Here is a 56,278-nt window from a genome sequence, read left to right on the forward strand (position 1 = left end):
GCTCCTGGGTGCGTTCGGAATTCTTCGTTTCAAACAGCACCGCGGCGTCACGCTCTGCGTTGAGCACCTCGGTGGTGTTGTGCGAGTACTCCGGCAGTTTCAGCGTGTTGGTGGCCAGGCCGGCGACGGTCGGCGCGTTCTTGACGCCGATCTCGACGAAGCGCTCCACCCCGAGACCGCCTGCGGCCTCCTCGATGAACAGCAGATCCTGAGTCTCGATCCAGCGCACCGGACTGGCGAACTGCCAGGCGAGCAGCTCGATGACGATCTTGCGGCACAACTCCTTCGGGCGTTCGTTGCGCCACGTGTCGTAGTCGGCGAGGATCTCGTCGAGCGGCTCGGCCGGCACCAGATCGCGGATCTCCTGCACGAAGTCGCGGTCGAGGGTGAACGGCCGCGGCACGAGGTTCGGAATGTAGCGACCGACCAGCATCTCCGGATCGGCGTCGCGCGGCATCACACGCTCCAGCGCGCGGCGGAAGTCGGCGACGCCGACCCGCAGCACCGAGGAGTGGAACGGCACATCGATGCCGGGCACCAGGATGAACGACCGCTTGCCGCCGCTGATCTCGCGGCGACGCTCGACCTCTTCCTCGAGTGCCTCGAGGCCCGCGACGGTACCGGCGATGGCGTACTGCGAGCCGCGCAGGTTGAAGTTCACGATCTCCAGAAATTCACCAGTACGAGCCGCGATATTCGCGACGAAGTCCTTGACGTCGGCGTCGGCGAGGTCGATCTGCGAGGGCCGGATCGCGGCCAGCCGGTAGTCGGACCGGCCCTGCGCGTCGCGCGGCACGATGTCGTGCATCTTCGACCCGCGGTGGAAAACCACCTCGAGCAGCGCGGGCAACTCGTACACGCCGGACACGCACGCCAGCGCGGTGTACTCGCCGACGGAGTGACCGCACGCGATCGCGTCCTCGACGAAGGCGCCCTGCTCACGCATCTCCGCGACCTGCGCCGCCGCCACCGTCGCCATCGCGACCTGGGTGAACTGCGTCAGGTACAGCACGCCCTCGGGATGGTGGTAGTGCACGCCCGAGGCGATCAGGCTGGTCGGGTTGTCACGCACGACGTGCAGCACCGAGAAGCCCAGGGTCTCGCGGGTGAACTTGTCCGCGATGTCCCAGACCTTGCGGGCGGCCTTGGAGCGCGCCCGCACGTCCATCCCCATGCCCTTGGACTGGATGCCCTGGCCCGGGAAGGCGTAGACGGTCTTGGGAGCGGCCAGTTGCGCCGTCGCGGCCATCACGAGTTCGCCGCCGACCTTGGCGGCCACCTCGACGATCTCCGCGCCGCGGTCGATGCCGACCCGGTCGACGCGGAATTCGATCTCGTCTCCCGGCAGGACCATGCCCAGGAAGCGGGACGTCCAGCCCACCAGGCGCGCAGGCGGAGTCGCCCGGCCGTCGGTCGCGGTGACCGCATGCTGGGCGGCGGCCGAGAGCCACATCCCGTGCACGATGGGGGTTTTCAGACCGGCGAGCAGTGCCGCGGCCCGATCGGTGTGGATCGGGTTGTGGTCGCCCGAGACGACCGCGAACGCGCTCATGTCGACCGGGGCGGCGACGACGACGTCGCGACGGCGCCGGCGCGGGGTGTCGGTCGCGTTGTCGGTGATGGCTCCGCCGGCGCGCGGCGGGTCCGTCAGCTCGGCGGGGCCGGTCCGGCCCCGGATCGCGAACCGCTCCTCGAGCGTGGCCAGGGCGGCGCCCTCGGCGTCGGCGATCGTGACGGTGACGGGCACGACACGGCCGACCTCGGTGTCGGTCGCCGCCGAAGCCGTTGCGGTGATGGTCAATTCGGCCTTGGCCGACGGCATCGCGGCGAGCAGGTGTGCCGCGTGATCCAGGTGGACCAGGCTCAGCAGCCCCTCGACGACGGGGAAGTGGTCATCGGTGACCGCGGACCCGATGGCCGAGAACACCGCGGGCCAGCACAGGCCGACCAGGGCGTCGGGCACCAGCGTGAGGCCCGGCGCCAGCGGGGCGCCGAAGGTCGCGGTGACACCGGTGTGGTCGGCGACCTTCTCCGGGTTCCATTCGACGGTGACCGTCGCGGTGCCGTCGACGACGGCGGGAAGCGCATCCGGGCCGTCCACGCCGGCGGCGATCGCCAGCACGGCACGCATGGCCTTCGAGGCGTCCTCGACGGTGACGATCGGCATGCCGCCGTCGACCGTGGTCGAGGGCAGCGTGAAGCGGATCGTGATCCAGATGTCGGACAGCGGAACACTCAGCGTGACCGAGTGTTCGCCCGAGCCGTCGGCGATCAGTTCCAGCCGGGCCCCGGTGTTCGGATGGGTGGCACTGGGCTTGCCGGGCACGTCGTTGACCTGCCACTCGCCGGGCGCGCCGATGCGGTGCACCGGGTTGATCGCGGTGCGGCCGGCCCACAGCACGTCGGGCGAGTCCAGCACGACGGCCAGCGGTCCGCTGACATCGGCGCGGGCCTGACGACGGGACACCACCGGCACCGGTTGCGCACCGGAGGCCAGCACGCGGTCGACGATCTCCTGCTCGAACCGGTCGAGCAGGTCGCCGACCGGCTCGTCGAGGCGGGTGATGCCGGCGACGGCCTGGGTGCCGGGGATGATGCACACCTGATCGGCGGTGTAGCGGGCGTCGTGCGCCTGCCACAGGGAGTCGCTGCGCCACCAGCGACGCACGTCCTTGTCGATGACGGGCACGAAGTTGACCGGCTTGCCCGGCTTCTTGCACAGCGTCACGAAGAACGGCAGGTCGGCCGGGTGCAGCCGCACCGTCTCGGCGTCCGGGTAGCGGGTGAGCAGCGCGGCGATCGCGTGTTGCGGATCGTCGAGGAGCGCATCCCCGTCGGCGCCGAACAGCGTGTCGATCGGGCCGAAGTCCTTCTCGGACAACCGCGCCTCGGCGCGCTTGAGCATGTCGGCGAAGCGGTCCCGCCAGGTCACGGCCAGCCAGGGGCTGCCCGGAGCCATGGTCTCGGCGGTGCTGTCGCCGTCGCCGATAGCCAGGTCCACGTAGCGCTGCAGCCACTGCAGGTAGGTCATATCGCTGGCGTCACCGAAGTACGGCTTGGCCGTGGCGGCCATCGCCGCGATGATCTTGTCGCGCCGCTCGGCGACGGCGTCGGCATCACCGGCGACCTCGTCGAGCAGGCGCCCGCAGCGCGACGCCGCGTTGTCGATCTCGTGAATGTCGGCGCCCAATTGGCTACGGCCACTGGCCATTCCGTTGATCGCCTTGCCGGCCCCCACCCAGGTGTCGGTACCAGTGGTCTCGACCAGCATCTGCTTGACCGCGGGCGAGGTGGTGGCCTCCTTGGTGGCCATCGCCGCGGTGCCGACCAGGATGCCGTCCACCGGCATGGCCGGGAAACCGTAGTCGTTGGCCCAGGCGCCGGACAAATAGTCGGCGGCGCGCTCGGGGGTGCCGATGCCACCGCCGACGCAGATGGTGATGTTGCGGTACTTGCGCAGATCGCCGTAGGTGGACAGCAGCAGATCGTCGAGGTCTTCCCAGGAGTGGTGTCCGCCGGCGCGGCCGCCCTCGATGTGGACGATCACGTCGCGCGTGGGCACCTCGTTGGCGATCTTGATGACCGACTTGATCTGGTCGACCGTCCCCGGCTTGAAGGTGACGTGGGTGATGCCGACGGTGTTGAGCTCCTCGATGAGGTCCACGGCCTCTTCGAGGTCGGGGATGCCGGCGGTGACGACGACGCCGTCGATCGGCGCCCCGGACTGCCGGGCCTTCTGCACCAGCCGCTTGCCGCCGACCTGCAGCTTCCACAGATAGGGATCGAGGAACAACGAGTTGAACTGCACGGCACGGCCCGGCTCGAGCAGCTGGGTCAGCTCCTCGATGCGGGCGTCGAAGATCTCCTCGGTCACCTGACCGCCGCCGGCGAGCTCGGCCCAGTGTCCGGCGTTGGCCGCCGCGGCAACGATCTTGGCGTCGACGGTGGTGGGCGTCATGCCCGCGAGCAGGATCGGCGAGCGGCCGGTGAGGCGGGTGAACTTCGTCGAGGCCTTCACCTTGCCGTCGGGCAGGGCGACAGGCGTCGGTGCGTAGCTCGACCAGGCCGGCGCCACATCGGGCGCCGCGCCGACGGTGAACAGGCTGCGCTGCCCGGCGCGGGTGGCGGCCGCGACGATGCCGATGCCCAGGCCGCGGATCACCGGGGCGGTCAGCCGGGTCACGGTGTCGCTCGGACCCAGGTCGATGATCCACTTTGCGCCCGCGGCGGCGAGACCTTCGACCTCGGAGACCCAGTCGACGGGCTTGATGAAGATGTGCTCGGTGAGCATGCGGGTGAGGTCACGGTCGAGACCGGTGCGCGCCGCCCACTCCTCGACCAGGTCGACTCCGTCGGCCAGCCGCGGGGTGTGGAAGCCGACCTCGACGTTGAGCTGGTTGAACACCGGGCGGAAGATGGCGCCGCCGCGCGTCTTGTTCTTGCGCTCGGCCTCTTCTCGCTCGGTGATCTTCTCGCAGTAGAGCTCGAAGCGGGCCAGCTGCTCGGGCGTGCCGGTGATGACCACCGAGCGGCGGCCGTTACGGATGGAGAGTGCGGGGGCCAGGACCGTGCGCACGTCCTGGGCGAACTCGTCGAGGAGCTCGGCCATGCGGGCGGGGTCGACGTTGGTCACCGAGACCATCGGCGATTTGTCGCCGCGACCGACCATGCCGCGTCGGCGGGACACCAGCGAGCCCGCCGCACCGATCAGCTGACCGATGGCCAGCAGCTCGGCGTCGCGCGCGCCGCCGGCCTTCAGCGACTCGACGGCGGTGACGCCCTGGGAGTGCCCGGCGATGGCGACCGGCGGGTGGCCCGCGAGGTCGAGCCCCTGGCGCTTGAGCGCCCGCTGGGCGGCCATCTGCGTCAGCAGGATGCCGGGGCCGGAGATGGCTGCGGTGGTGAGGTCCTTGAGGGCCGGTAGCGGCTCGTCGGCGGCCAGGGCGCGGATCCACTTCATCGGCTCGAAGCCGATGGGCCGGACCACGACCAGTTCCCGGGCCAGTGGCTCGAGCAACAGTTCCGCCTCAGCGACAAGCTGGCTGATCTCGGACTCGATCCCGGCGGAGTTGACCAATTCCTCCAGGTTCTCCAGCCAGGGGCCGCCCTGGCCGCCGAAGGCGACGGCGTACGGCTCGCCGGCGTGCAGTCGATCGACGAGTGCGTGCGCTCCCGCCAGGGGTTCGAAGGCCGGACCGCCCTCGGACTCGGAGCTGGTGGTCGCACGGTGCTGGTCGTTGATCGTCACGTGGTGTGTTCTCCTCAGTGGTGCGTTCGCGGCTCTTCAAGGGCGCGGTCGTTCGTGCTCGGGTGGGGCTCGTGTGCTCGTCGTCGGCGTCGGACGAGCCCGTCTGCGGGGCCAGTGTGATTCGGCGTCGAATCCGGCTGATCTCGCCGCGGCGCCTCGAACGCATGAGGTGCCGTGGCGGACACTGCAGCCGTACTAAGAGTGTCATAAGAGACGACCCCAGTTTCGTCCCGAAAATGGTTACTGGCGAGTTCTACGCATGGGTAACAGAATGTTGCGTAACACCGGCCCGAACTCGGCCCGATCGCTTCCGGGACAAACGTCCTGCTGGCAGGTGGTTACGGTCCAGTAAGGTAGAAGCGCAGTTCAAGGCCGCATTGTTACGCAATCGTTATCTGGAAACTTGCGATCGCACTACCAGTTTCGGCGTGGCGAGCGCGCTCGACGACCGCGGCCGAACTGTATGGTCGTCATTTCGCCGAGTGGACAGGTGTTTGCTACCCAAACTTACCGATCAGTAAGTCTGCCGGCGCAGCCGAACACGAGCCTGCTGTGCCCTAGTCCCACGACCCGTAATTCGGCTTGAGAATGTGGTTGATGTCGACGCCGATGCCTCCCACGGTGCGCGAGTCGATCTCCACCTGGTGCAGATGAGCGGCGGGATGCGCGACACGCCCGGGTGACCCCCAGTTGTGCTGCCAGAAGTACGAACCGAGCCCGTCCTGCAGGGCCCACTCGATCGTCTTCGAGTTCGCGTACACGCCGACCCGTTGGTGTCCGAGCACCCGCTCCCACCCGCCCAGGTAGGGGGCCACCTGCCGCTTGTACTGCTCGAAGGTCGGGTCGTCGTCGACGGAGGCGTAGATCGGCGCGCCGTACGACCCGCCCGCCGCGACGTGGAGTTGCCAGCCGCGCTGAGCATGCTGAATACCCGCCGGCTCACCGGCCAGCCAGTCGGCGGTGTCCTGCTTCCCGTACTGATAGCAGGACACGATCTTGAGTCCGCCCTGATAAAGGTCGCGGGCCTCGGCCAGCGCGATCGGCTTACCCAGCATCCACGCGCCGCCGGGTCGACGGTCGGACACGTAACGGATAGCCCCGACGGCGCCGGAGGCGCGCACATCCGCAGCGTTGATGACTCCGGTTGCGTAGTCGAGGAGGATCCCCAGAGGTGCCGCGGACGCCGACGGGGTCGCGCCGGACACCACCGCCGACAGCGCGCTCAGGCCCAGCGCGGCAGGAGCCGCGGCTGCGGCACAGCGCAGCACGTCACGTCGCGACATCGACACGTGCCACAGGCTACGACAGGAACATCACGTTTCACGTCAACGCCACTGGTCACACCTGCACCACGGACGGACGTCACCCGGTCCGCCGCTCCCAGGCCCCGGTCAACAGGATGCCGGCCGTGTAGTCGGATGCAGAGGCCACCATCAGGCGCCGGGTCGCCTGATCGAATCGCGATGCCATCACCTTCTCCCCCAGCAGCCGGTAGTCCGCGACGACCTGCCGGAGCCGGCCCATGTCCTCGGGCTTGGGTAGATAGCCGGGCCCCACCTCCGCCTGGTACATCTCGACCAGACTGTCGACGAATGCCTCCGCGAGCAGGTCGAACGACTTGTCCGCGGCGTCGACGAAGCGCAGCAGCGCACGGACGTAGCGCAGGTGATCCGGCGAGCGCGCCAGGATCTCCGCGGCGTCGTCGTCGATCAGCATGACCTTCCGGCCGACCATCTCGGCCATGCCGTACTCGATCAGCCGGCGGGCCTCGGGGGAATCCGGGTCGATGCCCAACGTCGAACGGTCGTGATGTTCGGATTCGGGCCCCAGCACGGCGCGTTGCAGGCCGAGGATGTCGGCGAGGTCCTCCCCCTGCCGCATGCTGGTGAAGAACTCGGCGATGTGGGCGGAGTTGTAGCCCTTGCGCAGCAGCTGGCTGATCGTGTTGAGCTGCGAGAGGTGGTAGTCGTCGTAGAGCGCGGAACGGCCCACGCGTCGCGGCGGGTCCAGCAGGCCACGCTCGCGGTAGGCCCGGATGTTGCGGGTGCTGACACCGGATTCGCGCGCGAGGTCCTCGAGTCGATATTCAGCCACAGCGGCACCCCCTCAACACTGCCCGCGCGATACCACGTGGCGATCCACACAGTGCTTTACCACTTTAACCCCCATGCCTACCGTCTGAGCGAAGTAATCGCACGCTCTTTTCGAGAGCCTACGCCGCAGATTTCATGCCGGTCATCTGCGGTGATCGGAACAGCTCAGCAAATTTGTCGACACAGGTGTGCAGTTTCAGCCAACTTGTTTGCCCTCGTCCACCCCCACTGTGGTCGGAACGTACGACGGAACTGGTTGGTGTTCCCGAGGCCGCATGCGCGAGGATGAACGAGCGGTCCTGCATGTGAAGGACATCGCGACACTTCGTGATCTCGCACCGAGAGGTTCCACCGTGCGTCCCTGGATCGTCTGGGCGACCGGGCTTCTCGCCTACATCGTGGCTGTTCTCGATCGCACCACCTTGGGCGTGTCCGGTCTGCCCGCCGCCGAGCGGTTCTCCGCCGGCCCCGGCCTGCTGTCGACCTTCGTCGTCCTGCAGGTCGTGGTCTATGCGGGCGCCCAGGTGCCGGCGGGACTGTTGCTCGACCGGTACGGATCGCGAGCGCTGATCGTGGCGGGAGCGACGCTGATGGCCGGGGGGCAGCTGGTCCTCGCCGTCACCGAGTCGCTGCCCCTGGCCATCGCCGCGCGCGCCGTCGTGGGCCTCGGCGATGCGGTCACGTTCATCTCCGTGCTGCGACTGGTGCCGCGTTGGTTCGCTCCCCGCCAGATGCCACTGGTCACGCAGCTGACCGGAATCTGCGGCCAGCTGGGGCAGGTGCTGTCCGCGGTGCCGTTCCTGGCCCTGCTGTCCGCGTCGGGCTGGACGGCTGCCTACTCCTCGGCGGCCGCCTTCGGCGCACTGGTGGTCGTGCTGGTCGCGGCGCTGGTGCGCAACGCTCCGGACGGAGTGGCCGTGACCGCGGAGACGATGGGGGTGCGTGAGACGATCGCGAGCGTCAAGACCGTGTGGTTGCGGCCCGGTACGCGGCTGGGCTTCTTCACCCACATGGGCACCCAGTTCTCGGTGACCGTGTTCGCGCTGATGTGGGGCGTGCCCTACCTCACCGTCGCCCAGGGTCTCTCGGCGGGCATGGCGGGCACGCTGCTGACCATCTCCGTCGTCGCCGCGATCTGCGCGGGTGTGGCGATCGGCATCGTCACCGGTCGACTGCCGCACCGGCGGTCGCGGCTGGTGCTCGCCATCATCGCCGCCAACGCCGCGGCGTGGACCATCGTGCTCGCACTCCCCGGCCGGGCGCCGCTGTGGCTGCTGGTCGTCCTGATCGTGGTCATCTCGGTGGGCGGACCCGGCTCGATGGTCGGCTTCGACTTCGCGCGCACCTTCAACCCCAGCTCGACGCTGGGTACCGCGCAGGGAATGGTCAACATGGGTGGCTTCGTCGCCTCCCTGGTGCTGATGCAGGCGATGGGGCTGATCCTGCAGGCCGCCGGCGGATTGTCGTTCGACTCGTTCCGGCTCGCGTGGACGCTGCAGTACGCCGTGTGGGCGCTGGCCGTCGTCGGCATCCTGATCACCCGGCGCAAGGCCCGTCGGCTGCTGGCCCTGCAGGACGATCGCATGCTGCTCGAAGGCATCGACCGCTAGTCGCGCCGGGACGCGCCCGCCGCGGCGGCCGCCGCGTGACGGTATCCGCGCAGCTCGTAGCCCAGCACCGGGACAGCCGGCGCGAGCGTCACCACCAGCAGACAGTTGGCCATCGAGACACCGACCGCGGCCAGCAGGACCGCCAGGCCGAGGACAGCCGCGGTGAGCGCCAGCAGCAGGACGTGGAACAGCAGCACGGTGCGCGTCATCACTGCGTAGAGGACGTAGATCATCGCGACGTAGACCGCGACGGGGATGACGACGGTGAGCACCGTGGCGGCAGAGCCGAGCTCGGAATGATGCTCGATGTAGTACGCCGCGGCATGCAGTCCCGCGCCGGTGGCGACGATCGCCGCGAACACCACGATGTGCAGATAGCCGAACCAGAACGAGCGCTCACGGCGCACATGCAGGATGTCGGCCTGCGGAAGAACGAAGTAGGTCCACCACATGCCGAAGGTGAGGCCGATGCCCGCGACGGCCACGAACACGGCGTCCAACGACCACCCCTGGGCGCCGACCACCGCGCTCAGCGACGCCACCGTTCCGACCACCCCCTCGCCGAGCGCGATGATCGTGAACAGCCCGTAGCGCTCCACGATGTGGTGCGCGTGCCACGGCGTGCCGCCGCGGCCGAACTCGGCGAGGACGGGACCCAACATCTCGACGAGGACCAGCCCGACGACGATGACGGCCGTCACCGCGACCGACGTGTGCACGAAAATCGCCGCGATCCAACCGATCTGGGCCACGGTGATCCACCACGCGTAGGTCAGGCACGCGCGGCGTCGCGCCGGGTCCTGACGCGCGGCGCGCAGCCACTGGGCGACCATGGCCACCCGCATCACCACGTATCCGGCGACCACCACGGCGTTGTCCACGTGTCCGCCGTGTTCGATGGACGCGTACATCTGGGGCAGCCCGAGCGCCAGCACGATCACCCCGACCATCTGCAGCATGGTCGTGAGCCGGTAGATCCAGTCGTCCGTGTCGTAGGCCGAGGCGAACCAGCTGAAGTTGATCCAGGCCCAGCACACCGCGAACATCGCGAAGAAGAACGCGGCCAAGCCCGCGGCGACGTGACCGCCGGCCAGGGCGTGCGCGAACTCAGACGCCGCGATGCCGAACGCCACCACGAACGTCAGGTCGAACAGCAATTCCAGCGGGGTGGCGACCCGGTGCTGCTCGTGCGGGTCCCGTCCCGTCATCAACCGCACGCGGTGCACGGCGGAGTCGGCTCGATGCGGTCCTTCGGTCACCGGTGAATCCCCTTCCGTGCTGGGCGTCGACCGTACCGGAGATACTGTTCGTCCATGGGCGCCGAGGCAGTGGGAGTCGTGCTGGCCGCCGGCATGGGCACCCGGGTGGGCGCCGACGGCAACAAGGCCTATCTCCCCCTCGACGGACGCAGCATGCTGGTGTGGTCGTTGGACACCCTCGCACGCGTACCCGGGATCGCGCGCACCGTCCTGGTGTTCCGGCAGGGTGAGTCCGAGTTGGCGCGCACCACTGTCGGGCGCGAACTGGGAGGTGCCGCTGTCGAATTCGTCGAAGGCGGGCCCACCCGGCACGCCTCCGAGTACGCCATGCTCCGCCATCTGGAGGCCGACATCGAATCGGGGGCCGTCGATGCGGTGGTGATACACGATGCCGCCCGCCCGCTCGCCGACGCCGCGATGTTCGCCACGGCGCTCGCGCTGGCGCGCGAGTTCGGCGGCGCACTGCCGGCGCTGCCGGTGAACGGCCTGGCCCGGGTGACCGAGCGCGGGGTCGAGACAGTGCCCGGGTCCCTGGTCCGGGTGCAGACGCCGCAGGCGTTCCGGGCGCGCGAACTGCTCGACGCCTACCGGCGCGCCGAGCGGGACGGCTTCGAAGGCACCGACACGTCGTCGTGCATCGAGCGCTACACCGACGTCGCGGTGCGCACCTTCCCCGGCAGTGCGGCCAATCTCAAGGTCACCTTCGCCGGTGACATCGGCATCGCGCACCGGCTTCTCAGTGAGAGGAACCGTTCCGCCGGTCCTCGATGAGAGCCGCGAGGAAACCCGCGTCCCTCGGCAACTCGACTCCGAGCGCCGCGGCGTCCCCGTCGACCAGTTCGATCCGCGCGCCGCCGGCCAGCGCGATGTCCAGCTCGTCGCCGCGGTCGGTCGCCGCGCCGGCCGCCGCTCGGGTGAGCACCTCGGCGTCGAAGCCGCGCGGGTACTGCAGCACCTGCAACTCGGCGCGGTCCAGTGTCGCGGTCACGACGCCGTCGCGGTCGACGATCTTGATGCTGTCGGTCACCGGCCGCGCCGGCGCCACCACCTGCGCGCCCTCGCGCAGCGCAGCCAGGACGCGCAGCGCCGTGGCCGGATCGACCAGCGGCCACCCGATGTCGTGCACCAGGACGGGGGTGCCCGGGCCGGTCGTCGCCAGCGCCGCCGCCACACACTGCGCGCGTTCGCCCGGCGCGTCTGCGGTGCGCACCGGGACGTCCGAAAACCCTTCGGCGGTGAGCAGTTCGCGCACCGCGACCACCAGAGAAGGGGCCGCGCCGACGACGACAGACGCGGCCTGCGAGAGCCCGTGAACGATCCGCACCAGCGGCGAACGTCCGGCCACCGGCGTCAGCACGGCCGCCGACTCCAGCGAGGCCGGCAGGGGCAGGATTGCCGTCGCTGTCACGGCGCTGAGGCTATACCAGCCTCACACCGGGTCGAACTTCTCGATCAGCCACGCCCCGCCGATCTTCTTCAGGCCGACCTTGACACTGCTCGCGGCGAACGATCCGTCGGGATTCTCCTTGCTGACGGTCGTCTGGTTGATGAACAGCAGAACCTGGGCGGTGTCGGGGTGGATCTCCGACACCGCGCCCTGGACCACGTCCGCCTTGGTCTGGACGGCCTTCTGCGTTGCGGCCGGCGCGACCACCTTGGTGGTGAAATCGGTGTAGTAGCTGAGGAATTCACCGGTCAGATGGGACTTGGCCGCCGCGAAATCCTTGTCCAGACTGTCCGGGGAGTACGACAGCAGAGCCACGGTCCCCGTCTTGGCCGCCTCGAGCGCCGCGCCCGTGGCGGCGGCATCGGTGGCGCGGTCCTGCCGGTACTGGGCGAAGTAGACGGCCGCGGCGGCACCGGCCGACGCGACGAGCGCGACGACGAGCACGACCGCCCCGAGGTGGCGCCGCAGCGCGGCCATCGGGCTCCTTCTGCGGGGTTCCGCCACAGCGGGCGCAGCCTCCTCGGCTACGTCGATCACGTCGTCACCGGCGGCGGTGTCCTCGGCGCTCACGGGACGAACTCGACCTTCGACATCTTGATCTGTCCACCTTCCCGGACCAGGCTGACGAGCAATCGCCACGACCTGGGCTGCTCCTTGGCCCCGGACGAGTTGGTGACCCGGGAGGTGGCGGCCACCAGCACGTCCGCGGAATCACCGGACATCGAGTCGACCGCGGAGGCGTTGACGGAGACGTCGGTGACCACCTTCGACTCTTTGGCGATCTTGACGAAGTCCCCGGCGGTGTTCTTGAAGTCGTCCCGGAACTGGCCGGTCGAGTTGTCGATGATGCGGTCGACGTTCTGCTGAGCGTTGTTGAAGTCCAAGGACATCAGCGTCACGACGGCCTGCCTGCCGGCGGCGGCGAACTCGGCGCGCTGCTGCTCGTCGTGCACGGCGCTGCGATGCTGGACCACCATGAAGACCGTGGCGGCGATCAGTGCGCAGGTCGCGAGCACGCCGAGCGCCGCCGCGACGTAGCGCGCCACGCGACGCCACCCCGGCCGCCGGCGCGGGGCTGCATCATCGACGGATTCGGCTTCGGTCGGCTCGGCCACCCCGGCGTCGGACGCCTCGACGGTGTCCTCGGTCGGCTCGGCGGTCTGCGCTTCGGTCGCGGGAGCAGCAGCCGCCGCCCGGCTGTCGGCCTCCCGCCGCAGCCGGATCGCCCGCGCGCGGGCACGCGCGGCGGCAGCCATCGCCTCGGCCTCGGCGGCCTCGGCTTCGGCCTCCTCCGCCAACGCGAGCACCGGGTCTACGTCCTCCACCGGGTCACTGTCCGGGCACGGCTCATCGGCCCGGTCGGCGTCGATCACCGACGCGCGACGCCTGAATGACGGCACACCGACCTCCTCGTCTGCTGTGTCGCCTACCTGAGAGGCTTGTGAGAATGGCATTCTTCTTTTTTGCGTATGGCTGAAACCATACCCCGGCGCGAGACCTCCGGACAAAGCTCTCGACTGCGGAAATGCTATTTACGTGCTGTGCGGTTGCTCAGCGCCGAATGTTCGTGCAGCTTGTCCTTCATCACCTTGCCGGTCGCGTTGACCGGCAGCTCGTCGAGGAACTCTACCGAGCGGGGCACCTTGAAACCGGCCATTCGCTCGCGGCTCCATGCGATCAGTTCCTCGGCGCTGAGCGCAGGCCCGCGGCCATCCGCCGACACCGAGCGCACCACGAACGCCTTGCCGACCTCACCCAGCCGCTCGTCGGGGACCCCGATCACCGCCGCCTGCGCAACGAGGGGATGCTCGAGCAGGAAACCTTCGATCTCGGCGGGGTAGGCGTTGAATCCGCCGACGATGAACATGTCCTTCTTGCGGCCGATGATCCGCAACCGGCCGGCCTGGTCGAGGGTGCCCAGGTCACCGGTGTGCAACCAGCCGTCGGCGTCGATCGCCTCGGCCGTGGCGACCGGATCGTCGAGGTAGCCCTGCATCACCGTGTATCCGCGCACGAGCACCTCGCCGTCCCCGGCGATGCGGATCTCGACGCCGTCACACGCCACCCCGGCCGTGGTGGCGATGTCGGTGAACGAATCCCCAGGCCGTGACAGCGTCACGGTGCCGGCCTCGGTGAGGCCGTATCCGGTCGCGAGCGTCTGGAACGGGAGCTCTTCGTGCACGCGGCGCACCAGCTCCACCGGGATGTCCGCCGCGCCGGTGACGCCCGCACGCAGGGTGCGCAGCCCGCTCTTGTCCGGGACGGCCAGCAGCGAGTGGTACAGCGTGGGTGGCCCGGGGAGCATCGTGATGCGTTCTCGGGCAATGAGTTCGACGGCATGCTCGATCTCGAAGACCGGCACCGGCAGCATCGTCGCCCCACGCAGGAACGACGCGATCAATCCGGCCTTATAGCCGAAGGTGTGAAAGTACGGGTTGACCATCAGATAGCGGTCACCCTGGCGCAGGTCGGCCAGGTCGCACCACTCCTCGTAGAGCCGCAGGTTCTGGGCGTGATTCATCATCACCCCCTTGGGCCGCCCGGTGGTCCCGGAGGTGAAGATGACGTCGGAGATGTCGGCGGCCTGTACCGGGCGACTGAACGGCTCACCGCTGCCGAGGAACCCGGACTTCAGGTCGATGACGGGCACACCCGCGGGGGCGGTGTACTCGACGCCCAGGAAGCCCTGCTGGACCAGGACCGCTTTGGCCGCGCTGCGCCCGATGACGTCCGCGGCTTCCTCGATCCTGAATCGGGTGTTGACGGGCACCAGCACGCCGCCGGCGGTGAGCAGACCGAACGCGGCGATGATCCACTCGGCGCTGTTCGGCGCCCAGATCGCGGCACGGTCTCCGGCGCCGATGCCTAGATCGGCGAAGGCGCCTGCGGCACAACGGATCCGATCGACGACCTCGGAGAATGACAAGCGCAGCGGACCGTCGACGACGGCTTCGGCGTCACCGAACCGGTCCGCCGCGCCGGCGACCATCTCGGGGATGGTCTGCCACCTGGCGACGTAGGTCAAGTGGGCGACGTCAGGTGGTGACCAGACGACTGAGGTTGCCGCCCATGATCTTCGCCTGATCCTCGACCGAGAGGTGTTCCAGCGCGGTGACGTAGTGGGTCGGCTCGGCCAGGCCCTCGGGATGCGGCCAGTCCGAGCCGTACAGCACCTGATCCACGCCGATCAGATTGATCAGGTCGTCGATGCCCTCTTCGTAGAAGGGGCTGACGTAGATCCGGTTCTTGATCTCCTCGATCGGGTTGCCCAGGAACGCTTCCGGCGCCTTCTTCCACACCTCGGCCATCGAATCAAGCAGCGGGAACATCCATTTCGAGCCGGCCTCGACGATACCGACCTTCAGCTTCGGGTGCCGGAAGAGCGCGCCGTGGATCACCCACGACGCCACCGCGTCCTGAATCGGGCGCCACTCGTTGAGGATGGACATCGCGTTCGTCTGGAACGGCAGCATCTCCTGCGCCGCGCCGTCCCACTCCGAGGTGTAGCGCGAGTACCCGCTGTCCGAGGAGTGCATGCCGACGAACACGTCGTGGTGCACCACCCGCTCCCAGAAGGGGTCGAACTCCGGCAGCGCGAAGGACCGCGGGCCCCGGAAGCCGGGCACCGGGGCCGGCCGGATCAGGATCGCGCGGGCACCCCGCTTGACCGCCCACTCGAGTTCCTCGATCGCCTTCTCGACGATGGGCAGCGTGATCACCGGGGTGGTGAAGATGCGGCCCTGATAGTTGAAGCCCCAGACCTCGTCGAGCCACTGGTTCAGGGCGTGGATGAGGACGTGGATCGCAACGGGGTCGTCGGAGAGCCGCTCCTCGATGAGGCTGGCCAGCGTCGGGAACATCAGCGACCGGTTCACCCCGAGCTCGTCCATGACCTTGATGCGCGGCTCGGGCTCGAAGAACGCCGGGATGGCCTTCATCGGTTCGCCGAACAGCTCGCGCTTGCTCTTGCCGTCGGGGTTGCCGAACTTGAAGTACTCCTCCCACGCCCCCGGCTTGGCGACCACCGAGAAGGTGGGGTTGGGGATGTAGTTGCTGATCTGCCCCTTCAGAGCGATCTTGGTACGACCGTTGACCTCGACGTACTGGACGACGTCCTTGTACTCCTTGGGGAGGTACTTGGTCATCGCCTCCGGCGGCTCGTACAGGTGGTTGTCCGCATCGAACAACGGGAAGGGGATGTCCACCCGGTGCGACAGTTGTCCCATTGAAAAACTCCTTATCCTCTCGCGAGAATCGTATTCTCATTCACTGTCGGCCGCAACGGCCCGCTACCCCGCCGTCGTCATCCGCACGTGTTCGCGCACCAGGAACTTCTGCACCTTGCCGCTGGCGGTCCTCGGGTAGTCGTCGACCTCCACCAACTCCTCCGGCCACTTCTGCGTCGCGACCCCGGCCCGGCGGAAGTGCGCGCGCACGTCCTCGATCGACGGCATCGTGTGGCCGGCGCGGATCCGCAGCACCGCGGCGGCCCGCTCGCCCAACCGTGCATCCGGCGCGGCGACGACGACCGCCTCGGCCACCGCGGGTATGGCGAGCAGCACCTCCTCGACCTCGAGGGCACTGATGTTCTCGCCGCCGCGGATGATGACGTCGGATTTGCGGTCGGTGATGGTCAGATAGCCGTCCTCGTCGAGGGTTCCGATGTCACCGGTGCGGTACCAGCCGTCCTCGTCGAACGCGCGCCTGGTCAACTCGTCGTCGGTGTAGCCGAGGCACAGATCGGGTCCGCGGCTGTGGATCTCGCCGTCCGGGCCGAGGCGGATCTCCACCCCGGGCCGGGCATCACCGTCGGTGAACAGCCGCTTCTCCTCGGGAGCGTCCGGGCGCGACCCGGTGATCGACGGATGCTCGGTGCTTCCGTAGGAGCGGAAGACGAACATCCCGAGGGCCGCCAACCGCCGGGTCAGTGACGACGGCACCGACGAGCCGCCGAGACCGACGGTGGTGAAGTGGGCGAGATGTTCGGGCCGGCAGTCGGGATGGTCCAACAGACTGGTGACGAAGTACGGCGGGCCGCCTCCGATCGACAGTCCGTCCCGCTCGATCAGCGTCAGCACCTTCGCCGGGTCCCAGACGTCGCACAGGTCGATCGGCGCCGCCTCGAGGACCGGGATCAGGAACGCTCCGATCATGCCGATGAAATGCCCGACCGGGGTCGCGGTCAGTTGGCGCCCACGGCCGGGCGGGTAGTTCTCGAGCAGTTGGCGCGTCTCGAAACCCAGCGTCTGGTGGCTGTGGATCACGCCCTTGGGATCGCGGGTGGTGCCGGAGGTGAACGCGATCAGCGCGGGGCCCGACGGGTCGACGGCGGCGGTGCCGTCGAACGGCTCAGCAGCCAGGAGTTCGTCGAAAGAGGCGTCGCCGACCAGGCCGACGATCGGGACGTCGGCGGCGAGGTCGGGCGCAAAGCGCATGCGGCCGAACGCCTCTGTCGTGATGAAGACGCGCGGTCGCGCGGTCGCGATGATGTGGGCCAGCTCCTTGCGGCCGTAGAAGTGCACGATCGGGACGATGACCGCGCCGAGAAACGCCGAGGCCCAGAACGTCACGGCGGCCTCCCGCCAGTTGGGCAATTGCAGGGCGACGACATCGCCCGGTCCGACGCCGCGTGCAGACAGGCCCGCGGCCAGGCGGCGCGCGTCGCGTTCCACCTCCCCGCAGGTTCCCGCGTAGGGCCGGATTGCGGAATGGACGTGAAAGCCGCTGTCTCGACTGCGCTCCAGTCCCGTCGCGACGAGTTCACCCAGGCTCTCCCCGGTCCACCACCCGTGCCGCTCGTACCGGCTGACCAGGTCAGCGGGGATACTTCGCATGTTCGTCGCGTCACCTCCTGTCCGGGAGACGATGCTATTCTCCGCCAACGAGAATGCCAATACCGCAAAGGAAGAACGCCCGATGGTGGACCTCGACATCGATGACGGTCTGGCGACCATCACCATCGACCGGCCGCACGCCCGCAACGCGATCTCCCTCGACACGATGGATCAGCTCGACGAGGCCCTCGACGGCGCCTCGGGTGCGGCGGGTCTGGTCCTCACCGGCGGCGGAGACCGGGCTTTCGTCTCCGGCGGCGATCTCAAGGAGCTCAGCGCGCTGCGCACCGAGGAGCAGGCCGCCGCGATGGCCTACCGGATGAGGTCGATCTGCGATCGGATCGCGAGCTTTCCGGCCCCCGTGCTGGCCGCCCTCAACGGTCACGCACTCGGCGGCGGCGCGGAGTTCGCGGTGGCCGCCGACATCCGCATCGCCGCCGACGACGTGAAGATCGGCTTCAATCAGGTCGCGCTCGCGATCATGCCGGCGTGGGGCGGGGCCGAACGCCTCGTCGGACTCGTGGGATACAGCCGGGCCCTGCTGCTGGCGGGTACCGGACGCCTCGTCGGCGCGGCGGAGGCCGAGCGGATCGGGCTCATCGACCAGGTGATCCCGCGTGCGTCGTTCGACGAGCAGTGGCGGCTGATCGCCCGATCGCTGGCGACCGTGCCGGCCGGCCAGGTAAAGCGCGTCATGCGTGGCGTGCCGACCGCCGAGGCCGTGGCGGCGTTCGCGCGCCTGTGGGTCTCCGACGAACACTGGGCTGCGGCGGACAGGGTGATGAACAAGGGCCGCCAGAACGGCGGATGACCTGTCTGACCAATTCGTTCTCTCTAGACGAGAACCGCATTTCCATTTATGGTCATCGAGTGTCCACCTCGCAGCGGGCGCTGGCGCCCGAGATCTCCACCTGGCCGGATGACGACCCACAGCTCATCGGCAGCACCTGTGGCGTCTGCGGCGCCACCGCCTTTCCGCTCCAGCAGCGTTGCCCCCGGTGCAGTGCCGCCGCGATGAGCCAGACGCTGCTCCCCCGCCGGGGCACCTTGGTCGCCTGGACCACCCAGGGGTTTCCGCCGGGGCCGCCGTACAAAGGTCCCGCCGGCAAGGACTTCGTGCCATTCGGGGTGGGCCTGGTGCAACTGGGCGAGGGTGCCGACGCCGTCATCCGGGTCGAGGGCCGGCTCACCGAAAACGAGCCCACAAAACTGCATTTCGGCGGACGCGTCGAACTGACGATGATTCCGTTCACCACCGACGAGGACGGCACCGAGGTCGTCACCTTCGCGTTCCGGCCGATCGATGACCAGGAGGCCACGGCATGACCGGTACCGCCCCCGACGTTGCGATCATCGGCGTCGGCCTGCATCCGTTCGGCCGGTTCGACAAGACCGCGATGGAGATGGGCGCCGAGGCGATCGATCTCGCGCTCACCGATGCCGGAATCAGCTGGCAGGACATCCAGTTCGGCTTCGGAGGCAGCTACGAGATCTCCAATCCCGACGCCGTCACCCGACTGGTCGGGCTGACCGGGATCACCTTCACCAACGTGTTCAACGCGTGTGCGACCTCGGCGTCGGCGATCCAGCAGACCGCGGACACGATCCGGCTGGGCAAGTACGACATCGGCATCGCCATCGGGCTGGACAAGCATCCCCGCGGTGCTTTCACCGACGATCCCGCCAAACTCGCCCTGCCGCAGTGGTACGCCGAGAACGGGCAGTTCGTCACCACCAAGTTCTTCGGGATGAAGGCCAATCACTACATCCACGAGCACGGGATCTCCCGGCAGACCCTGGCGCGGGTCGCGAACAAGAACTTCCGCAACGGCGCCCTCAACCCGAACGCGTTCCGCCGCAAGGAGATCTCGGTCGAGGAGATCCTCGACTCCCCGGTGCTCAACTACCCGCTGACCCAGTACATGTTCTGCTCGCCCGACGAAGGCGCCGCCGCGGTGATCATGTGCCGCGGCGACCTCGCGCACACCTTCACCGACACGCCGGTCTACGTGCGCGCCAGTGAGATCCGGACGCGGACGTTCGGCGCCTACGAAGTGCATGCGACCTCAGCACCGCTCGACGCGGATCCGTCTCCGACGGTGTACGCGGCCAGGGCCGCCTACGAGGCGGCCGGGATCGGGCCCGAAGACGTTGACATCGCCCAGTTGCAGGACACCGACGCGGGCGCGGAGGTCATTCACATGGCCGAGACCGGCCTGTGCGCCGACGGCGAGCAGGAGAGAATGCTGGCCGACGGCGCGACCGAGATCCACGGAAGCATGCCGGTCAACACCGACGGCGGGCTGATCGCCAACGGCGAGCCCATCGGAGCCTCCGGCCTGCGGCAGGTGCACGAGCTCGTCCGCCAGTTGCGCGGCCAGGCCGGTGACCGTCAGGTGCCGGGCACCCCCCGGGTCGGGCTGGCCCAGGTCTACGGCGCGCCCGGCACCGCGTCGGCGACCATCCTGTCCCTGTAAGGACGTCGCCCTGGAGCTTTGGTAGCCGATCGGCTACTGTCGCCGGTAGCCGATCGGCTACCGGACGCGAGGGAGGGCCCGATGCAGATTCTGGCTGCGGCAGAGGAACTTCCGAGCACCAGCGCGCTCAAGGCCCAACTGGTGTGCCTGTGGATCACCCCGGTGGTCGGAGCGATCCTGCTCATCGCGTTCGTGACATTCCCGGGATTTCTGCCGCCGATGGCACCGGACATGTCACCGGCCGAGGTCGCGGCTTTCTACGCCGACAACACCGCGATGATCCGGTTCAGCATGCTCACCTACAACCTGTGCGCGATCATGCTGGTGCCGTTCTTCATGTTGATCGTGGTCCAGATGAAGCGGATGAGCACCCAAACCCATGTGCTGGCCTACTGTTACCTCACCGCTGTGGTGAGCGGCGCGACGCTTTTCGCACTCGCCGACATCTTCTTTCTGGTTGCCGCGTTCCGCGCGGATCGCGATCCCGAACTCGTGCAGGTGCTCAACGATCTGGCCTGGATCACCCTGGTCGCCCCGGTCGGCATGCTCGTCGCCCAGAACCTCTTGCTCGCAGCAGCCGTCTTCTTCGATACCGGCCGGCACGGCAGCCCCGATCCCGTGTTCCCTCGCTGGGTCGGGCACGTCGCCGTGCTCACCGGGCTGGCGATGGCACCGGCCGCCGCGGCAGCGGTGGTCTCCACCGGACCGCTGGCCTGGAACGGGGCCGTGTCCTTCTGGCTGCGGATCGCGGCCTTCGCCACGTTCGTGACCGTGATGTTCATCGTCCTGCGGAACACGCTGCACCGTCAGGCGATCGACGAAGGCATCGCCAGGTGAGCACGCCGACCGAGGTCCGACGAGCGACGACGCGCGACCTGTGGCTGGTCTTCTGGATCGTGCCGGCCTTCTACACCGCGTTCGGGGTCGTCTTCTTCGCGCTGGCCCGCGTGATGCCGCCGCCGCGACCCGATATCACCGAGGCGCAGCAGGCCGAGTTCTTCGCCGACCACGCGACCACGATCGGTATCGGTTTCGGGACGCTCGTTCTCATCGTGGGCGGCGCCGGGGTGGCCAACGGCATCGTCGCCTACCACATGAAGCGCATGACGACCGGCTCCGTGCTGGCCTACGCCTACATCGGCTCGATGGCCGTGGGTGCGCTGCCGGGATGTCTTCTCGTCGCGTTCTGTTTTCTCGCCGCGGTCTATCGGCCCGACCGCGACCCCCAGCTGCTCGCGCTGCTGTACGACCTGGGCCTGCTGTCCTACGTCGGGTCGCTGGGCTGCTTCACCACCGCCTACTTCGCGTTCACCGTCGCGATTCTCTACGACCGCAATGAGATCTTCCCGAAATGGCTTGCCTACGTCTCGATCTGGCAGATCGTCACCGAGATTCTCGCCGTCCCGGTGTTCATCTCCACGGCGGGCCCGTTCGCGTGGAACGGCTCGATCTCGTTCTGGATGGGCACCGTGATCTTCGGCTTCTGGTTGTCGTGCGTGATCTACTTCCTCAAGCGCGCCAACGAGTGCCGATCCGCCGAGGAGGTGCCGGTGGGATGACCGAGACCACCGCGGCGCCGACGACAGCATCGACGAGCGGACACCTCCCCGGCGACCGCCACATGTGGGTGATGGTGCTGGGCGACCTGCTGATCTTCGGCGCCTACTTCCTGATCTTCATGGTGCACCGGGCGATGAACCCACACCGATTCCTCGAGGCTCAACAGCACCTCGACCTGAACGTGGGCGCGCTGAACACACTTGTGTTGCTGACGAGTTCGTGGTTCATCGCCCGCAGCGTGGTGCGCGCCCGCAGCGGCGAGTATGGGGCGGCAGCGCGGTCGACCATGCTGGCCGGCGGTTGCGGGGTGGTGTTCGTCGCGCTGAAGGGTTACGAGTGGTCGGCCATGGTAGCCGACGGACACACCATGGGCGGCAACGAGTTCGCCATGTTCTATTTCATGCTCACCGGGGTGCACGTGTTCCACGTCCTGGTCGGGCTGGTGATCATGGGAATCGTGCTGCGCGAGATCCGCATTGCTCACAAGCGGCGCCTGTCGCTGATCGAATCCGGGGCCGTCTACTGGCACATGGTCGACCTGCTCTGGGTGATCATCTTCGCCCTGCTCTACGTGATGAGGTGAGATCGTGACGACATCGACGACGAGCACCATCCGCGCGCTGACCGGGGCCTGGCTCGCCCTCTGCGCGATCACCGTGATCTCGTGGTGGTTGGCACCGGGGCATGCCGGCGGCTCCGCGACCGCCAGCGTGGCGCTCACCCTCACCGCGGTCACCCTCGCCGTCGTCAAGGGGCGGGTGATCGTGCGTGGTTTCATGGAGGTCCGCCACGCGCCCGCATGGTTGCGCCGCGCCACCGACGCATGGCTGGTGACGCTGTGGGCGTCCATCCTGATGATCTACCTCTGGTGAGCCGCCGGATCTTCGACCGCCGGCAACGGATCGCCCTCCAGACGGCGCAGCCACTGCTCACAGAACGCGAACGTCTCCGCGTGCCCGGTGCTGATACCCAGGGCGCGCTCGACGACCATGGCCTGAGAAACGCTGGTGGCGAACACGGTCCACACCACCGGAGGTACCTCGGTCGCGTCGATTCCGTGCCTGCGCAGCGCCTCGGCGATCGCGGTGTTCTGCTCCTGGCGGAATCGCTCCGCGAAATAGACGATTTCGGCCCGCAGCGCCTTGCGGTGGTTGGCCAGACCCATGAACTCCATGGTCAGCCGGGTGGCCTCGGGAGCGGTGCTGAATTTCCACAGCGCCCACAGCGGCTGCTCCGACTGCAACGCGGTGCTCAGCACGGCGAGTCCTTCTTCGGCCCTGCGCCGGAACACCGCGAGGAAGAGATCCTCCATCGTGCGGAAGTAGTAGTGCACCAGCTGAGGCTTCAGTCCGGCCCGGTCGGCGACGCGTCGCGAGGTGACCGCCGCGTATCCCTCCTCGATGAGCAACTGCTCGGCGGCGTCGAGGAGCACGACGCGGTTCTTCGCGTCCGGCGCCCCGATCCGGCGTGGCGATGCCACGGCGACCACCTTCCCTGCGCGTGTCGTCTTGGAACCTTGACCCTAACTCTTGCACCATGCTAAGCAAGTGCTCAGCATTTCGCGGCGTTCCTTCGATCGAGCCTCGCGGAACACACCACTTCAGGAGGCCCGGGCCATGAGCGATTTCGACACGATCGACTACTTCACCGATCCGTCGCTGGTGCCCGATCCGCACCCGTACTTCGATCATCTGCGCAGCCGCTGCCCCGTGGTGCGCGAACCGAACTACGGGGTGTTGGCCGTCACCGGGTACGAGGAAGCCGCCACGGTGCTGAAGGACGCAGAGACGTTCTCGTCGTGCATTGCGGTCGCCGGTCCGTTCCCGCCGCTGCCGTTCGTCCCCGAAGGCGACGACATCACCGATCAGATCTCCGCGCACCGCCCGCAGATGCCGATGTTCGAGCACATGGTCACGATGGATCCGCCGGACCACACCAACGCCCGGTCGTTGCTCAACAGGCTTCTGACGCCGAGCAGGCTCAAGGAGAACGAGGACTTCATGTGGCGGCTGGCCGACGAGGTGCTCGACGACATCTTCGCCAGGGAACCCGCCGGACGCTGCGAGTTTCTGTCCGCCTTCGCAAAGCCGTTCTCGCTCTTGGTGATCGCCGACCTCCTCGGCGTCCCCGAGAGCGATCACGAGGAGTTCCGCACCGTGCTGGGCGCACCCCGGCCGGGCGCCAATGTCGGATCGCTGGACCACAGCGATCTGGTGGGCGCCAACCCGCTGGAGTGGCTGGACGAGAAGTTCATCGGCTACCTGGAGGACCGAAGGAGGGAGCCGCGCGACGATGTGCTCACCGCGCTGGCGACGGCGAAGTACCCGGACGGGTCGACACCGCCGGTGATCGAGGTGGTGCGTTCGGCGACGTTCCTGTTCGCCGCCGGGCAGGAGACCACCACCAAGCTGCTCACGGCGTCTCTGCGCGTGCTCGGAGACCATCCCGACATCCAGGAGCGGCTGCGCGGCGACCGGACCCGCATCCCGGTTTTCGTCGAGGAGGCGTTGCGGATGGACGCACCGGTCAAGAGTCAGTTCCGCCTCGCCCGCAAGAACACGACGGTCGGCGACGTCGATGTGCCCGCAGGGACCACGATGATGGTGTGCCCCGGCGCGGTCAACCGGGATCCGAACCGCTTCGCTCATCCCCACGAATTCGATCTGGACCGCAAGAACGTCCGGGAGCACATCGCATTCGGCCGCGGCGTGCACTCCTGCCCGGGCGGACCACTGGCCCGCGTCGAGGGCCGGGTGTCGATCGAACGGATCCTCGATCGGATGCGCGACATCGCGATCGACGAGGACCATCACGGCCCCGCGCACGCTCGTCGGTACACCTATGAACCGACGTTCATCCTGCGCGGACTGACGTCGCTGAACATCACCTTCAGCCCTGCCGGCTGAGCATCTCGCCCCTCTCGGTCTCGCTGGACCGTTCTGGCGTCGCGCCCGCGCGGAGTTGTTATTCTCGCTGGAGAGAATGACGCTCTCAGCTCATCCGGTATCGAGCCCGACATGGAGGATCATGTGAAGTCGGTCGTGGCCATCGCCGCCCTGCTGGTCGCCGGTCTGGTCTCGGCGCCGAGCGCGTCGGCGATGACGCTGGGCAACTATCTGCTGAACATTCCGGACCGGCGCGACTTCCACACCTACGTCTGGTCGATGCTCGCGCCGTGCCGGAACCCGGACAATTCCAAGCGCCAGGACTGCATCAACGTCGACACGCTGCCCCAGCCGATCGCCAAAGCGGTCTACAGCCAGATCGAGGCGACGCTGGCGGACAACCGCTACACGATGGTGATCGACGACCCGTTCGGGTTGCGTTGCGGCGACATCTATTACGGACCGACGATTCCCACCCACGACGTCTACACCTGGGACGCCACCTCGCTGACCGGAGAGCTCGTCTCGTCGTTCGCCGTCGGCTGCGACGGGGCCCCCGGCGGTCAGCTCACCTATCCCTTCTTCCTGACGAGGATGTGAGATGAGAGTGCGATATGCCGTCCTGCCGGTCTTGGTCGTGGCCGCCACGAGCGCGACCGCACCGGCCACGGCGCAAGGCCCGGTGATGCACCACGTGCGCTATACCGTCACCGCCAACGCGCCGTCCTTCGCCGACATCTACTACCGCGACACGGAACCGGCGGTGTTCAGCGATTACAGCCACAACCCCTATGAGTTCAGCCCCCGCGCCGAGGTCGACGTCGCGCCCGACCGGCCGTGGGTGCTCGAGACGCAACTGGCCAATCCGGACCTGTGGGCGATGGTGCTCGTGCAGAGCGGTGAGACCCGCATGTTCGACACCGCCGGCTTCAACTGCGAACTGGCCGTCGACGGAGTGGTGGTCAAGACCAACAGCGGCCCCCGGGGTGCGCTCTGCTCGATCCGGAACTGGTAGCGGCGTTCAGGCGTCGCCGCGGCGCCAGAGGCTGCGGTCGTTCATCGGCACGCACGCCAGGAACAGGCCGTCGGGCGCCTGCGCCACGGCGTCCATGTAGCCGGTGCAGTCGCTGTTCTCCTCGCGGATGCCCATCATCGGCGGCGAGCGGAACCAACGTGGCTCGTAGCGGCGGGGAGAGCCACAGAACAGCAGCCGGCCCGCTCGCGTCGACACCCCGGCGACGGCGGTGCCGAACACGTAGTAGCTGGTGTTCGAGCAGTACGAACCCTGCACGACATTCGGCGTGATTCCCGGTACGCACGACGGATCGTTGCAGGTCTGCGGCTCGGCCGTGGCCTGAGGCGCGGCCAGTACTCCCAGCGCCACCAGTGACGTGGCCGCGATGACGGTCAAACGCACCTGACCACTCTCGCACATCCGGAAATGGAACTCTCGATATCGGAGAAGATTGATCCACTCATCCCCCCGGGGCGCTGACGGCTGTCTCCAATACCGTTGAAAGGCAACGACACCGCTGTGTAACTGTTATTCTCCGAAATCGAGAACACGCCTACCCACGTTCCGAGGAGCTCACCCATGTCGGCGTCCAGACGCAGGGCCGGCGCCGCGGTCGTGACCGCGGCCGTCACCGCCGGTGTGCTGTTCGCGTCCCCCGCCGCGGCCGGGGAGGGCTGGGGCATCAACGGGACGTTCGCGACGTCCTCCAACGGCGACTTCGCCAAGGTGAACGAGCGGTTCCAGGACCAGCCCGGTGAGCGGTCCACCTGGACGGTCAACACCCAGTGCGTCTCCCCCACCGAGTGCACCGGCACCGTCACCAGCGACGCCGGCTGGAGCGCGCCGATCTACACGACCAATGGGCTGTACTACGTCAAGCGCGTCGTTCCGAACTGGCGCTTCTGCGCGGACGGCCAGCCCGTCGAAGGGCTGCAGGTCTACAAGATCTACCCCGTCGGCTTCGACGGGCACGTCGACGCGTCCGCCGACGAGTACACCGGCGAGAACCAGACGACAGGCCCCAGCGGCTCCTGCGGCCGCAACCAGTGGCCGTCGATCCGGATGCCGTTCTACATGAAGAAGATCTGACACCCGGAACCACCGACGAGCGGGCGGGGACCCCCCGGTGTCACATCGGCATCAGGTCTCGCCACGACGTGGGCGCCGCAGCGAGATCGGCTTGGCGGTAAAGCTTTCCGTCACTGCCCATGTACTCCCCGGTGCGGGGGTTGTACTTCGCCACCGCAACCGACGGACCCTTGCCCTGGCCACCGGTGAACGCGCTCGGCGACACGACGGGCGGCGGAGCCGGCACCGGGGTCGCGGTCGGAGGGAACTGCAGGTCGTCCGGCGAAACACCGGGGGGCACCGGGATCTCGGTCGCCTGCGGGAGCTGCGCCGGCGGCGCCGGGACGATCGCCGGATCGGTCACCTGCGCAGGCCCCGGCGGACTCACCGGGGGCGCGGTGTAGAGCGGCTGGCCGGGCAGCATCGCCCCGGGATTGGTCCCCGCGAAGTTCGGCGGAGGCGAGGGCGGCGGCGCGATGTCCGGCGGCGGCGCGGTCACGCCGGGCGGCAACGGTGTGCCTTCGATCGGACCGAAGATGTTGTCGTCCGGCCGCACTCGCGAATCCGGCGGGATGCCCTGCGCGATGAGGTTGGGATCGAGCGGATACGGGCCGAGCGCGTGCTGGCGCTGTGCGATCGGCTGAAACCCGTTCGGGTCGTTGCACAGTTCGACGGTGGGCGCCCGCTTGCCCGGATGCTCCATGCAGGGGTAGTTGCGAGCGCCCCGGACCCCGATCGGCGAGTCTTGCGGCAGCTTGCAGTACAGGCCGTCGGGCGTGTCGATCACCGACGTGTCGGCGGGACTGCGCCACTCCGACGGTGGCAGAAAGCCCACTGTGCATGCCGGCGGATCGCCGAGGCCCAGGGAGAAGTCGCCGTTGGGCAGCCCGGTCGGGTTGTTGGTCGGGGCGTAGGTCTGGATCTGCGCGACGAACGGCGGCACCAGGACCAGCAACTGCTCGATCGACGGGTTGTAGGTGACGCCGATCTGGCCGAACGTGGTCAGGTTGGCCAACAGGACCGGCAGCGTCGGCTTGATGTCGTTGAGCAGGCGCGACGCCTCTTGCGCGAATCCCGGACCGTTCTGCAGGATCGAGCGCACCTGGGCATCGTTGTTCGCGACCTGTTCGGTCACCCCGGCCAGGCTCGCCGCCCAGGTCCGGATCGCATCGGTGGTGCGTGCCTGGGCGTCCAGGAACGGGCCGGCGTCCTCGGTGAGGGCGATCGTCTGGTCGGACACCGCGTTGGCGTCGCGGGTGATCGTGGACGACGAGTCCAGCAGTGACCCGAAATCGTATCCCGTTCCGTTGAACGCCCGGTACGACTCGTCGAGCAACCGGCTCAGACTGTCCTTGGGAATCGTGTCGACCAGAGAGCTGAGCTGGTCGAGCATCGGGCCGACCGCCTGGGGAATGGTGGTGTTCCCCATCGCGATCACCGATCCGTTCTCCAGATAGGGCCCGGAATCGGTGCGCGGCAACAACTCCACGTACTGCTCGCCCACCGCCGACATGCTGCGCACCTCGGCCTTCAGATCCGCGGGGATCTTCGGCGAACGCTCCAGGGACATCGTCGCCTCGGCGCCGCGGTCGGTGAGCGTCACCGACGTCACCTTGCCGATCTGGGATCCGCGGTAGGTGACATTGCTGAACTGGTAGAGGCCACCGGCGGCGGGGAGTTCCATCTTCACGGTGATGCGACCCACGCCGAGCAGCATGGGGACCTGCATGTAGACGAACACCATCACCAGGACACCGACGACCGAGGCGATCGTGAAGATGATCAGCTGGTTGCGGACGAAACGGGTGAGCATCAGCCACCACCTCCGGGTACAGGGGGTTGGGCGGGCGGCGGATTCTGCTGCGGCCCATACGGTCCCGCGAAGATCTGGCCCGGGACGCCGGGGGCGGGCGGTGCGGACTGGGTCTGGATCTGCCCACCCGGCACCGACAGGGGCGCCGGGGGGACGACCGGAAGGATCGGCCCGACATCCGCGGTCACCGGAGGCGGGGCCGACGGCACCACCACGTCGCGCGGCGGGACCGGCTGCGCCGGCGGGTAGGAGACATCACCCAGGGGCGGCCGCATGTTCGGCGGCGGGTCGATCCCGAGCTTGAGCGGGTCGTAGGTGTACTGCAGATAGTTCGGGTCGCCCGGCGCGGGGATCAGTTGTGCCCCTTCCTGTTCCCATCGGGTACCGAGGAAGGTGGTGCGCTTCAGCCGGGGGATCGTGAGATCGACGGTGGCGAACAGGTTGTAGTAGTCGCCGCGAATCGCGCGGTCGATGAAGCTCTGGGTGAAGGGGAAGTGTGCGGCGTATTCCAACAGCGAGTTGAGCTCGGGGCCCACGTCGGCGAAGGTCTTGATGACCGGTTCAAGGTTTTTCAGGTTCTGCACCAGATCGGCCTGCGAATCGTTGACGAACCGGGTGGCGGTGTCGCTGAACGTTCCGAGTTTCTGAAGCGCGGTGGTCAGCCGTGGCCTCTCTTTGACCAGGACGTCGATGGCGGGCGGGATCCGGTCCAGCGCCCGGGTGATGTCGTCGCGTTGGCCGGCGAAGGTCGACGCGAGGCGATTGAGCGACTGGATCGACGCCACGATGTTGTCCCGCTGCGCGTCCAGGGTGCCGACGAAGGTGTCGAGTCGGCCCAGCAGATCCCGGATCTCCCCCTCGCGGCCGTTGAGCGCCCCGCTCACGTTGTGGATGACATCCCCGATCTGGCCGAGGCCTCCGCCGTTGACGACGGCCGCGAGGGCGGACAGGGTCTGCTCGGTGGTCGGGTAGGTCGACGAATCGTTGAGCCCGATGGTGGTGCCCGGGGCGAGCGTGCCCTGCGGGGCCTGTCCGGCCGGCGGGTTCAACGCCAGGTGCATGGAGCCGAGCAGGCTGGTCTGTCCGACGCTGGCGACCGCGTTGGCCGGGATCACCACGTCGGGTTTGACGGAGATCTCCACATCGGCGTGCCAGTCCTTAACCGACAGGGAGCGCACGCTGCCCACCACGACGTCGTCGATCATCACCGGCGAATTCGGTTCCAGTGTCGCGATGTTCGCGACCTCGACGTGATACACCACAGCGCCCGAGCCGCGCCCGACCGCGCCGGGAAGCGGCAGCGAGTTCACGCCCTGGAAGCCGCACCCGCTGACCGACACCGCGACACAGGTGGTGACGACGGCGGCCCGCCGTACGAATGTCCGCTTCGTCATGCCGGGGGCGTCCCTCCTGCGCTGGGCGCCGGTGCGGGCGCCGGAGCTTCTGCGGCGAGCGGTGGCCCGCCCACCGGACCCGGCGCGGGGCCCGGTGCGGGACCGGCCGGCGCCAGCATGGAGTACACACTGGGCGGCACGCTGGGGGGTATCACCGGCGGGGCGCCGGGGAGCAACTGCTGAGCGCCCGGCGGCGGCACGCCGGGCGCCCGCCCGGTGAAGGGCGCCGGGCCCGGCGCCACCCCGTCGTAGGCGGAGATGGCCGGCGGATCGGTCGGCGGCGCCGGTGCCCCGCCGGGGCCGCCGGGCATCAGGTTGGCCTCGGAGTAGATCAGATTGTCCGGGTTCGCCGACGGCATCAGGAACGGGGCGATCGGAAACGGCAGGTAGTTGAAATTGAGCAGCCGCAGCGCGGGCCCGAGGTAGTCCGAGCACAGTTTCGCGGTCTCCGGGGCCGTGGTGTTCTCGATGGCGCCGATCGCGCCGCACACGAACTGGACCGGGTTCGAGAAGTTGTTGAGCACGAACTGGCCCACCGCGCTGCCCACGTCGGGGTTGTAGATGTTGTACGCGTTGGACAGCGCGTTGGGGGCGATGTGCAGGAGGTTCTCCAGCTCCATCTTGTTGTCGAGCAGGTTGCCGGTCACGTTGGCGAGCCGCTGCACCTGTTCGGAGGTCTTGTCCCGGGTGCCCGCGACGAACCGCTGCACATCGACCACGGCCACGGACAGGTTCTTCAGCGCGGCATCGAGATCCGATCGGCTGCCGTCGACGACGCTGGTCAAGGTGGCCAGCCGGTTCTGGAACATCACCACCTGTTCGTTGCTGTTCTTCAGCGCCGTGACGAAGGTCTGCAGATTCTTGATGATGTCGACGACGTCGCCACTGCCTTCGGCGAGCACGCGAGCAACACCCGAGAGCTGAGAGATGGTCTGGCGCAACTTGTCCCCGTTGCCGTCCATCGCGTTGGCCGCACTGTCGATGAACCGCGACACCGACGTCCCGTCGACGCCGCTGCGTGGACCGAGGTCGGTGGACAACCGCATGAGCTGTTCTTTGACCTCGTCCCATTCCACCGGCACCGCGGTGCGCTCCAATGGGATCACCGAGTCGTCGGGCATCGTGGGGCCGCTCGACCTGTAGGCGGGGGTCAACTGCAGGTACCGGGCGGCCACCAGGTTCGGTGCGACGATCACGGCCTTGGCGTCGACCGGTATCGGCACATCGCGGTCCACGCTGAGCACCATCCGGGTCTGCGTGCCCTCGGGAGTGATCGAGTCGATACGTCCCACCTTGACGCCCGATACGCGCACTTCGTCGCCGGGATAGATCCCCGTGGCGGAGGTGAAGATCGCCGAGATCGTGCGCGGACCGAAGTAGGTCTGCCGGATCAGGTAGCCACCCCCGGCGAGGAGCCCGACGGCGAGGGCCACCGCCACGATCGTCGCCAACCGCTTGCGCCCCATCAGCGGGTACCTCCGGGAATTCCGTTGTACGGCAGCGGGAGTTCGGCACGCGGTCCCGAGGTGTCCGGCGGCTGGCCGGCGTTGGTGCCGCGCCGGAAACCGAACGCGTAGTCGATGAACGGCTGCAGCAGCTGCGCGGGCTGCAAGTTCGGCACATAGGCGTTGTAGTACGGCCCGTTGGCCAGCGTCTCGCCCTGGGCCAGGATGAACTTCTTCAGACTCGGCAGGATCTTGGTGATGTTCTCCCGGTTGCGTTCCAGCATCGCCATCACCGAGTTGAGCCGCTGCAGCGTCGGCGCCAGCTCCGCCTCGTTGTCGGCGACCAGACCGCTGAGCTGCTGTGCGACCGCCGAGGTGTTGGCCAGCAGGTCCACGATCGCCTGCCTGCGGTCGTTGAGCACACCGAGCAGGTCATTGGCGTTGAGCAGCAACGTGTTCACCTGCTGACTGCGCTGGGAGAGCACGTCAGTCACGTCGGCGGCGCTCTTGAGCAGTGCGGCCAGATTCTCGTTGCGGTCGTTGATCGACTGGGACAACCGGCTCAGGCCGTCGAATGTCGGACCGAGTTGCGGTGCGATCTGGTCGATCGTCGACGACAACGTGCCCAGCGACTGGTTCAGCGCCGCGGTGTCGGTGCCCGCGGTGTTGGTCGTCAGGTCGCCGACGGCGTCGGTGAGGGAGTACGGCGANCGAATACCACGCCGGCGCCATCGCCCACGTGGTCACGATGCTGCCGTCGGACTCCAGGGTGATCACCCGCTCCCCCAGCAGGGATCCCGTCCGGATGTGGGCGGTGGTCAGCGAACCCAGCGGGTACTTGCCGTCGATGGTGAACGTGACCAGCGCGTCGCCGTTGTCGAGTGCGACGTCGGTGACGGTGCCCACCTTGATCCCCGACAGCGTCACGTCGTTGCCGACGGCGATTCCGCCCGCCTCGGCGAACAGGGCCTGATGCCGGATGGACGTGGCCCACTGGACAAGTCGCTCGGGCTGCAATCCGACCGCGATGACGAGGACGATCAGCATCACGCCGATGAAACCCGCCTTGATGAGATTCGATTCTCGGTACTTGCGCATCAGGGCTCAGCGCACCTTCCGCCTTCTTGTTTGATCATGGGGAAGACCGCGGTCCGGCCCTGCAGATCGGTGACCCGGATCGACAGCCCGCAGATGTAGTACATGATCCAACTGCCGTACGAGCCCAATCGCGCCAGTTTCCGGTAGTTCTCGGGTCCCCGCTGCAGTGCCCGGTCGAGCACGATCTGATGGTCGTCGAGAAGCGGCGCCAGTCGGTTGAGCTGGTCGACGGAGCCGGCCAGCGGCGGCCGCGCCTGGGTGAGAAGGTCGGTCAAAGAGGCGGTTCCGCTGTCCAGTGCGGTGATGGCCGTACCGATCGGATCCCGGTCCTGCGACAGCCCGCTGACCAGTTGCTCGAGCCTGTCGATCGCGTCCGAGAACTTGTCACCGTCCTTGCCGATCGTGTCGACGACGGTGCGCAGGTTGTCGATCAACTGCTGCACCACGGCGCTGTTGTCCGCCAGCGTGGTCGAGAACGACGACGTCTTGCTCAGCAGCGAGTCCAGCGTGGTGCCCTGACCCTGGAAAATCTGCACCAGCGCGGAGGTCAGAGCGTTCACGTCCTGCGGATTGAGGCCCTGCACCACGGGCCGCAGACCGCCGAGCAGCAGGTCGAGATCGAGTGCACCCGCGGTCCGTTCCTTCGGGATCTGCGCGCCCGGGGGCAGCACCCGCGTCGAGCCCGGGCCGTCGAGGAGCTCGAGATACCGGTCACCGGTCAGGTTGAGATAGCGAACCGCGGCTTTCGTGCCGGTGGTGAGCACGACGGTACGGTCGGCGTCGAAGGTGACCAGGACGCTCTTGTCGTTCTGCAGTTCGATGGCGTCGACGGTGCCGACCCGGACCCCGGCGACGCGGACCGAGTCGCCGGTCTTCAACCGCGAGGCATCGCCGAACACCGCTGAGTAGCTCGAGGTCGAGCCGCTGCGGTACTGGCTGAACGCCATGAACAGGAAGGCGGTGAGCAGGACCATCACCACCGCGAAGATCCCGAACTTGACCAGTGTGCCGGTGGCGCGCGTCATCCCGGTTGCCCGATCTGTGCGGTGTTGCGGGGCGGACCGTCCAAGGGCCCGAACAGCAGCTGCTTGAGGCCGTCGGAGTTGAGCACGATGCCCTGGTTTCCGTACTGCCAGGGGTTGGCGCCCGTATCGGTGACCAGATACTTCGACCTGTTACCGAACCCGATGTAGGGCAGGCCCATACATTCCGGGCCGCCCTTGGCCGCCACCTTCGGCAGGTTCGCCGGATAGCGGTACCGCTCGATGCCGAGGGTGAAGGCGACGTTGACCAGAACGCCGGGATCCAGCTGGGGCGGCTGATGCAGCGTGTACTGCATGCCCTTGAGCGTGCAGTCGATGGCGGGGGCGTACCGCTGGAACACGTCGGTGCTCGGAACCAGCAGGTCCAGCACGGTGCTGAAGGCGGCCCGGTTGCTGCCCAGGACGTCGTTGCCGATGTCGGCCAGGCCGATGGCGCTGACCAGGAACGTGTCCAGATTGTCCTGCTGGTCGACGATGCTGTCGCTCAGTGTGGTCGAGTTCTTCATCGTCCGAACGAGATCCGGTGCCGCGTCGGCGTAGGCGTTGGCGACCGGCGCGGTGAGCTCGATGTCCCGGCTCAGGCTCGGCAGGCTGGGTTCCAGCTTGGCCAGCAGGGTGTTGAAATCGCTGAGCGCCTGCCCGAATTTCTCACCGCGGCCGGAGAACGCGGCCGACAGCGCACCGAGTGTCTCGTTGAGCTTGGCGGGATCGATCTTGTCGAGCACCGAAACCAGTTGCTGGAAGACGGTGTTGGCTTCCACCATGACGTGCTGACCCTGCAGCGTCTGGCCGGCCCGCAACGTGTCGGCCGACGGATTCGGCGGCGCGACCAGCTCGACGGACTTGGCGCCGAACACCGTCGACGAGGCGATGTCCACGCCGACGTTGCTCGGAATCAGATGCAGCGCAGAGGAGTCGATGGCCAGCTTCAGATCGGCGGTGCCGTCCGGACGGTAGGACACCGATTCCACGGTGCCGACCTGCACGCCGCGCATCTTGACCTTGGCGTCGGGGTTCATCACCAGGCCGGCGCGATCGGAGATCACCGTGACCCCGGCGGTGTCACGGTAGTCGCCACGGAACAGGACGACGGCCAGCGCGACCACCGCGACGATCGCGATGATCATGCCCAGGCCGACCAGGGGTCGGAGATAGCTGCGCGTCACCTGCCCCCCCTAGCCCGACAGATTGAAGTTGCCGTTGGAGCCGTAGATCGACAGCGACACCAGCAGCGTCACCGAGACGACCACGATCAGCGAGGTCCGCACCGCGTTGCCCACGGCGACCCCGACGCCCGAGGGTCCACCGGTGGCGAAGTAGCCGAAGTAGGTGTGGATCAACAGGATCGTGATCGCCATCAGGATCGCCTGGAGAAAGGACCACAGCAGGTCGATCGGGTTGAGGAACGTGTCGAAGTAGTGGTCGTAGAGACCGCTGGACTGACCGAACAGCACCGTGGTGGTGAATTGGCTTGCGACGAAAGACAGGATCACCGCGATGGAGTACAGCGGGGTGATCGCGATCATGCCGGCGACGATGCGGGTCGACACCAGGTACTCGATGGGTCGGATACCCATCGACTCCAGCGCGTCGATCTCCTCGTTGATCCGCATGGCTCCCAGTTGCGCGGTCACGCCGGCGCCGAACGTGGCGGCCAGGCCGATGCCGGCGACCACCGGCGCCGAGATCCGCACGTTGATGAAGGCCGCCAGGAAGCCGGTCAGCGCTTCGATGCCGATGTTGCCCAGCGAGCTGTACCCCTGAACGGCCAGCGTGCCGCCCGCTGCCAGCGTGAGGAAGCCGACGATCACCACCGTGCCGCCGATCATCGCCAATGTCCCCGCGCCCATGGAGATCTCGGCGATCAGGCGGATGATCTCCTTACGGAAGTGCAATGCCGCGTGGGGCACGCCGGCGATCGCCTTCCCGTAGAACATCGTGTGGTCGCCGATGCGTGACAGCGTCGCCACGGGCCGACCGGCGTAGCTCGTCAGCCGCGGGAAACGCGACCGCAGGATCGTAGAAGTGCCCATGATGTCCGCCTAACCCGTCGTCATCCGGATGCCGACGGCGGTGACGACCACGTTGATGACGAACAGTGCCATGAACGCGTAGACGACGGTCTCGTTGACGGCGTTGCCGACGGCCTTGGCACCGCCGCCGGTGATGGTGAGTCCGCGGTAGCACGCCACCAGGCCGGCGATGAGTCCGAACAGCGCCGCTTTGACGCACGAGATGATGACCTCGGGGACCCCGGTGAGCAGCGTGATGCCGGCGGCGAAGGCGCCCGGGTTCACGTCCTGGATGAACACCGAGAACGTGTAACCGCCCAGGATGCCGATGATGACGACCAGGCTGTTGAGCAGCAGCGCCACCAGACCCGACGCCAGCATCCGCGGAGTCACCAGGCGCTGCACCGGGTTGATGCCCAGCACCTCCATGGCGTCGATCTCCTCGCGAATGGTGCGCGAGCCCAGATCGGCGCACATCGCCGTCGCGCCGGCGCCCGCCACGATCAGGACCGTCACCAGCGGGCCCACCTGCGTCACCGCCCCGAATGCCGCTCCGGCGCCGCTGAGGTCGGCCGCGCCCAACTCACGAAGCAGGATGTTGAGGATGAAACTGACGAGCACGGTGAACGGAATGGCCACCAGCAGCGTGGGCGCCAGGGACACCCGGGCCACGAACCAGCACTGCTCCAGGAATTCCCGCCACTGAAACGGCCGGCGGAAGACGAACACCACCGCATCGGCGGACATCGAGAACAATCCCCCGACCGCCTGCATCGGGCCCTTGACGTTCCGAATCTGCGCGATCCCCGGAGACCACCGTTCAGGTCCTCTACCTGCCATGGCTGTCGGATCCTTCCAGGATCGTCACGGCCGAGACCGCAGTCGGTCCGCCGATGTTGTGCGCCAACCCGATCCGTGCTCCGTCCACCTGGTTGACGGCCTCACCGCGCAACTGCTGGAACAACTCGACGCACTGTGCCACGCCGGTGGCACCCGGCGGGTGCCCTTTGGCCTTCAATCCCCCGCTCGGGTTGACCGGCAGGGAGCCGCCCATGCTGGTCTCCCCTGCCTCGAGAAGTTTGTAGCCACCCAGCCTCTCAGCAAATCCGAGGTCTTCGTAGCTCATCAGCTCGATACCGGTGAGGAAATCGTGCACCTCGGCCACGTCGACGTCGACCGGCCCCAGCCCGGCCATCGCGAACGCCTGCTTGGCCGCCCGGGTGGTCGCCGGGAACGTCGTCAGATCCGGCTTGTGCTGGTGCATGACCGAATCGAGGCCCAGCCCCACCCCGCGGATCCATACCGGCCGGTCGGTGAACCGATCGGCGACGTCCTCGGCGGCGATCACCAGCGCTGCAGCACCGTCGCTCTGCGGCGCGCAGTCATACATCCGGAACGGTGTCACGACCGTTGGTGCGTTCAGGGCCTGCTCCATCGTGATCTCGAAGCGCAGCCGCGCTTTGGGGTTGTTCACACCGTGGCGGTGGTTCTTGACCGCCACCATGGCCAAGTGTTCTTCAGTTGCCGGAGATTCGTGGAGATATCGGCGAACGTGCAGGGCGAATCCCGCGGGCGCCACGAGACCGAGCGGGTAGTCCCAGGCCATGTCGCGCGCCATGGCCTCCCATTCCCAGAGCATGTCGGCCGAGGTGGTGTCGCGCAGTTTGTCCGCGCCCATCACGAGCGCGACGTCGAAGGCGCCTGATGCCACGCCGAACAGCGCGTTGCGCAGCGCGTCTTGCCCGGTGGCGCAGGAGTTCTCGACGCGGCTGACGGGCAGGTCGGGCAGCCCGAGGGTGTCGGCGAGGATTCCCGCCGGGAACCCGTCGGCGGTGCCCATCGCGCCGAACCATGCCGCCTGCACGTCGGTCTTCGCCAGTCCCTTGTCGACCGAGTGCGCGCACTCGGCGAATGCCATCGGAAGCAGATCCTTGATGCCGAGGGCGAAGTGCTCGGCGAACGGGGTCATCCCGGCCCCGACGATCCCGACCCTCCTCACGCCGCGACTCCCGCCCGGGCCCTCACGCCGCGGCCCGTTCCGGTTCGAACGCGTAGCCGTAGTCGGGCACCCCGGAGCGCACCGCGACCCGGCGCAGTGCCAACCGGCCACGGTCCCCGATCTCGACCGTGCCGGGCGTCGCACCGGTGACCTTCACCAGTGCCCGCACCCCGACGTCGTCGAGTTCGACGATCACCAGTGAATAGGGGCTCCGCAGCCCCGGCACCGGGATGTGCACGGTGGTCTCGGTGTAGACGGTGCCGGTGCGCGGCAGCGGCACCAACGCGTAGTCGGTGGCCAGCGCCCCGTCCTCACCGACCCGGTACCGCGGCGGAAAGTCGAGCGTCTCGCTGTCGCTGAAAGTCCCTGCCTCCCAGCGCACCTTGGCCTCGAAGGCGCGCTCGTAGGCGGCCAGCGAGATCGGGATGTCGGCGTCGTCGGTGAAGGTTCCGGCCGGGATCGGTTGCGGCGCAGGCTCTCTGCGGCGGATCGACGCGGTGCCGCCGGTGACGCTGATCCCTGACAGGATCGCCTGCTCGACGGCCACCAGCGGGCCCGTGGCACCACGCTCGGCGAGGGAGGCCAGGGCGAACACGCTCGCGCTCGCCCCGATGGTCGGCAGCACCGGCGGATCCGGCAGACACAACTCGGCGGCGCGCTGGTGGTCGACCCCGGCCACCGCCGCCGGAGTGTCCAGCCACGCGGCGGCCAGCGAGGCGACCAGGCCTCGCTCGTGCAGCAGGCGCGGGTCACCGTAGTCGTGCACGTCGCCGGTGGCGTTGCGGGTTCGCACCGGCAGGCTGCGCGCCACCCGCGCGGCGGTCCGAACCCGCAATCCGTGCTCGCCGGTCACCAGGGCCGCGGCGCCGGCCGGAAACAGGTCGGCACCGATGATCAGCGTGCGCGCACGTGCCGAACTCAGGGCGTCGACGGTCGCCGGGGCGCCGCCGAGCCGCTCGTCGACCTCGAGCTCCGGGTCCAGCCCCAGGCCGGCAAGCAGGACCGCAGCGTTACTGCTCTCCGTCAGCGGCAGGTGCCGGCTGACCAGGACCACGCGCTCGACCGTCGTCCCGGCGTCCAGCGCTGCGCGGCCCGCCTCGACCGCCATCGTGACCACGTCCTCGTCATCGCCGGCGACCCGGTGCAGGGGCGATCCCCAGCACGGCAGGTAGGTGCCGATCGCGGCGACGTAGGGCATGGTGGGGTCTCCAGGGAGCGTGGGTCGGGGGAAGCGGCGATCAGGTGACGGCGCCGGCCGTCTTGAGCTCGATGATGCGGTCCCAGTCCAGTCCGAGCTCGAGGAGGACCTCGTCGGTCTGCTCGGCGAAACCGGGGGCCGGACCGGAACTCGGCGCGGCCACGTCGAACTGCACCGGGTTGGCGACGAGCTCGAGTTCGCCTGCCTGAACCAGGTATTCGTTGGCGCGGACCTGGGCGTCCTCGGCGGCCTGCAGCGTGTCCTGGACCGGCGCCCAGGGCCCGGCCAGCGTCGCGAAGCGTTCGCTCCACTCGGCCAGCGGCCGCTTCTTCATGGCTTCGGCCAGGAACTCGGTGGCGGCCCCGGTGTTCTCGGCGATCGACTCGGCGGTCGCGAAGCGCGGGTCGTCGGCCAGGTCCTCGAGGTCCATGTGCGCGCACACGTCGGCCCAGAATTTGGTGGGCTGCATCATGACGAACGAGATGTACCGGTCGTCGGCGGTGGCGTACAGACCGACCAGAGGATTGATCGGCGAGCCGTGCACACCGGGCGGGAACGCCTCCATGCGCTGTCCGAGATGCTTGGTCAGCGCCACGGTGTGGCCCATGGCCCACAGCCCGCTGCCGAGCAGGGACACGTCGACGACCGACGGCTCGCCGGTGCGCTCCCGCTTGAGCAGCGCCGCCGCGATGCCGCCCGCCAGGTTGGTGCCCGAGATCGTGTCGCCGTAGGCGGGACCGGGCGGGCCGACCATTCCCGGTGTGCCGGGCGGGGTGATGGTCGCGGCGGTGCCCGCGCGGCACCAGAAGGCGGTCATGTCGTAACCACCCTTGACCGATTCGACGCCGCGCGGCCCGAGCGCGCTGCCGCGGGCGTAGACGATCGCCGGGTTGACGGCACGGATGTCGTCGACGTCGATGCCGAACTTCCGGCGGTGGCCCGGAAGGAAGCTGGTGAGGAAGACGTCGGCGCGACGGGCCAACTCCAGCAACACCTCACGGCCCTGCGGCACCGACATGTCGAGCCCTATGCTGCGCTTGAGCCGGTTCGCGTGTTCGATGTTCGGATTGGGGTCGCCCTCGACGCGGAGCAGTCCCGTCTGGCGCAGGCCACGCTGCGGGTCCCCGGTGACGGCATGCTCGACCTTGATGACGTCGGCTCCCCATTCGGCGAGCACCGCGCCGGCCGACGGGACGAACCCGTACATCGCGACCTCGAGGACCCGGATGCCCTCCAGCGGCTTGCTCACGACGGCACCACCGTGGCGAACGTCTTGGTCTCCAGGAACTCTTCGAGCCCGGCCGTGCCCATCTCCCGGCCGATGCCCGACTGCTTGTAGCCGCCGAACGGAGTGTCGGGGCTGAAGTAGTTACCACCGTTGATGGAGAACGTGCCGGTCCGGATCCGGCGCGCAACGGCCAGCGCCCGGTCCTGGCTCCCGAACACCGCACCCGACAGGCCGTAGATCGAGTTGTTCGCGATGCGCACCGCATCGTCGTCGTCGGCGTAGGAGATCACGACGAGCACCGGTCCGAACACCTCCTCCTGGGCGATCTCGCTGTCGGGGTCCACGTCGGCGAGCAAGGTCGGGGTGTAGAAGTAGCCGGGATCGACCTTCTCGCCTCCGGTGACCAGGGTCGCGCCGGCCGCGACCGCGCGCTGGACCATGCCGTCGACCTTGTCGCGCTGTTTCGCGCTGATCAGCGGTCCCATGTATACAGAGGTGTCCACAGGATTTCCCAGACGCACGAGACCGAAGTTGTTCTTGATCAGCTCGACGATCTCGTCCTTGTGCGCGGCGGGAACCAGCAGTCGGGAGGTGAGGGCGCAGCCCTGTCCGGCGTGGGTGACCATGCTGAACGCCGAGAACAGCGCGGCCGTGGAGAAGTCGGCGTCGTCGAGCACGATGGCCGCCGACTTGCCGCCGAGTTCGAGGAACACCTTCTTCAGTGTCTGACTGGCCGCGGCCATGATCGCCCGCCCGGTCGGCGTGGAGCCGGTGAACGTCACCATGTCGACATCGGGGCTGCTCGTCAACGCCGCTCCGACGGCGGGGTCCGCTCCGGAGAGCACGTTGACCACGCCGGCCGGGATGTCGGTGTGCTCGGCGATCAGCTCGCCGAGCGCCAACGTGATCAGCGGGGTGTCGGGGGCGGACTTCAGCACGACGGTGCAGCCGGCGGCGAGCGCGGGACCCAGCTTGGCCAGTGCCAGCTGGTTCGGATAGTTGTAGGCGATGATCGCGGCGACCACTCCCGCGGCTTCCTTCTCCACCCAGCGGTGGTGTTGCATGCCGCGGCTCTCGATGAGCCCGAGATCCTCGCTCAGCGGGTAGGTCTTGAGCAGATCGGCGTAGTACCGCACGATCGCGATGGGCTGGTCGAGTTGGGCTCCTTGGCAGAGCGCCTCGGTGGCACCGACTTCGGCGATCGTCAGCGCGGCGAGTTCGTCGCGGTGTTCGAGCAACGCCCGGTGCAACTGCTCGAGGCAGTGGATGCGCAAGTCGACGTTGGTCGACCAGTCCGTGTCGTCGAAGGCGTGCCGCGCCGCGGCCACCGCGGCCTCTGCGTCGGCGACGGAGGCATCGGGGGCCAGACCGACCACCTCGCCGGTCGCCGGGTTGAGCGAAGGAAACGTCTGCGCCGTCTCGACGAGGCGTCCGCCGATCAGCATCCGGCGGTCGGGCCCTCCGGCCGCCGCCCCGCTGCCGTTGTCCGTCGAGACCGTGGCTGTTTCCTGCATCTTCCTCCTCTGACGAGATGCGCCGTCATCCGGGCATATGTGATGGAAACTGCATTCTCATCTTCGGCGAATCATACATTCGCGAGATGAGAACTCAAGAAAATGAGCGGAACGGTCCCTGCCTGCATCGAGCGGTGTGACAAACGCCGCGTGAACGTCTCATCAGTGCGAACAGTGTCGCGTCGATGTCTTGCGATGTGACGCTTGGCGAGAGTACGGTTCTCGCAATTGAAAGGATGATTCTTGATGGGTGTGTGTTGCGCGTGAAGAACGCTGTCGTCACCGGTGGCGCCTCGGGCATCGGAGCCGCCATCGCGGACCGGTTGAGGGCGGACGGACTACAGGTCGCCACGATCGACCTGAACCCCGGCGAGGCGAAATTCGCCTATACCGCCGACGTCACCGACCGCACCGCCGTGGACGCGGCGCTGTCCGAGATCCGGGCGGATCTGGGACCGGTCACGGTCCTCGTCAACGCCGCCGGGCTGGATCGCTTCCGGCGATTCACCGAACTGACCTTCGAGGACTGGCAGAAAGTCATCGACGTCAATCTCAACGGCGTGTTCCACTGCACCCAAGCGGTGTTGCCCGACATGATCGAGGCCGGCTGGGGCCGCATCGTGAACATCTCGTCGTCGAGCACGCACTCCGGCCAGCCCTTCATGGCGCCCTACGTGGCCGCCAAGTCGGCGGTCAACGGTCTGACCAAATCGCTGGCGCTCGAATACGGACCGTCCGGCATCACGGTGAACGCCGTTCCGCCCGGCTTCATCGACACACCGATGCTGCGCAAGGCCGAGGAACGCGGCTTCCTGGGGGACACGCAGAAGCAGATCGAGGCCACGCCGGTTCGGCGCATCGGCCGTCCCGAAGACATCGCCGCCGCGTGCGCCTTCCTCATCTCCGAGGAGGCCGGTTACATCACCGGCCAGATCCTCGGCGTCAACGGCGGCCGGAACACCTAGAAAGGATCGATGCGGACATGGGACGCGTCCAAGGAAAAATCGCCTTCATCACCGGGGCCGCGCGCGGACAGGGGCGCAGCCACGCCGTGCGACTGGCCGAAGAGGGCGCCGACATCATCGCCGTCGACCTGTGCGAGGACGTCGCGACCATCGGCTATCCGATGGCGACCCCCGAAGACCTCGACGAGACAGCGGCATTCGTCGAGAAGACCGGACAGCGCATCGTCACCGCCAAGGCCGACGTGCGCGACGCGGCCCAGCTGAGGAAGGCTCTCGAGGACGGTGTCGCCACGCTGGGCGGCCTGGACATCGTCGTCGCGCAGGCCGGAATCGCCGGGATGAAGGGCGATCCGCCGCTGCAGGCGTGGACCGATGTCATCAACACCAACCTGATCGGCACCATCAACGCGATCCAGGTGGCGCTCCCTCACCTCAAAGAGGGCGCCGCGATCGTGGCGACGGGTTCGACGGCGGCGCTGATGGACGCGCACAACAAGCCCAACCCCGGCGGCGATCCGGGCGGCATGGCCTACATGACCTCGAAAAGACTGCTCTCACAGTATGTTCACGATCTGGCGACCGAACTCGCAGTGCGCGGCATCCGGGCCAACGTCGTGCATCCGACGAACTGCAACACCGACATGCTGCAGAGCCCGCCGATGTACCGATCCTTCCGCCCGGATCTGGAGAACCCGACCCGCGCCGACGCCGAACCGGTGTTCGGCGTGCAGCAGGCGATGAAGGTCAACTTCATCGAGCCCGAGGACATCAGCAACGCGATCCTGTGGCTGGTCTCCGACGAGGCCCGCTACGTCACCGGTATGCAGCTGCGCGTCGATGCCGGCGGCTATCTGAAGTGGTACGACTACCACGTCTGAGGGAGGACACACGTGAAGGTCTCGGTTGATTCCAGCCGGTGCCAGGGGCACACACTGTGCGCGATGATCGCACCGGATGCCTTTGCGCTCAGCGACATCGACGGCACCGCCTCCCCGGTCAGCGAGGTGGTCGCCCCAGATCAGGAGGCCGCGGTGCGCGAGGCAGCGCAGTCGTGCCCCGAGCAAGCCATCACCCTCGCCGAGTGATTCCTCGCCGAGGGAGCCGAACAACCAGGGAGACAACAGCGTTGAGTGTCGACGACATTGCGGACGGCATTGCGGACGGCACTGCGGACGACAGCCGCAGAAAACCGACGTACCACTTCGACCGGCACACACCGGAGTACCGCCTGCAGTTCGAGAAGATCACCGAGGAGATGCAGGCCAGGTGTCCGATGGCGTGGTCGGAGACCTACAACGGGCACTGGGTGGCTTCGGGCAGCAGGGAGGTCTTCGAGCTGGCCCGCTGCCCGGCCGTGTCCAACCATCACGACATCTCCGGTGAAACGCCGTACCAGGGCATCACGATTCCGAAGGCCAGCCGCGCCACGGTGGTGCGCGGGGGCATCTTGGAGATGGACGAGCCCGAGCACAGCGCCTACCGCGGAGCCCTGAACCCGTACCTGTCGCCGGCGGCGATCAAGCGGTGGGAGCCGTTCATCCACGAGATCACCCGCGCCGCGCTCGATGAGCACATCGAATCCGGCCGGATCGATTTCGTCGACGACCTCGCCAACGTGGTGCCTGCGGTGTTCACCCTGGCGATGATGGGCATCGAGCTGAAGAAGTGGAACGTCTACAGCGAGCCCACGCATGCGTCGGTGTACACACCCGAGCACGCCCCGGAGCGCGAGAAGATCAACGAGCAGCACCGCGAGATGGGTATCGACCTCATCACCAACATGATGGAGATCCGGGAGAACCCACGGCCCGGACTGGTGAACGCGCTGCTGCAGTTGCGCATCGACGGCGAGCCCGCGCCCGACATCGAGATCCTGGGCAACCTCGGCCTCATCATCGGCGGCGGTTTCGACACGACCACCGCGCTCACCGCGCACGCCCTCGAATGGCTGGGCGAGCACCCCGCCGATCGCAACCGACTCAGCCGGGAGCGCGACACGCTGCTCGATCCGGCCACCGAGGAATTCCTGCGTTTCTTCACGCCCGCTCCCGGCGACGGTCGGACCTTCTCCGAGGACGTCGAGGTCGAGGGTCACCAGTTCAAGAAGTTCGAGCGGCTCTGGCTGTCATGGGCGATGGCCAACCGGGACCCGTCGGTGTTCGACGAACCGAATACGGTGATCATGGACCGGAAGGGCAATCGGCACTTCAGTTTCGGCATCGGTGTGCACCGCTGCGTGGGATCTAACGTGGCACGTACGGTGTTCAAGTCCATGCTGACCGCGGTGCTCGACCGCATGCCCGACTACGTGTGCGATCCCGAGGGCACCGTGCACTACGACACGATCGGCGTGATCCAGGGCATGCGTCATCTGCCCGCGACGTTCACGCCCGGCCCCCGCGTGGGCCCGGGACTGAACGAGACCCTGGAGAAGCTGCAGCGCATCTGCGAAGAGCAGGAGCTGGCCCGTCCCATCACCGAGCGCAAAGAGGCCGCGGTCATCGACTGACCCACCTTTCTCCCGCGAGCGTGCGTGTCTGTCGCCGACACGCCCCGACAAAGCGGGAGTTCATGCACGCTCGCGCGAGGCAGGTCCGTCAGCGGCGGGGCAACCCGAGCACCTGCTGGGCGATGATGTTGCGCTGGATCTCCGACGTGCCGCCCGCGATGGTGCCACCGAAGCTGCGGGCGTACCGCTCGAACCAGCTCGCGAAGTAATGGTCGAGGTTCATGTGCGCGTAAGGTCCCGACGTCGCTGGATGGACGAGCCCGTCGGGACCGGCGGCCTCCAACGCGAGTCCCTCGACCCGTTGCTCGGCCTCGGCCCCCAGCAGCTTCGGAATCGACACCGACGCGACGTCCACCTCACCGCGAGCGGCCTTGGCGATACCCACGGATCCGAGCAGCCGCAACGCCTCGTAGTCCATGATGCTGGTGGCCAGCGCATCGCGTTCGAGGGGGGTCCTCGGCTCGAAATCGGCGATACAGTTGGCGATCCGGTCAGCAAAGCCCAGCCACATCATCGTGCGTTCGTGACCGAGCGAGCCGTTCGCGACGCCCCACCCACCGTTGAGCGGACCGACGAGGTTCTCGACGGGCACGCGGACATCGGTGAAGAACACCTCGTTGAAGTCGAGGTTGTCCATTCCGCACATGTCGGCGAACGGCCGGCACACCACGCCGTCGAGATCGGTCGGGATCAGCAACACGCTGATTCCCCTGTGCTTGACGGCATCCGGGTCGGTCCGGACGAACGTGAGCAGAAAGTCGGCGTCATGGGCGCCGGAGGTCCACACCTTCTGGCCGTTCACCACGAAATGCTCGCCATCGCGAACGGCCCTGGTGCGCAACGACGCCAGATCCGACCCGGCGCTGGGCTCGCTCATGCCCAGCGAGGCGGTGCGTTCGCCCCGCAGGACCGGCACCGCCCAGCGGTGCTTCTGGTCGTCGGTGCCGAATGTCAGCAGCGACGCAGCGATGATGTTGACGCCCTGGGGGTTGAAGCTGTGGTAGATCCGGCGCCGGCACAACTCCTCGGCGTGGACGAACGTCTGCAGCACAGAGGCATTGCGGCCACCGAACTCGGGCGGCTGGGCAGGCAGCAACCAGCCGTTGTCGAACAGCAGCCGCTGCCAGTCCCGTGCCCACTGCGGCATGTGCGAGACCGAGCGCGGCCGCTCCACGGTCTGGGCGGCCGACGGGGTGTGCTCGTCGAGGAACGCGGAGAACTCCGCGCGGAACTCCTCGACGTCGGAGTCGAAGGCCAGCTGCATCTAGAGATCCCTCCCGTATTCGTCGGCGATCATCGCCCGGTGCTCGGCGGCCCCGCCCAGCATCAACTCGCCGGCCTTCGCGCGCTTGAGCGCGAACTGCAGATCGTTCTCCCACGTGAAACCCATGGCTCCGAAAAGTTGTATGCCGTGGCGGAACACCAGCGACTGGCACTCCCCCGCCGACGCTTTGGCCATCGCGGCCGCGAGCCGCCTGCGCGGGTCGTCGGCGGCGATGGTCAACGCCGCGAAGTACATCAGCGCGCGTGCTCGCTCGATGGCGACGAACATGTCGGTCGCCTTGTGCTGCACGGCCTGGAACGTGCCGATCGCGACACCGAACTGCTGGCGACTCTTCGCGTGTTCCACGACGAGGTCGAGGACGCGCTGGCACGCCCCGACCATCGTGGCGGCCATGCCCATCAGCGCAAGGTGGCGGGCGCGCTCGGTGTCCGCCGTCAGCCGCTCGGTGTCGGCGACGTGGACGCCCGGCAACGTCACCTCGGCTACGTGCAGCACCGGGTCGAAGACATCCACGCGGCGGGTGGTGACCTGCTCAGCATCGACGACGAAGACCCCGGCCGGGGTGAGGACGGCGAGGCGGTCTGCACGATCGCCGTCGAGGACGAACCGGTCCGTCCCGGTCAGCACCCACCCTTCGGCGTCGCGGACCGCGGTGACGCCCGAGTGCACCGCCGCACCCGCCCGATGTGGGTCGAAACGATCGCCGACCAGGGGGGCGAACTGCGTCAGGGTGGCCAGAAACGGTGTCGGATCGGTTGCGCGACCCATCTCCTCGAGCACGATCGCGAGCTCGACGGCATTGGCAGGGTCGGTCAACTCGGTCCAACCGGCGTCGCAGTAGCCGGCCCACAACGGCTCCGGATCGACGCCGTTCTCGGCGATCTCACGGATCAGCGTGGCAGGGCACTGCTTGGCGACCGCGTCGCGCACGGTCTCCTGCCACAGTCGTTGATCGGCGTCGAATTCCAGCAGCATGCAGCGCCTCCGAGCTCGTCCGGTCAAGTGAGAATATCATTCTCATTATACGTTGCACCCGTTCTCCCGTCGTGGGCATCGCCTTCCGTAGCCAGGTCCGCCACGCATCGTGCGACGTGTCCGCTGACCTGCGGAGAAAGTAAGCGGTGTGTACTGAGAACATAATTCTTGCCAATGAAGAACAAGGATCTACACTGGCTTCATGTCCGGTGCCGATGCCTGCCGCGGTGAGCGCCCGTGATCGATCTCAACGACGGCACGCAGACAGTCAGTGTCCCCGTGATCGATGCCAGCGTGCACATCTTCTTCGGGTCGAACAAGGACCTGCGGAAGAACTTCCTCCGCGAACCGTTCAGCAGCCGCGGCTTTCCCGATTACGAGATGGACTGGTACGGCGCGCCGGGCGGCGAGTACGCCAAGGGCACGCAGGGCGCTGACGGACAGTACCCGGGCTCCGATGTCGCCACCGTCGCCGAGCACCTGTTCACCGACCGCGGGGTCGACGTCGCCGTGCTGCACCCGATGACGCGGGGCATCATGCCCGACCGGCATCTCGGCACCGCGATCGCGGCAGCGCACAACGAGATGATGGTGACGCGGTGGCTGGAGCACGACGAGTACGGTGCCAGGTTCCGTGGCACGATCCGGGTGAATCCGGACGACATCACCGGCGCACTGCGCGAGATCGAGAAGTACCGCGATCATCCGCGTGTCGTGCAGATCGGCATCCCCCTGCAGTCGCGAGAACTGTACGGAAAGCCGCAGTACTGGCCGCTCTGGGAGGCCGCCGTCGACGCAGGGCTACCGGTGGCGGTGCACATCGAGGTCGGTAACGGGATCATGTTGTCCCCCACACCGTCTGGAGCAGCGCGCACCTACGAGCAGTACCTCGGTTTCATGTCGCTCAACTACCTGTATCACCTGATGAACATGATCGCCGAAGGCGTGTTCGAGCGATACGACGGCCTGAAGATGGTGTGGGCCGACGGGGCGGCGGACATGCTGACGCCGTTCATGTGGCGGATGGACTGCTTCGGCCGCCCCCATCTCGAGCAGACCCCCTGGGCGCCGAAGATGCCGAGTGACTACCTGTCCGAGCACACGTATTTCATCTCCAGCGGTCTGGACGGCCCCGGTGACGTCGAGTACGCCGGCGAGTGGCTCGACTTCACCGGCAAGGACCGGATGACGATGTTCGGCTCCAGCTACCCGCACTGGAACATGCACCAGCCGACGTCCGCGTCGGCCTTGACCGGCGAACAACGGATGCGGCTCTGCTGGCGCAATGCCGCCGAGCTGTACGGCATCGACATCACAGCCGACGCGCTCGCGCAGTAGGCAGTGGCAGGACAAGGAGGCTTCCCATGACGGTAACGGCCGGCACGCAGGCCCGGGACCGCGTCCCCCCGACCGAACGCATCGCCGTGCGGTGCGTCGACTCCGACGTGCACCCGATGCCGCGCCGCGGGGAGCTCGTCGACTACATCCCCGAGCCCTGGCGCAGCCGGTACTTCCTGTCCCACCCGCGCGGGGAAGCGATCTATTACGACGCCCCCGACTATGCGCACTCCTACGCGATGCGGGTGGACTCTTTCCCGCCCGACGGGGAGTTCGCCTGCAGCGACCCTGATCTGGCGCTCAAGCAGCTGATCATGGAGGCCGGCTCGGATATCGCGATCCTCGAGCCGACGCATGGCGAGATGCGGCTGCCCGAGGCCACCCACGCCATGTGCGTGGCCACCAACCAGTGGCTGGCCAACCACTGGCTGGACCCGCACAACAACTGGCACGAGCGGTGGCGCGGTTCGATCTGCGTCGCGATCGAGGAGCCGGCGCTGGCCGCCGCGGAGATCGAGAAGTGGGCCGGCCACCCCTACATGGCGCAGGTCCTGATCAAGGCGGAGCCGCGCCCGTCGTGGGGAGATCCGCGCTACGACGCGATCTGGGCCACCGCGGTCAAACACGACATCACCGTCAGCTGCCACCTGTCTCGCGGCTACTACGAGACGCTGCCGTTCCCGCCGGTCGGTATCCCGAGCTACAACCACGATTTCATGGTCACCTACTCGCTTCTGGCGGCCAACCAGGTGATGAGCCTGATCTTCGACGGTGTGTTCGACCGGTTCCCCACGCTGCGCATCGTGTTCGTCGAGCACGCCTTCACGTGGATCCTGCCGCTGATGTGGCGGATGGACGCGATCTACGAGAAGCGCAAGCGCTGGGTCGACATCAAACGCAAGCCCAGTGAGTACGTGAAGGACCACATCAAGTTCACCACCCAGCCGCTGGACTATCCCGAGGACAAGACGGAACTCACCCGGGCGCTGGAGTGGATGGAGTGCGAGAAGATCCTGCTGTTCTCCAGCGACTATCCGCACTGGACGTTCGACGATCCGCGCTGGCTGGTCAAACACCTGCCCGAGCACGCCCGCGAAGCGGTGATGTTCCGCAACGGCATCGCGACCTACAAGCTGCCGGACACGGTGCCGGTGCTCGAGGGCCAGGTTCGGGTCTTCTAGGTGACCGAGGCACAGAAATCGCCCCGGCTGGCCCAGGGGCGTGAACACGTGGTCGCGACCGTCGACGAGATCCCACCCGGCACACACAAGCTCGTGCCGATCGGCCGTCACGGGGTGGGCGTCTACAACGTCAAGGGCACCTTCTACGCGATTGCCAACTACTGTCCGCACGAAGGCGGTCCGCTGTGCTCCGGTCGGGCACGGGGCCGCACGATCGTCGACGAGGACGTGCCCGGTGACGCCGTGATGGTCCGCGACAAGGAGTTCATCTACTGCCCCTGGCACCAGTGGGGTTTCGAGCTCGCGACCGGCACCACGGCGGTCAAACCCGAGTGGAGCATCCGCACCTATCCGGTACGGGTGGTCGGTAACGATGTGCTGGTGCAGGCATGACGGCCCCCGAGGCGATCGGGCCGACACTCAAGCGCGGCGAGAAGCTCTTGGAGGTCAACGGCGGCCGCGTCGTCTACGAAATACTCGGCAAGCAGGGTGATTTCATCGCATTGACCCCGGGTGGACGGTTCAGCAAGGACATCGAGGGGCTGCGGCCGCTGGCGCAAGCGCTGGTGAAAGGTGGGTACCGCGTGCTGCTGTGGGACCGGCCCAACTGCGGCAAGTCCGACGTGCAGTTCTACGGACAGAGTGAGTCCCACATGCGCGCTGAGACCCTGCACGCCCTGATCACCGGCCTGGGCATCGGACCGTGCATCCTGGCCGGCGGATCCGGGGGTGCCCGCGACTCGATGCTGACCGCGATGCTGTACCCGGAGATCGTCCGGAAACTCGTGGTGTGGAACATCGTCGGCGGCATCTACGGCACGTTCGTCCTCGGTTCCTACTACATCGTGCCCAGCATCCTCGCGGTGCGCGGCACCGGGATGCGCGGAGTGGCCCAGGTCGGCGAGTGGAAGGAACGGATCGCCGAGAACCCCGCGAACAGGGAGCGCCTGCTGTCCTTCGACGCCGACGACTTCCTCACGCTGATGTTGCGCTGGCTCAACGCGTTCGTCTCGAAGCCGGGGCAGACGATCCCGGGCGTCGACGACGAGATGTTCGACAACATCGGAGTCCCGACGCTGATCATCCGCGGCGGCGAGAACGACATGGACCACCCCAAGCGCACCTCACTGGAGGTCAGCTGCCTGATCAAGGGCTCGACGCTGATCGACCCGCCCTGGCCCGAGGATGCCTGGGAGCGCGCCGCCGAGGCGCGCGCGTCAGGAAAAGTGAAGCGCTTCAACATGTTCGACACCTGGGTGCAGGCCGCACCCGCGATCCTCGACTTTCTGGGGCGCCGATGACGGCGCGCTCAGTCCGTCGCGACGATGTGAACCTCGCAGTTGGTCGAGGCCTCCAGGGCCGTGTGGAGGCGGCTCTCGGGGACACGCACCAGGTCGGCCTGGCGCAGCGTCACCGTGAGGATGTCCCACCCGTCGGTGCCTGGTTGACGGTCGAGGTGGCCTGTCACCCCGAAGCCGGCCAGCACTCCGTGGGCGTCCTCGTCGGTGCCGTGGCTGACGAACGTCAGCACCCCGGCCACCGGCTCGGTGCCGAAGGCCTGCGCGCACAGAGCGATTCCCGTCGCGTGCAGAGTGGCCGCATCAGTGCCCGTCATCAGGATCTCCACTTCGCGGCGTCTCGGCGGCAGACCGGCGAGGTCGTTGCCGATCACCTGCAGCCCCGCCGAGTCGGCGAGTTCGGTCAGTGCGGCCATCCCGGAGCGCAATTGCTCGGCCGAGAGGTTCCCGTCCGGATCGACTCCGATCCGGACCACCGCCGTTCGCATGAGCCGAAGCCTAGCCGGGCGTGCAGGAGGTGTGGATGAGCACGGCGATGAACACCGATCTCACGGTCGCCGCATGGCCCGGTCTGACGCCGCGGCTGCTGCGGGCCGCGGCGGGTCGGGAGACGCTCGACGAGTACCGCGGCGCGGGCGGCTATCAGGCAATCGGTGATCCCGCCGCACTGCTCGACGAGATCGACCGTGCCGGCGTGCTGGGCCGCGGCGGCGCCGCCTTCCCGATGGCGGCGAAGCTGACGACGGTCCGTGATGCGTCGCTGCGGGGTCGCGACACGGTGCTGGTGGCCAACGGCGAGGAAGGCGAGCCGGCGTCGGTCAAGGACCGCTGGCTGCTGCGGCACCGGCCGCACCTGGTGCTCGACGGGTTGCGGTTGGCCGCAAACATCATCGGCGCCCGGCACGCTCACGTGTATGTCTCGGATCGTGCAGGCGCACAGTCCGTCTCGGATGCACTCGACGAGGTGGGCGCCGACGGACTCGGCGGAGTGACCGTCGGGGTGCGTACGGTCGAGCCCGGTTACGTCGCCGGCGAGGAGACCGCCGCGGTACGGGCGATCAACGGCGGTCCGGCCAAACCGACGGACAAGCCGCCGCGTCCCTACGAGCAGGGCGTCGGCGGTCTGCCCACGGCGGTCAGCAACGTCGAGACGCTCGCGAACCTGCCGTTCGTCGCGATGCACGGCGCGAGCGCGTACCGGGAACAGGGCACCCAGCGCTCCCCCGGCACCTTCCTGGCGACGCTGACCGGCGGCGGCCGCGGACCGGGACTCTACGAACTCCCGTTCGGCATCCCGATGGCGGAGGTGCTGGAGCGGCACGGCATACCGCACGATCGAGTGCGCGGAGCTCTGATGGGCGGCTATTTCGCCGGCCTGCTCGACCGGCGGGTGCTCGACTGCACGGCGGATCACGACTCGCTGCGCGCACAGGGCAGCGGCCTGGGCTGCGGCGCGGTGTCGGTGCTCATCGACGAATGCCCCGTGGCGGTCGGGGCGGCTGTTCTCGCGTACTACGACAGGGAGAACGCCGGGCAGTGCGGGTCGTGCTTCAACGGCACCGCCGCGATGGCCGCCGCGGCGACGGCGCTGCGCGACGGGACGGCCGGCGTCGAGGATCTCGAGCGCCTCGAGCGATGGTCGGTGGTGCTGCGGGGTCGGGGCGCCTGCGCGACGCTGGATGCGGCCACCAACATCGCTGCGAGCCTGCTGGCGATGTTCGGGGATGACGTCGCGCGACATCTCGACGGTCGCTGCCCGGACTGCGCTGCGGCGGCCTACACCGCACGGCGCCCCTTCGAGGTGGAGTCACTGTGACGGACAGACTGCGGATCAAGCTCGACCGGACCCTGTGCGACGGATTCGGCATCTGTGCCAGGCACGCACCGGAGTACTTCTCGCTCGACGACTGGGGTTACGCGGTGCTCGTCGGTGACGGTGACATCCCCGAGTCCGATCGGGACGCGGTTCAGCGCGCGCTGATGGACTGTCCCGTGCACGCCATCATGGAGCTCACCGAGCGCCGACCGGATGACGCGCACATCGCCGAGGTGAGCGAGCCCGATCTGGAGCACCTGAAGGTGGGAGACAACGAGGCGGAGTGGGGCTTCACCCGATGAGCGCTCGCGCGAAGAGGCGAGGGCACCGATGAGCGCTCGCGCGAAGAGGCGAGGATACCGATGAGCGGTGACACCCGGATGCCGTTGCCGCAGTTGACGTTCGACAACGAGTTCTTCTGGACCTCTGGCGCCGATGGGGTTCTGCGAGTTCAGCAGTGCCGGGCCTGCTCGGCGTTGATACACCCACCGCAGCCGGTGTGCCGTTACTGTCGCGGTCGAGATATGGGAGTGCGTGCGGTCTCGGGTACGGCAGTGCTGTCGGCCTTCACCGTCAACCATCGCTTCAGCATTCCGGGGCTGGCGGCGCCGTACGTCGTCGCGCAGGTGGCACTGATGGAAGATCCTCGGATCCGGTTGACCACCAACATCATCGACGCTTCCGCCGACGAGCTCGAGATCGGCCAGCTGGTCGAGGTGGTGTTCGAGCAGAACGCCGACGTCTACCTGCCCCTGTTCCGGCCGGTGTCCCCGAAGCGGTTCGGCACGGAGCCGGCCGACGAGATCGCGCCGGCGGATTTCGGTTCCCACGTCCGGCCGATGGCGCGCACGGAGAAGTTCGAGGACAAGTCGGCGATCACCGGCATCGGTGCGTCACGGCTGGGCCGGCGGCTGATGGTCGCGCCGCTGTCGCTGACGATCGAGGCCTGTGAAGCGGCCGTCGCCGATGCCGGGCTGACCTTCGCCGACATCGACGGCCTGTCGACCTATCCGGGACTGGACGTCGCAGGTATGGGTGAGGGTGGAGTCACCAAACTCGAAGGGGCGCTGGGCCTGCGGCCGACGTGGATCAACGGCGGCATGGACACCTTCGGGCCGGGCGGTTCGGTGATCGCTGCGATGATGGCCGTCGCCACCGGGATGGCTCGGCATGTGCTGTGCTTCCGCACCCTGTGGGAGGCGACGTTCGGGCAGTTGGTGAGGGAGGGCCGGCTCACGCCGCCCGGCGGTGCGCGTACCGACAGCTGGCAGATGCCGTTCGGCGCGGTGTCAGCCGCACACACACTGGCCCTCAACGCGCAGCGGCATTTTCACCGCTACGGCACCACCCGGGAGACGCTCGGCTGGATCGCGTTGAACCAGCGCGCGAATGCCGCGCTGAATCCGACCGCCATCTACCGGGATCCGATGACGATGGAGGACTATCTAGGCGCCCGGATGATCACCACGCCATTCGGGCTCTACGACTGCGACGTGCCGTGTGACGGCGCGGTAGCGGTCGTCGTCTCCGCCGTCGACACCGTCGCCGACCGGCCGAAGCCACCCGTGTTCGTCGAGGCGGTGGGCACCCAGATCATCGAGCGCACCGACTGGGACCAGACCACGCTGACCCACGAGCCGCAGGTGCTCGGTCAGGCGGCACACCTGTGGACCCGGACATCGTTGCGACCGGCCCACGTCGACGTCGCCGAGTTGTACGACGGCTTCACGTTCAACTGCCTGTCCTGGCTGGAGGCGCTGGGGTTCTGCGGTATCGGCGAGGCCAGGGACTTCCTCGACGGCGGATCGGCGATCGCCCGCGACGGCGCCATCCCGCTGAACACGCACGGCGGCCAGCTCTCCCATGGACGCACGCATGGCATGGGGCTGGTGCACGAGGCGGTGACACAGCTGCGCGGCGAGGCCGGCGAGCGTCAGGTCGACGACGCCCGGGTCGCAGTGGTCAGCAGCGGCGGGCTGACGCCCAGCGGGGTCATGCTGCTGCGGGCGGGCTCGTGAGCGCCTCCGATCCCGCCCGGCGCGTCGTCCTGGTGGACGGCGTGCCGATGTCCGGGCTCGCTGTGCAGGTGGCCGATCCCCGCGCGGTCGTCGTCGCGGTGCACGGGGGCGCGACGACGTCGGCGTATTTCGACTGTCCGGGCCGACCCGCACTCTCCCTGCTGCGAGCCGCTGCCGCACAGGGTTTCTCGGCGATCGCCCTGGACCGGCCCGGCTACGGCGCCTCGGGTCTGTACGCCGACGGGTTCGCCGACCCGGCGCTGCGCGTGGCCGCCGCGTCCGGCGCGGTGGACGCGATGCTCGGCGCAGCCGCGCGGGGTGCGGGACTGTTCCTGGTCGGTCATTCGGCCGGATGTGAGCTCGCGCTGCGGATGGCGACCACGCACCCGGAGGTGATCGGCGTCGAGCTCGCCGGCACCGGTGTGCACTACACCGACGCCGCCCGCGACGTCATCGACGAGGCCTCGGTGACCTCGCGACCGGCCGGGCTGCGCGACCTGCTGTGGCAGCCCACCGACCTCTATCCCCCCGAGGTGCTGACCGGTGCGTTGTCCGCGCCCGGAGCGCCCTACGAAGGTGAGGTCACGGCGAACTGGCCGCGACGCGACTTCCCGGCCACCGCCGCCCAGGTCCGCGTGCCGGTGCAGTTCAGCGTCGCCGAGCACGAAAGCGTGTGGGAATCCGGCCCGGAATCAGTCGCGGCCATCGCAGCGCTGTTCACCTCGGCACCGCGCGTGCGGATCAACGAGATGTCCAGCAGTGGGCACAACCTCAGCGTGGGGCATAACGCCGGCGAATACCACGCAAGGGTGCTGTCCTTCGCCGGAGAATGCCTCGCGACCGTTCCCGGTCGCGACCCCGACCACGTGGAGGCGAGTTGATGCGCGTCGGTTTCATCGGATTGGGCAGCCAGGGCGGGCCGATGGCCAGGCGCATCGCCGAGGGCGGGTTCGACACCACGCTGTGGGCACGACGCCCGGCCAGCCTGGAGCCCTACGCCGACACACCGGCCCGCACCGCAGCCACCCCGGCCGAGCTCGGCGCAGCCAGTGACCTGGTGTGCCTGTGCGTCGTCGGGGACGACGACGTGCGTGAGGTGCTCGGCGGTGCGAACGGCGTACTGGCCGGCATGGCACCGGGAGGTGTCGTCGCGATCCACAGCACCGTCCACCCCGACACGTGCCGCGAGATCGCCGAACAGGCTGCCGCACAGGGTGTCACGGTGATCGACGCCCCGGTCAGCGGCGGGGCGCCCGCCGTGGAGCAGGGCACGCTGATGGTGATGGTGGGCGGTGATGCCGAGGTGGTCGAGAAGGTGCGTCCCGTGTTCGCCACGTACTCCGATGCGATCGTGCATCTCGGCGGACTGGGCAGCGGGCAGGTCGCCAAGATCCTCAACAACCTGTTGTTCAGCGGCAACCTCGGCGCGGCGATGAGCACCCTCGAGCTCGGTGACGCGCTCGGCATCGCGCGCGACCGGCTCTGCGAGGTGCTGCACCGCGGCTCCGCGACCAGCAAGGCGATCGGCAGCATCACGATGTTCGGCGGCACGCTCGACGGGCTGGCCCCGATTGCCGGCGCCCTGTTGCAGAAAGACGTCCGGCATGCTGCCAGCCTCGCGAAGCACGCGGCGGCGCCCGAGGGCACGGTGTT

General features: G+C 67.9%; 53 protein-coding genes and 1 pseudogene (1 of these 54 cut by a window edge). 26 read left to right on the forward strand and 28 right to left on the reverse strand.

Going from position 1 to position 56,278, the window contains the following annotated elements; genetic code table 11:
- The 3 genes from MCHUDSM44219_RS10355 to MCHUDSM44219_RS10365 all read right to left on the reverse strand — a co-directional run.
- The coding region (locus MCHUDSM44219_RS10355) for a fatty acid synthase subunit beta domain-containing protein (RefSeq protein WP_048418161.1) at positions 1 to 5,248 on the reverse strand (5,248 nt) is incomplete at its 3' end.
- A 557-nt stretch (positions 5,249 to 5,805) separates the two neighbouring features.
- A complete protein-coding gene (locus MCHUDSM44219_RS10360) occupies positions 5,806 to 6,531 on the reverse strand; it encodes a DUF1906 domain-containing protein (RefSeq protein WP_048418254.1) in 726 nt (241 codons plus the stop codon).
- 79 nt (positions 6,532 to 6,610) lie between these two features.
- On the reverse strand, positions 6,611 to 7,342 hold the full coding sequence (locus MCHUDSM44219_RS10365; RefSeq protein WP_048418162.1) for a MerR family transcriptional regulator: 732 nt from the start codon (positions 7,340 to 7,342) through the stop codon (positions 6,611 to 6,613).
- Positions 7,343 to 7,694: 352 nt separating this feature from the next.
- Here MCHUDSM44219_RS10365 and MCHUDSM44219_RS10370 point away from each other — a divergent pair, with 352 nt between their 5' ends.
- Positions 7,695 to 8,951 (forward strand): MFS transporter, encoded by a 1,257-nt coding sequence (locus tag MCHUDSM44219_RS10370; protein ID WP_048418255.1) that lies wholly within the window; start codon positions 7,695 to 7,697, stop codon positions 8,949 to 8,951.
- On the opposite strand, the gene MCHUDSM44219_RS10375 is transcribed toward MCHUDSM44219_RS10370, so the two are convergent.
- Positions 8,948 to 10,159 carry a low temperature requirement protein A gene (locus MCHUDSM44219_RS10375; RefSeq protein WP_048418256.1) on the reverse strand — a complete coding sequence of 404 codons (1,212 nt, stop codon included), beginning with the start codon at positions 10,157 to 10,159 and terminating at the stop codon, positions 8,948 to 8,950. The genes MCHUDSM44219_RS10370 and MCHUDSM44219_RS10375 overlap by 4 nt on opposite strands.
- A 105-nt stretch (positions 10,160 to 10,264) precedes the next feature.
- On the opposite strand from MCHUDSM44219_RS10375, the gene MCHUDSM44219_RS10380 reads away from it, so the two are divergent.
- A complete protein-coding gene (locus MCHUDSM44219_RS10380) occupies positions 10,265 to 10,981 on the forward strand; it encodes an IspD/TarI family cytidylyltransferase (protein WP_048418163.1) in 717 nt (238 codons plus the stop codon).
- Here MCHUDSM44219_RS10380 and MCHUDSM44219_RS10385 read toward each other — a convergent pair.
- The 6 genes from MCHUDSM44219_RS10385 to MCHUDSM44219_RS10410 all read right to left on the reverse strand — a co-directional run bounded on the left by MCHUDSM44219_RS10385 (position 10,947) and on the right by MCHUDSM44219_RS10410 (position 17,491).
- On the reverse strand, positions 10,947 to 11,618 hold the full coding sequence (locus tag MCHUDSM44219_RS10385; RefSeq protein ID WP_048418164.1) for an IspD/TarI family cytidylyltransferase: 672 nt from the start codon (positions 11,616 to 11,618) through the stop codon (positions 10,947 to 10,949). The genes MCHUDSM44219_RS10380 and MCHUDSM44219_RS10385 overlap by 35 nt on opposite strands.
- A gap of 21 nt (positions 11,619 to 11,639) precedes the next feature.
- Complete coding sequence (locus MCHUDSM44219_RS10390) at positions 11,640 to 12,227, reverse strand: hypothetical protein (RefSeq protein ID WP_048418165.1); 588 nt, start codon at positions 12,225 to 12,227, stop codon at positions 11,640 to 11,642.
- Entirely contained in the window at positions 12,224 to 13,057 is an 834-nt protein-coding gene (locus MCHUDSM44219_RS10395) for an Rv1363c family protein (RefSeq protein WP_048418166.1), read from the reverse strand. The genes MCHUDSM44219_RS10390 and MCHUDSM44219_RS10395 overlap by 4 nt, the downstream gene beginning before the upstream one ends.
- A 128-nt stretch (positions 13,058 to 13,185) precedes the next feature.
- Positions 13,186 to 14,682, reverse strand: a complete 1,497-nt coding sequence (locus MCHUDSM44219_RS10400; protein WP_082162145.1) for a FadD3 family acyl-CoA ligase — start codon at positions 14,680 to 14,682, stop codon at positions 13,186 to 13,188.
- 10 nt (positions 14,683 to 14,692) lie between these two features.
- Positions 14,693 to 15,883, reverse strand: a complete 1,191-nt coding sequence (locus MCHUDSM44219_RS10405; protein WP_048418167.1) for an amidohydrolase family protein — start codon at positions 15,881 to 15,883, stop codon at positions 14,693 to 14,695.
- A 63-nt stretch (positions 15,884 to 15,946) separates the two neighbouring features.
- Entirely contained in the window at positions 15,947 to 17,491 is a 1,545-nt protein-coding gene (locus MCHUDSM44219_RS10410) for an AMP-binding protein (protein WP_048418168.1), read from the reverse strand.
- Between the two features lie 82 nt (positions 17,492 to 17,573).
- Between MCHUDSM44219_RS10410 and MCHUDSM44219_RS10415 the strand changes: the two genes are divergently transcribed.
- The 7 genes from MCHUDSM44219_RS10415 (at position 17,574) to MCHUDSM44219_RS10445 (ending at position 22,400) form a co-directional block, all read left to right on the forward strand.
- Positions 17,574 to 18,302 carry an enoyl-CoA hydratase/isomerase family protein gene (locus MCHUDSM44219_RS10415; RefSeq protein WP_048418258.1) on the forward strand — a complete coding sequence of 243 codons (729 nt, stop codon included), beginning with the start codon at positions 17,574 to 17,576 and terminating at the stop codon, positions 18,300 to 18,302.
- A 59-nt stretch (positions 18,303 to 18,361) separates the two neighbouring features.
- Positions 18,362 to 18,817, forward strand: a complete 456-nt coding sequence (locus MCHUDSM44219_RS10420; RefSeq protein WP_048418169.1) for a Zn-ribbon domain-containing OB-fold protein — start codon at positions 18,362 to 18,364, stop codon at positions 18,815 to 18,817.
- Positions 18,814 to 19,968 carry a thiolase family protein gene (locus tag MCHUDSM44219_RS10425; protein ID WP_048418170.1) on the forward strand — a complete coding sequence of 385 codons (1,155 nt, stop codon included), beginning with the start codon at positions 18,814 to 18,816 and terminating at the stop codon, positions 19,966 to 19,968. Before MCHUDSM44219_RS10420 ends, MCHUDSM44219_RS10425 begins: the two co-directional genes overlap by 4 nt.
- 81 nt (positions 19,969 to 20,049) lie before the next feature.
- On the forward strand, positions 20,050 to 20,805 hold the full coding sequence (locus MCHUDSM44219_RS10430) for a hypothetical protein (protein ID WP_048418171.1): 756 nt from the start codon (positions 20,050 to 20,052) through the stop codon (positions 20,803 to 20,805).
- Entirely contained in the window at positions 20,802 to 21,527 is a 726-nt protein-coding gene (locus MCHUDSM44219_RS10435) for a hypothetical protein (RefSeq protein ID WP_048418172.1), read from the forward strand. Before MCHUDSM44219_RS10430 ends, MCHUDSM44219_RS10435 begins: the two co-directional genes overlap by 4 nt.
- Positions 21,524 to 22,111 (forward strand): cytochrome c oxidase subunit 3, encoded by a 588-nt coding sequence (locus MCHUDSM44219_RS10440; RefSeq protein WP_048418173.1) that lies wholly within the window; start codon positions 21,524 to 21,526, stop codon positions 22,109 to 22,111. The genes MCHUDSM44219_RS10435 and MCHUDSM44219_RS10440 overlap by 4 nt, the downstream gene beginning before the upstream one ends.
- 4 nt (positions 22,112 to 22,115) lie before the next feature.
- On the forward strand, positions 22,116 to 22,400 hold the full coding sequence (locus tag MCHUDSM44219_RS10445; protein ID WP_330218620.1) for a cytochrome C oxidase subunit IV family protein: 285 nt from the start codon (positions 22,116 to 22,118) through the stop codon (positions 22,398 to 22,400).
- Here MCHUDSM44219_RS10445 and MCHUDSM44219_RS10450 read toward each other — a convergent pair.
- Positions 22,388 to 23,008 (reverse strand): TetR/AcrR family transcriptional regulator, encoded by a 621-nt coding sequence (locus MCHUDSM44219_RS10450; RefSeq protein WP_048418259.1) that lies wholly within the window; start codon positions 23,006 to 23,008, stop codon positions 22,388 to 22,390. The two genes, MCHUDSM44219_RS10445 and MCHUDSM44219_RS10450, sit on opposite strands and share 13 nt — an antisense overlap.
- Before the next feature lie 136 nt (positions 23,009 to 23,144).
- Here MCHUDSM44219_RS10450 and MCHUDSM44219_RS10455 point away from each other — a divergent pair, with 136 nt between their 5' ends.
- The 3 genes from MCHUDSM44219_RS10455 to MCHUDSM44219_RS10465 all read left to right on the forward strand — a co-directional run bounded on the left by MCHUDSM44219_RS10455 (position 23,145) and on the right by MCHUDSM44219_RS10465 (position 25,428).
- Entirely contained in the window at positions 23,145 to 24,434 is a 1,290-nt protein-coding gene (locus tag MCHUDSM44219_RS10455; RefSeq protein ID WP_048418175.1) for a cytochrome P450, read from the forward strand.
- 111 nt (positions 24,435 to 24,545) lie between these two features.
- A complete protein-coding gene (locus MCHUDSM44219_RS10460) occupies positions 24,546 to 25,013 on the forward strand; it encodes a hypothetical protein (RefSeq protein ID WP_048418176.1) in 468 nt (155 codons plus the stop codon).
- Position 25,014: 1 nt separating this feature from the next.
- Positions 25,015 to 25,428 carry an Rv2576c family protein gene (locus MCHUDSM44219_RS10465; protein ID WP_048418177.1) on the forward strand — a complete coding sequence of 138 codons (414 nt, stop codon included), beginning with the start codon at positions 25,015 to 25,017 and terminating at the stop codon, positions 25,426 to 25,428.
- 6 nt (positions 25,429 to 25,434) lie between these two features.
- Here the strand turns inward: MCHUDSM44219_RS10465 and MCHUDSM44219_RS10470 are convergent, their stop codons facing one another.
- Entirely contained in the window at positions 25,435 to 25,830 is a 396-nt protein-coding gene (locus MCHUDSM44219_RS10470; RefSeq protein WP_413783596.1) for a hypothetical protein, read from the reverse strand.
- A 177-nt stretch (positions 25,831 to 26,007) separates the two neighbouring features.
- On the opposite strand from MCHUDSM44219_RS10470, the gene MCHUDSM44219_RS10475 reads away from it, so the two are divergent.
- Positions 26,008 to 26,517 (forward strand): Rv2253/PknI dimerization domain-containing protein, encoded by a 510-nt coding sequence (locus MCHUDSM44219_RS10475; RefSeq protein WP_048418178.1) that lies wholly within the window; start codon positions 26,008 to 26,010, stop codon positions 26,515 to 26,517.
- Positions 26,518 to 26,557: 40 nt separating this feature from the next.
- On the opposite strand, the gene MCHUDSM44219_RS10480 is transcribed toward MCHUDSM44219_RS10475, so the two are convergent.
- The 13 genes and pseudogenes from MCHUDSM44219_RS10480 to MCHUDSM44219_RS10535 form a co-directional block, all read right to left on the reverse strand.
- Positions 26,558 to 28,309, reverse strand: a complete 1,752-nt coding sequence (locus MCHUDSM44219_RS10480) for an MCE family protein (protein WP_048418179.1) — start codon at positions 28,307 to 28,309, stop codon at positions 26,558 to 26,560.
- Positions 28,309 to 29,703, reverse strand: coding sequence for an MCE family protein (locus MCHUDSM44219_RS10485; protein WP_048418180.1), 1,395 nt, complete (start codon positions 29,701 to 29,703; stop codon positions 28,309 to 28,311). Before MCHUDSM44219_RS10485 ends, MCHUDSM44219_RS10480 begins: the two co-directional genes overlap by 1 nt.
- Positions 29,700 to 31,169 (reverse strand): MCE family protein, encoded by a 1,470-nt coding sequence (locus tag MCHUDSM44219_RS10490; RefSeq protein ID WP_048418181.1) that lies wholly within the window; start codon positions 31,167 to 31,169, stop codon positions 29,700 to 29,702. Before MCHUDSM44219_RS10490 ends, MCHUDSM44219_RS10485 begins: the two co-directional genes overlap by 4 nt.
- Positions 31,169 to 31,858: MCE family protein (locus tag MCHUDSM44219_RS30905; RefSeq protein WP_236695420.1), on the reverse strand; the 690-nt coding region annotated here is incomplete at its 5' end. The genes MCHUDSM44219_RS30905 and MCHUDSM44219_RS10490, both read right to left, overlap by 1 nt.
- Position 31,859: 1 nt before the next feature.
- Positions 31,860 to 32,246 (reverse strand): annotated as a pseudogene (locus MCHUDSM44219_RS30910) (MlaD family protein); the annotation flags it as partial.
- The gene (locus MCHUDSM44219_RS10500; protein ID WP_048418182.1) at positions 32,246 to 33,271 is read right to left on the reverse strand and encodes an MCE family protein; all 1,026 of its coding nucleotides are present in this window, start codon (positions 33,269 to 33,271) and stop codon (positions 32,246 to 32,248) included. The pseudogene MCHUDSM44219_RS30910 and the gene MCHUDSM44219_RS10500, both read right to left, overlap by 1 nt.
- Entirely contained in the window at positions 33,268 to 34,416 is a 1,149-nt protein-coding gene (locus tag MCHUDSM44219_RS10505) for an MCE family protein (RefSeq protein WP_082162149.1), read from the reverse strand. Before MCHUDSM44219_RS10505 ends, MCHUDSM44219_RS10500 begins: the two co-directional genes overlap by 4 nt.
- A gap of 48 nt (positions 34,417 to 34,464) precedes the next feature.
- Positions 34,465 to 35,322 (reverse strand): MlaE family ABC transporter permease, encoded by an 858-nt coding sequence (locus tag MCHUDSM44219_RS10510; protein ID WP_048418184.1) that lies wholly within the window; start codon positions 35,320 to 35,322, stop codon positions 34,465 to 34,467.
- A 9-nt stretch (positions 35,323 to 35,331) separates the two neighbouring features.
- Positions 35,332 to 36,141 carry an MlaE family ABC transporter permease gene (locus MCHUDSM44219_RS10515; RefSeq protein WP_048418185.1) on the reverse strand — a complete coding sequence of 270 codons (810 nt, stop codon included), beginning with the start codon at positions 36,139 to 36,141 and terminating at the stop codon, positions 35,332 to 35,334.
- Complete coding sequence (locus MCHUDSM44219_RS10520) at positions 36,131 to 37,300, reverse strand: thiolase C-terminal domain-containing protein (RefSeq protein WP_048418186.1); 1,170 nt, start codon at positions 37,298 to 37,300, stop codon at positions 36,131 to 36,133. The genes MCHUDSM44219_RS10515 and MCHUDSM44219_RS10520 overlap by 11 nt, the downstream gene beginning before the upstream one ends.
- A gap of 22 nt (positions 37,301 to 37,322) precedes the next feature.
- A complete protein-coding gene (locus MCHUDSM44219_RS10525; RefSeq protein WP_048418187.1) occupies positions 37,323 to 38,498 on the reverse strand; it encodes an OB-fold domain-containing protein in 1,176 nt (391 codons plus the stop codon).
- A 40-nt stretch (positions 38,499 to 38,538) separates the two neighbouring features.
- Positions 38,539 to 39,747 carry a CaiB/BaiF CoA transferase family protein gene (locus MCHUDSM44219_RS10530; protein ID WP_048418188.1) on the reverse strand — a complete coding sequence of 403 codons (1,209 nt, stop codon included), beginning with the start codon at positions 39,745 to 39,747 and terminating at the stop codon, positions 38,539 to 38,541.
- Positions 39,744 to 41,240 (reverse strand): aldehyde dehydrogenase family protein, encoded by a 1,497-nt coding sequence (locus tag MCHUDSM44219_RS10535; RefSeq protein WP_048418189.1) that lies wholly within the window; start codon positions 41,238 to 41,240, stop codon positions 39,744 to 39,746. The genes MCHUDSM44219_RS10530 and MCHUDSM44219_RS10535 overlap by 4 nt, the downstream gene beginning before the upstream one ends.
- A 263-nt stretch (positions 41,241 to 41,503) precedes the next feature.
- On the opposite strand from MCHUDSM44219_RS10535, the gene MCHUDSM44219_RS10540 reads away from it, so the two are divergent.
- The 4 genes from MCHUDSM44219_RS10540 to MCHUDSM44219_RS10555 are packed head-to-tail and all read left to right on the forward strand — an operon-like array spanning position 41,504 to position 44,714.
- Positions 41,504 to 42,205 (forward strand): SDR family NAD(P)-dependent oxidoreductase, encoded by a 702-nt coding sequence (locus MCHUDSM44219_RS10540; RefSeq protein ID WP_048418190.1) that lies wholly within the window; start codon positions 41,504 to 41,506, stop codon positions 42,203 to 42,205.
- 17 nt (positions 42,206 to 42,222) lie between these two features.
- Positions 42,223 to 43,083, forward strand: coding sequence for a mycofactocin-coupled SDR family oxidoreductase (locus MCHUDSM44219_RS10545; protein WP_048418191.1), 861 nt, complete (start codon positions 42,223 to 42,225; stop codon positions 43,081 to 43,083).
- A 12-nt stretch (positions 43,084 to 43,095) separates the two neighbouring features.
- Positions 43,096 to 43,290, forward strand: a complete 195-nt coding sequence (locus MCHUDSM44219_RS10550; protein WP_048418192.1) for a ferredoxin — start codon at positions 43,096 to 43,098, stop codon at positions 43,288 to 43,290.
- Between the two features lie 41 nt (positions 43,291 to 43,331).
- On the forward strand, positions 43,332 to 44,714 hold the full coding sequence (locus MCHUDSM44219_RS10555; RefSeq protein WP_048418193.1) for a cytochrome P450: 1,383 nt from the start codon (positions 43,332 to 43,334) through the stop codon (positions 44,712 to 44,714).
- A gap of 88 nt (positions 44,715 to 44,802) precedes the next feature.
- On the opposite strand, the gene MCHUDSM44219_RS10560 is transcribed toward MCHUDSM44219_RS10555, so the two are convergent.
- Both MCHUDSM44219_RS10560 and MCHUDSM44219_RS10565 read right to left on the reverse strand, forming a co-directional pair.
- Positions 44,803 to 45,978: an acyl-CoA dehydrogenase family protein gene (locus tag MCHUDSM44219_RS10560; protein ID WP_048418194.1), complete on the reverse strand. Its 1,176-nt coding sequence runs from the start codon at positions 45,976 to 45,978 to the stop codon at positions 44,803 to 44,805.
- On the reverse strand, positions 45,979 to 46,974 hold the full coding sequence (locus MCHUDSM44219_RS10565; RefSeq protein WP_048418195.1) for an acyl-CoA dehydrogenase family protein: 996 nt from the start codon (positions 46,972 to 46,974) through the stop codon (positions 45,979 to 45,981). It lies immediately after the preceding gene.
- A 237-nt stretch (positions 46,975 to 47,211) separates the two neighbouring features.
- Here MCHUDSM44219_RS10565 and MCHUDSM44219_RS10570 point away from each other — a divergent pair, with 237 nt between their 5' ends.
- From MCHUDSM44219_RS10570 to MCHUDSM44219_RS10585, 4 genes are read left to right on the forward strand one after another with little or no spacing between them, the layout of a single operon-like run.
- The gene (locus MCHUDSM44219_RS10570) at positions 47,212 to 48,312 is read left to right on the forward strand and encodes an amidohydrolase family protein (protein WP_048418196.1); all 1,101 of its coding nucleotides are present in this window, start codon (positions 47,212 to 47,214) and stop codon (positions 48,310 to 48,312) included.
- A 26-nt stretch (positions 48,313 to 48,338) separates the two neighbouring features.
- Positions 48,339 to 49,493: an amidohydrolase family protein gene (locus tag MCHUDSM44219_RS10575; protein ID WP_048418197.1), complete on the forward strand. Its 1,155-nt coding sequence runs from the start codon at positions 48,339 to 48,341 to the stop codon at positions 49,491 to 49,493.
- Positions 49,494 to 49,886, forward strand: a complete 393-nt coding sequence (locus MCHUDSM44219_RS10580; RefSeq protein ID WP_048418198.1) for a Rieske (2Fe-2S) protein — start codon at positions 49,494 to 49,496, stop codon at positions 49,884 to 49,886.
- Positions 49,883 to 50,794 (forward strand): alpha/beta fold hydrolase, encoded by a 912-nt coding sequence (locus MCHUDSM44219_RS10585; protein WP_048418199.1) that lies wholly within the window; start codon positions 49,883 to 49,885, stop codon positions 50,792 to 50,794. Before MCHUDSM44219_RS10580 ends, MCHUDSM44219_RS10585 begins: the two co-directional genes overlap by 4 nt.
- 8 nt (positions 50,795 to 50,802) lie before the next feature.
- Here the strand turns inward: MCHUDSM44219_RS10585 and MCHUDSM44219_RS10590 are convergent, their stop codons facing one another.
- The gene (locus MCHUDSM44219_RS10590) at positions 50,803 to 51,279 is read right to left on the reverse strand and encodes a hypothetical protein (protein ID WP_048418200.1); all 477 of its coding nucleotides are present in this window, start codon (positions 51,277 to 51,279) and stop codon (positions 50,803 to 50,805) included.
- 35 nt (positions 51,280 to 51,314) lie between these two features.
- Between MCHUDSM44219_RS10590 and MCHUDSM44219_RS10595 the strand changes: the two genes are divergently transcribed.
- The 5 genes in view from MCHUDSM44219_RS10595 to MCHUDSM44219_RS10615 are tightly spaced (at most 60 nt apart) and all read left to right on the forward strand, a layout consistent with a single transcriptional unit that may run on beyond the window.
- Complete coding sequence (locus tag MCHUDSM44219_RS10595; RefSeq protein WP_048418261.1) at positions 51,315 to 52,607, forward strand: NADH-ubiquinone oxidoreductase-F iron-sulfur binding region domain-containing protein; 1,293 nt, start codon at positions 51,315 to 51,317, stop codon at positions 52,605 to 52,607.
- 8 nt (positions 52,608 to 52,615) lie between these two features.
- Positions 52,616 to 52,909 carry a ferredoxin gene (locus MCHUDSM44219_RS10600; RefSeq protein ID WP_172506377.1) on the forward strand — a complete coding sequence of 98 codons (294 nt, stop codon included), beginning with the start codon at positions 52,616 to 52,618 and terminating at the stop codon, positions 52,907 to 52,909.
- A gap of 60 nt (positions 52,910 to 52,969) precedes the next feature.
- Complete coding sequence (locus MCHUDSM44219_RS10605) at positions 52,970 to 54,625, forward strand: thiolase C-terminal domain-containing protein (protein WP_048418202.1); 1,656 nt, start codon at positions 52,970 to 52,972, stop codon at positions 54,623 to 54,625.
- 47 nt (positions 54,626 to 54,672) lie between these two features.
- A complete protein-coding gene (locus tag MCHUDSM44219_RS10610; protein WP_048418262.1) occupies positions 54,673 to 55,506 on the forward strand; it encodes an alpha/beta fold hydrolase in 834 nt (277 codons plus the stop codon).
- A protein-coding gene (locus MCHUDSM44219_RS10615) for an NAD(P)-dependent oxidoreductase (protein ID WP_048418203.1) crosses the window boundary here: on the forward strand, positions 55,506 to 56,278 show its 5' portion. The gene runs 49 nt beyond the window's last position; the window shows 773 of its 822 coding nt (coding positions 1–773); the start codon lies at positions 55,506 to 55,508; its stop codon lies beyond the right edge, outside the window. The genes MCHUDSM44219_RS10610 and MCHUDSM44219_RS10615 overlap by 1 nt, the downstream gene beginning before the upstream one ends.

Origin of the sequence: Mycolicibacterium chubuense (assembly GCF_001044255.1) — a bacterium.
Taxonomy (GTDB): domain Bacteria; phylum Actinomycetota; class Actinomycetes; order Mycobacteriales; family Mycobacteriaceae; genus Mycobacterium; species Mycobacterium chubuense.

What these genes read in the sequence shown, in the direction of transcription:
- MCHUDSM44219_RS10360 (WP_048418254.1), bottom strand. Translation starts at nt 6,531, where the DNA reads ATGTCGCGACGTGACGTGCTGCGCTGTGCCGCAGCCGCGGCTCCTGCC.
- MCHUDSM44219_RS10375 (WP_048418256.1), bottom strand. Translation starts at nt 10,159, where the DNA reads ATGACGGGACGGGACCCGCACGAGCAGCACCGGGTCGCCACCCCGCTG.
- MCHUDSM44219_RS10380 (WP_048418163.1), top strand. Translation starts at nt 10,265, where the DNA reads ATGGGCGCCGAGGCAGTGGGAGTCGTGCTGGCCGCCGGCATGGGCACC.
- MCHUDSM44219_RS10405 (WP_048418167.1), bottom strand. Translation starts at nt 15,883, where the DNA reads ATGGGACAACTGTCGCACCGGGTGGACATCCCCTTCCCGTTGTTCGAT.
- MCHUDSM44219_RS10410 (WP_048418168.1), bottom strand. Translation starts at nt 17,491, where the DNA reads ATGCGAAGTATCCCCGCTGACCTGGTCAGCCGGTACGAGCGGCACGGG.
- MCHUDSM44219_RS10415 (WP_048418258.1), top strand. Translation starts at nt 17,574, where the DNA reads ATGGTGGACCTCGACATCGATGACGGTCTGGCGACCATCACCATCGAC.
- MCHUDSM44219_RS10425 (WP_048418170.1), top strand. Translation starts at nt 18,814, where the DNA reads ATGACCGGTACCGCCCCCGACGTTGCGATCATCGGCGTCGGCCTGCAT.
- MCHUDSM44219_RS10430 (WP_048418171.1), top strand. Translation starts at nt 20,050, where the DNA reads ATGCAGATTCTGGCTGCGGCAGAGGAACTTCCGAGCACCAGCGCGCTC.
- MCHUDSM44219_RS10440 (WP_048418173.1), top strand. Translation starts at nt 21,524, where the DNA reads ATGACCGAGACCACCGCGGCGCCGACGACAGCATCGACGAGCGGACAC.
- MCHUDSM44219_RS10455 (WP_048418175.1), top strand. Translation starts at nt 23,145, where the DNA reads ATGAGCGATTTCGACACGATCGACTACTTCACCGATCCGTCGCTGGTG.
- MCHUDSM44219_RS10460 (WP_048418176.1), top strand. Translation starts at nt 24,546, where the DNA reads ATGGAGGATCATGTGAAGTCGGTCGTGGCCATCGCCGCCCTGCTGGTC.
- MCHUDSM44219_RS10465 (WP_048418177.1), top strand. Translation starts at nt 25,015, where the DNA reads ATGAGAGTGCGATATGCCGTCCTGCCGGTCTTGGTCGTGGCCGCCACG.
- MCHUDSM44219_RS10475 (WP_048418178.1), top strand. Translation starts at nt 26,008, where the DNA reads ATGTCGGCGTCCAGACGCAGGGCCGGCGCCGCGGTCGTGACCGCGGCC.
- MCHUDSM44219_RS10480 (WP_048418179.1), bottom strand. Translation starts at nt 28,309, where the DNA reads ATGCTCACCCGTTTCGTCCGCAACCAGCTGATCATCTTCACGATCGCC.
- MCHUDSM44219_RS10485 (WP_048418180.1), bottom strand. Translation starts at nt 29,703, where the DNA reads ATGACGAAGCGGACATTCGTACGGCGGGCCGCCGTCGTCACCACCTGT.
- MCHUDSM44219_RS10490 (WP_048418181.1), bottom strand. Translation starts at nt 31,169, where the DNA reads ATGGGGCGCAAGCGGTTGGCGACGATCGTGGCGGTGGCCCTCGCCGTC.
- MCHUDSM44219_RS10500 (WP_048418182.1), bottom strand. Translation starts at nt 33,271, where the DNA reads ATGACGCGCGCCACCGGCACACTGGTCAAGTTCGGGATCTTCGCGGTG.
- MCHUDSM44219_RS10505 (WP_082162149.1), bottom strand. Translation starts at nt 34,416, where the DNA reads ATGATCATCGCGATCGTCGCGGTGGTCGCGCTGGCCGTCGTCCTGTTC.
- MCHUDSM44219_RS10510 (WP_048418184.1), bottom strand. Translation starts at nt 35,322, where the DNA reads ATGGGCACTTCTACGATCCTGCGGTCGCGTTTCCCGCGGCTGACGAGC.
- MCHUDSM44219_RS10515 (WP_048418185.1), bottom strand. Translation starts at nt 36,141, where the DNA reads ATGGCAGGTAGAGGACCTGAACGGTGGTCTCCGGGGATCGCGCAGATT.
- MCHUDSM44219_RS10525 (WP_048418187.1), bottom strand. Translation starts at nt 38,498, where the DNA reads ATGCCCTACGTCGCCGCGATCGGCACCTACCTGCCGTGCTGGGGATCG.
- MCHUDSM44219_RS10535 (WP_048418189.1), bottom strand. Translation starts at nt 41,240, where the DNA reads ATGCAGGAAACAGCCACGGTCTCGACGGACAACGGCAGCGGGGCGGCG.
- MCHUDSM44219_RS10545 (WP_048418191.1), top strand. Translation starts at nt 42,223, where the DNA reads ATGGGACGCGTCCAAGGAAAAATCGCCTTCATCACCGGGGCCGCGCGC.
- MCHUDSM44219_RS10560 (WP_048418194.1), bottom strand. Translation starts at nt 45,978, where the DNA reads ATGCAGCTGGCCTTCGACTCCGACGTCGAGGAGTTCCGCGCGGAGTTC.
- MCHUDSM44219_RS10565 (WP_048418195.1), bottom strand. Translation starts at nt 46,974, where the DNA reads ATGCTGCTGGAATTCGACGCCGATCAACGACTGTGGCAGGAGACCGTG.
- MCHUDSM44219_RS10575 (WP_048418197.1), top strand. Translation starts at nt 48,339, where the DNA reads ATGACGGTAACGGCCGGCACGCAGGCCCGGGACCGCGTCCCCCCGACC.
- MCHUDSM44219_RS10585 (WP_048418199.1), top strand. Translation starts at nt 49,883, where the DNA reads ATGACGGCCCCCGAGGCGATCGGGCCGACACTCAAGCGCGGCGAGAAG.
- MCHUDSM44219_RS10590 (WP_048418200.1), bottom strand. Translation starts at nt 51,279, where the DNA reads ATGCGAACGGCGGTGGTCCGGATCGGAGTCGATCCGGACGGGAACCTC.
- MCHUDSM44219_RS10595 (WP_048418261.1), top strand. Translation starts at nt 51,315, where the DNA reads ATGAGCACGGCGATGAACACCGATCTCACGGTCGCCGCATGGCCCGGT.
- MCHUDSM44219_RS10605 (WP_048418202.1), top strand. Translation starts at nt 52,970, where the DNA reads ATGAGCGGTGACACCCGGATGCCGTTGCCGCAGTTGACGTTCGACAAC.
- MCHUDSM44219_RS10610 (WP_048418262.1), top strand. Translation starts at nt 54,673, where the DNA reads ATGTCCGGGCTCGCTGTGCAGGTGGCCGATCCCCGCGCGGTCGTCGTC.